This is a genomic window from Trichococcus flocculiformis (genome assembly GCF_963662535.1).
Taxonomy (GTDB): Bacteria; Bacillota; Bacilli; order Lactobacillales; family Aerococcaceae; genus Trichococcus; species Trichococcus flocculiformis.
Map to the genome: position 1 here is coordinate 948186 of NZ_OY759718.1, position 57671 is coordinate 1005856.

General features: G+C 45.9%; 59 protein-coding genes and 1 pseudogene (2 of these 60 cut by a window edge). 53 read left to right on the forward strand and 7 right to left on the reverse strand.

Going from position 1 to position 57671, the window contains the following annotated elements:
- From purK to ACKPCD_RS04830, 10 genes are all read left to right on the forward strand, one after another.
- Window positions 1-65, forward strand: the 3' portion of a protein-coding gene (gene purK / locus ACKPCD_RS04785) for a 5-(carboxyamino)imidazole ribonucleotide synthase (RefSeq protein WP_321434146.1). It extends 1066 nt beyond the left edge of the window; only the last 65 of its 1131 coding nucleotides appear in the window; the start codon falls outside the window, past its left edge; its stop codon occupies window positions 63-65.
- 43 nt (window positions 66-108) lie between these two features.
- Window positions 109-765 (forward strand): GntR family transcriptional regulator, encoded by a 657-nt coding sequence (locus ACKPCD_RS04790; protein WP_321434147.1) that lies wholly within the window; start codon window positions 109-111, stop codon window positions 763-765.
- 281 nt (window positions 766-1046) lie between these two features.
- Window positions 1047-3329, forward strand: a complete 2283-nt coding sequence (gene pcrA / locus ACKPCD_RS04795; RefSeq protein WP_370684637.1) for a DNA helicase PcrA — start codon at window positions 1047-1049, stop codon at window positions 3327-3329.
- A gap of 18 nt (window positions 3330-3347) precedes the next feature.
- Entirely contained in the window at window positions 3348-5378 is a 2031-nt protein-coding gene (ligA, locus tag ACKPCD_RS04800) for an NAD-dependent DNA ligase LigA (protein ID WP_276647128.1), read from the forward strand.
- Complete coding sequence (locus ACKPCD_RS04805; RefSeq protein ID WP_083546438.1) at window positions 5371-6504, forward strand: CamS family sex pheromone protein; 1134 nt, start codon at window positions 5371-5373, stop codon at window positions 6502-6504. The genes ligA and ACKPCD_RS04805 overlap by 8 nt, the downstream gene beginning before the upstream one ends.
- 128 nt (window positions 6505-6632) lie before the next feature.
- Window positions 6633-6938: an Asp-tRNA(Asn)/Glu-tRNA(Gln) amidotransferase subunit GatC gene (gene gatC, locus ACKPCD_RS04810; protein ID WP_068560872.1), complete on the forward strand. Its 306-nt coding sequence runs from the start codon at window positions 6633-6635 to the stop codon at window positions 6936-6938.
- On the forward strand, window positions 6935-8389 hold the full coding sequence (gatA, locus tag ACKPCD_RS04815) for an Asp-tRNA(Asn)/Glu-tRNA(Gln) amidotransferase subunit GatA (protein ID WP_321434148.1): 1455 nt from the start codon (window positions 6935-6937) through the stop codon (window positions 8387-8389). Before gatC ends, gatA begins: the two co-directional genes overlap by 4 nt.
- 12 nt (window positions 8390-8401) lie before the next feature.
- A complete protein-coding gene (gatB, locus tag ACKPCD_RS04820) occupies window positions 8402-9832 on the forward strand; it encodes an Asp-tRNA(Asn)/Glu-tRNA(Gln) amidotransferase subunit GatB (RefSeq protein ID WP_321434149.1) in 1431 nt (476 codons plus the stop codon).
- A gap of 394 nt (window positions 9833-10226) precedes the next feature.
- Window positions 10227-11258 carry a diacylglycerol kinase gene (locus ACKPCD_RS04825; RefSeq protein ID WP_321434150.1) on the forward strand — a complete coding sequence of 344 codons (1032 nt, stop codon included), beginning with the start codon at window positions 10227-10229 and terminating at the stop codon, window positions 11256-11258.
- Between the two features lie 109 nt (window positions 11259-11367).
- Window positions 11368-11778 carry a DUF6568 family protein gene (locus tag ACKPCD_RS04830; protein WP_321434151.1) on the forward strand — a complete coding sequence of 137 codons (411 nt, stop codon included), beginning with the start codon at window positions 11368-11370 and terminating at the stop codon, window positions 11776-11778.
- A gap of 133 nt (window positions 11779-11911) precedes the next feature.
- Here the strand turns inward: ACKPCD_RS04830 and ACKPCD_RS04835 are convergent, their stop codons facing one another.
- Window positions 11912-12310, reverse strand: coding sequence for a VOC family protein (locus tag ACKPCD_RS04835; protein ID WP_321434152.1), 399 nt, complete (start codon window positions 12308-12310; stop codon window positions 11912-11914).
- A gap of 218 nt (window positions 12311-12528) precedes the next feature.
- On the opposite strand from ACKPCD_RS04835, the gene rlmD reads away from it, so the two are divergent.
- The 22 genes from rlmD to ACKPCD_RS04945 all read left to right on the forward strand — a co-directional run bounded on the left by rlmD (window position 12529) and on the right by ACKPCD_RS04945 (window position 36019).
- Entirely contained in the window at window positions 12529-13914 is a 1386-nt protein-coding gene (gene rlmD, locus ACKPCD_RS04840; RefSeq protein ID WP_321434153.1) for a 23S rRNA (uracil(1939)-C(5))-methyltransferase RlmD, read from the forward strand.
- Window positions 13915-14085: 171 nt separating this feature from the next.
- Complete coding sequence (locus tag ACKPCD_RS04845) at window positions 14086-14448, forward strand: DNA recombinase (protein WP_321434154.1); 363 nt, start codon at window positions 14086-14088, stop codon at window positions 14446-14448.
- 222 nt (window positions 14449-14670) lie between these two features.
- The gene (locus tag ACKPCD_RS04850) at window positions 14671-15018 is read left to right on the forward strand and encodes a GIY-YIG nuclease family protein (protein ID WP_095142680.1); all 348 of its coding nucleotides are present in this window, start codon (window positions 14671-14673) and stop codon (window positions 15016-15018) included.
- Entirely contained in the window at window positions 15015-15479 is a 465-nt protein-coding gene (locus tag ACKPCD_RS04855; RefSeq protein WP_321434155.1) for a DUF6530 family protein, read from the forward strand. Before ACKPCD_RS04850 ends, ACKPCD_RS04855 begins: the two co-directional genes overlap by 4 nt.
- A 2-nt stretch (window positions 15480-15481) precedes the next feature.
- Window positions 15482-17521 (forward strand): AAA family ATPase, encoded by a 2040-nt coding sequence (locus tag ACKPCD_RS04860; RefSeq protein WP_321434156.1) that lies wholly within the window; start codon window positions 15482-15484, stop codon window positions 17519-17521.
- A 33-nt stretch (window positions 17522-17554) separates the two neighbouring features.
- A complete protein-coding gene (locus ACKPCD_RS04865; RefSeq protein ID WP_321434157.1) occupies window positions 17555-18145 on the forward strand; it encodes a helix-turn-helix domain-containing protein in 591 nt (196 codons plus the stop codon).
- A gap of 434 nt (window positions 18146-18579) precedes the next feature.
- Window positions 18580-19797: a macrolide efflux MFS transporter Mef(A) gene (gene mef(A) / locus ACKPCD_RS04870; protein WP_321434158.1), complete on the forward strand. Its 1218-nt coding sequence runs from the start codon at window positions 18580-18582 to the stop codon at window positions 19795-19797.
- Window positions 19798-19816: 19 nt separating this feature from the next.
- On the forward strand, window positions 19817-20656 hold the full coding sequence (locus ACKPCD_RS04875) for a nucleotidyltransferase domain-containing protein (RefSeq protein WP_321434159.1): 840 nt from the start codon (window positions 19817-19819) through the stop codon (window positions 20654-20656).
- Entirely contained in the window at window positions 20653-21294 is a 642-nt protein-coding gene (locus ACKPCD_RS04880; protein ID WP_242408580.1) for a Vat family streptogramin A O-acetyltransferase, read from the forward strand. The genes ACKPCD_RS04875 and ACKPCD_RS04880 overlap by 4 nt, the downstream gene beginning before the upstream one ends.
- Window positions 21295-21371: 77 nt before the next feature.
- Window positions 21372-22244, forward strand: coding sequence for an AraC family transcriptional regulator (locus ACKPCD_RS04885; RefSeq protein WP_321434160.1), 873 nt, complete (start codon window positions 21372-21374; stop codon window positions 22242-22244).
- Window positions 22245-22935: 691 nt separating this feature from the next.
- Window positions 22936-23367 carry an SDR family NAD(P)-dependent oxidoreductase gene (locus tag ACKPCD_RS04890; RefSeq protein ID WP_321434540.1) on the forward strand — a complete coding sequence of 144 codons (432 nt, stop codon included), beginning with the start codon at window positions 22936-22938 and terminating at the stop codon, window positions 23365-23367.
- A gap of 143 nt (window positions 23368-23510) precedes the next feature.
- Window positions 23511-24299: a glutathione-dependent disulfide-bond oxidoreductase gene (gene yghU, locus ACKPCD_RS04895; protein WP_321434161.1), complete on the forward strand. Its 789-nt coding sequence runs from the start codon at window positions 23511-23513 to the stop codon at window positions 24297-24299.
- Window positions 24300-24550: 251 nt separating this feature from the next.
- Window positions 24551-25879 (forward strand): MATE family efflux transporter, encoded by a 1329-nt coding sequence (locus ACKPCD_RS04900; protein ID WP_321434162.1) that lies wholly within the window; start codon window positions 24551-24553, stop codon window positions 25877-25879.
- A 256-nt stretch (window positions 25880-26135) separates the two neighbouring features.
- Entirely contained in the window at window positions 26136-28406 is a 2271-nt protein-coding gene (gene pflB / locus ACKPCD_RS04905) for a formate C-acetyltransferase (protein WP_321434163.1), read from the forward strand.
- 416 nt (window positions 28407-28822) lie between these two features.
- Window positions 28823-29281, forward strand: coding sequence for a nuclear transport factor 2 family protein (locus ACKPCD_RS04910; protein ID WP_321434164.1), 459 nt, complete (start codon window positions 28823-28825; stop codon window positions 29279-29281).
- A 5-nt stretch (window positions 29282-29286) separates the two neighbouring features.
- Window positions 29287-30249, forward strand: a complete 963-nt coding sequence (locus ACKPCD_RS04915) for an SDR family NAD(P)-dependent oxidoreductase (RefSeq protein ID WP_321434165.1) — start codon at window positions 29287-29289, stop codon at window positions 30247-30249.
- Window positions 30242-31846, forward strand: coding sequence for a phytoene desaturase family protein (locus ACKPCD_RS04920; protein WP_321434166.1), 1605 nt, complete (start codon window positions 30242-30244; stop codon window positions 31844-31846). Before ACKPCD_RS04915 ends, ACKPCD_RS04920 begins: the two co-directional genes overlap by 8 nt.
- Window positions 31847-32009: 163 nt before the next feature.
- Window positions 32010-32999 (forward strand): alpha/beta hydrolase, encoded by a 990-nt coding sequence (locus ACKPCD_RS04925; protein WP_321434167.1) that lies wholly within the window; start codon window positions 32010-32012, stop codon window positions 32997-32999.
- Window positions 32986-33495, forward strand: coding sequence for a cyclophilin-like fold protein (locus tag ACKPCD_RS04930; protein WP_321434168.1), 510 nt, complete (start codon window positions 32986-32988; stop codon window positions 33493-33495). Before ACKPCD_RS04925 ends, ACKPCD_RS04930 begins: the two co-directional genes overlap by 14 nt.
- A 154-nt stretch (window positions 33496-33649) precedes the next feature.
- Entirely contained in the window at window positions 33650-34570 is a 921-nt protein-coding gene (locus ACKPCD_RS04935; protein ID WP_321434169.1) for a Fic family protein, read from the forward strand.
- Window positions 34571-34603: 33 nt separating this feature from the next.
- Window positions 34604-35680, forward strand: a complete 1077-nt coding sequence (gene rsgA, locus ACKPCD_RS04940; protein WP_321434170.1) for a ribosome small subunit-dependent GTPase A — start codon at window positions 34604-34606, stop codon at window positions 35678-35680.
- A gap of 18 nt (window positions 35681-35698) precedes the next feature.
- Window positions 35699-36019, forward strand: a complete 321-nt coding sequence (locus ACKPCD_RS04945) for a DsrE/DsrF/TusD sulfur relay family protein (protein ID WP_321434171.1) — start codon at window positions 35699-35701, stop codon at window positions 36017-36019.
- A gap of 33 nt (window positions 36020-36052) precedes the next feature.
- Here the strand turns inward: ACKPCD_RS04945 and ACKPCD_RS04950 are convergent, their stop codons facing one another.
- Window positions 36053-36265, reverse strand: coding sequence for a hypothetical protein (locus tag ACKPCD_RS04950; protein ID WP_321434172.1), 213 nt, complete (start codon window positions 36263-36265; stop codon window positions 36053-36055).
- 94 nt (window positions 36266-36359) lie between these two features.
- Between ACKPCD_RS04950 and ACKPCD_RS04955 the strand changes: the two genes are divergently transcribed.
- The 14 genes from ACKPCD_RS04955 to ACKPCD_RS05020 all read left to right on the forward strand — a co-directional run bounded on the left by ACKPCD_RS04955 (window position 36360) and on the right by ACKPCD_RS05020 (window position 47818).
- Window positions 36360-36971 carry a hypothetical protein gene (locus ACKPCD_RS04955; protein WP_068562507.1) on the forward strand — a complete coding sequence of 204 codons (612 nt, stop codon included), beginning with the start codon at window positions 36360-36362 and terminating at the stop codon, window positions 36969-36971.
- A 199-nt stretch (window positions 36972-37170) separates the two neighbouring features.
- The gene (locus tag ACKPCD_RS04960; protein ID WP_119094141.1) at window positions 37171-37452 is read left to right on the forward strand and encodes a hypothetical protein; all 282 of its coding nucleotides are present in this window, start codon (window positions 37171-37173) and stop codon (window positions 37450-37452) included.
- 197 nt (window positions 37453-37649) lie between these two features.
- Window positions 37650-38153 carry a DUF7000 family protein gene (locus ACKPCD_RS04965; protein WP_119094086.1) on the forward strand — a complete coding sequence of 168 codons (504 nt, stop codon included), beginning with the start codon at window positions 37650-37652 and terminating at the stop codon, window positions 38151-38153.
- A 30-nt stretch (window positions 38154-38183) separates the two neighbouring features.
- On the forward strand, window positions 38184-38612 hold the full coding sequence (locus ACKPCD_RS04970) for a hypothetical protein (protein ID WP_321434173.1): 429 nt from the start codon (window positions 38184-38186) through the stop codon (window positions 38610-38612).
- 32 nt (window positions 38613-38644) lie between these two features.
- Window positions 38645-39301 (forward strand): GyrI-like domain-containing protein, encoded by a 657-nt coding sequence (locus ACKPCD_RS04975; RefSeq protein WP_321434174.1) that lies wholly within the window; start codon window positions 38645-38647, stop codon window positions 39299-39301.
- A 158-nt stretch (window positions 39302-39459) separates the two neighbouring features.
- Complete coding sequence (locus tag ACKPCD_RS04980; RefSeq protein WP_321434175.1) at window positions 39460-40284, forward strand: oxidoreductase; 825 nt, start codon at window positions 39460-39462, stop codon at window positions 40282-40284.
- A gap of 240 nt (window positions 40285-40524) precedes the next feature.
- Window positions 40525-41631, forward strand: a complete 1107-nt coding sequence (locus ACKPCD_RS04985) for an NADH-dependent flavin oxidoreductase (protein WP_321434176.1) — start codon at window positions 40525-40527, stop codon at window positions 41629-41631.
- Window positions 41632-41831: 200 nt separating this feature from the next.
- Window positions 41832-42431 carry a hypothetical protein gene (locus ACKPCD_RS04990; RefSeq protein WP_321434177.1) on the forward strand — a complete coding sequence of 200 codons (600 nt, stop codon included), beginning with the start codon at window positions 41832-41834 and terminating at the stop codon, window positions 42429-42431.
- 365 nt (window positions 42432-42796) lie between these two features.
- Entirely contained in the window at window positions 42797-43219 is a 423-nt protein-coding gene (locus ACKPCD_RS04995) for an HIT family protein (RefSeq protein WP_321434178.1), read from the forward strand.
- A 417-nt stretch (window positions 43220-43636) separates the two neighbouring features.
- Window positions 43637-45058 (forward strand): deoxyribodipyrimidine photo-lyase, encoded by a 1422-nt coding sequence (locus ACKPCD_RS05000; protein ID WP_321434179.1) that lies wholly within the window; start codon window positions 43637-43639, stop codon window positions 45056-45058.
- A 15-nt stretch (window positions 45059-45073) separates the two neighbouring features.
- On the forward strand, window positions 45074-45703 hold the full coding sequence (locus ACKPCD_RS05005) for a DUF2238 domain-containing protein (RefSeq protein ID WP_321434180.1): 630 nt from the start codon (window positions 45074-45076) through the stop codon (window positions 45701-45703).
- The gene (gene heR, locus ACKPCD_RS05010) at window positions 45696-46586 is read left to right on the forward strand and encodes a heliorhodopsin HeR (protein WP_321434181.1); all 891 of its coding nucleotides are present in this window, start codon (window positions 45696-45698) and stop codon (window positions 46584-46586) included. Before ACKPCD_RS05005 ends, heR begins: the two co-directional genes overlap by 8 nt.
- Before the next feature lie 295 nt (window positions 46587-46881).
- The gene (locus tag ACKPCD_RS05015) at window positions 46882-47130 is read left to right on the forward strand and encodes a helix-hairpin-helix domain-containing protein (RefSeq protein WP_086990807.1); all 249 of its coding nucleotides are present in this window, start codon (window positions 46882-46884) and stop codon (window positions 47128-47130) included.
- 94 nt (window positions 47131-47224) lie between these two features.
- Window positions 47225-47818, forward strand: a complete 594-nt coding sequence (locus ACKPCD_RS05020) for a carboxymuconolactone decarboxylase family protein (RefSeq protein WP_321434182.1) — start codon at window positions 47225-47227, stop codon at window positions 47816-47818.
- A 116-nt stretch (window positions 47819-47934) separates the two neighbouring features.
- Here ACKPCD_RS05020 and nadC read toward each other — a convergent pair whose 3' ends face one another.
- The 4 genes from nadC to ACKPCD_RS05040 all read right to left on the reverse strand — a co-directional run bounded on the left by nadC (window position 47935) and on the right by ACKPCD_RS05040 (window position 52207).
- A complete protein-coding gene (gene nadC / locus ACKPCD_RS05025; protein WP_086990803.1) occupies window positions 47935-48771 on the reverse strand; it encodes a carboxylating nicotinate-nucleotide diphosphorylase in 837 nt (278 codons plus the stop codon).
- Complete coding sequence (locus tag ACKPCD_RS05030) at window positions 48761-50041, reverse strand: L-aspartate oxidase (RefSeq protein WP_321434183.1); 1281 nt, start codon at window positions 50039-50041, stop codon at window positions 48761-48763. The genes nadC and ACKPCD_RS05030 overlap by 11 nt, the downstream gene beginning before the upstream one ends.
- On the reverse strand, window positions 50028-50957 hold the full coding sequence (gene nadA, locus ACKPCD_RS05035; RefSeq protein ID WP_321434184.1) for a quinolinate synthase NadA: 930 nt from the start codon (window positions 50955-50957) through the stop codon (window positions 50028-50030). The genes ACKPCD_RS05030 and nadA overlap by 14 nt, the downstream gene beginning before the upstream one ends.
- 611 nt (window positions 50958-51568) lie before the next feature.
- Window positions 51569-52207 (reverse strand): DUF2202 domain-containing protein, encoded by a 639-nt coding sequence (locus ACKPCD_RS05040; RefSeq protein WP_321434185.1) that lies wholly within the window; start codon window positions 52205-52207, stop codon window positions 51569-51571.
- 335 nt (window positions 52208-52542) lie between these two features.
- Here ACKPCD_RS05040 and ACKPCD_RS05045 point away from each other — a divergent pair, with 335 nt between their 5' ends.
- From ACKPCD_RS05045 to ACKPCD_RS05070, 6 genes and pseudogenes are all read left to right on the forward strand, one after another.
- Window positions 52543-53364, forward strand: coding sequence for a TspO-related membrane protein (locus tag ACKPCD_RS05045; RefSeq protein WP_200831821.1), 822 nt, complete (start codon window positions 52543-52545; stop codon window positions 53362-53364).
- A gap of 194 nt (window positions 53365-53558) precedes the next feature.
- Complete coding sequence (locus ACKPCD_RS05050) at window positions 53559-53903, forward strand: GyrI-like domain-containing protein (RefSeq protein ID WP_321434186.1); 345 nt, start codon at window positions 53559-53561, stop codon at window positions 53901-53903.
- Between the two features lie 154 nt (window positions 53904-54057).
- Window positions 54058-54468, forward strand: coding sequence for a DUF5655 domain-containing protein (locus ACKPCD_RS05055; protein WP_321434187.1), 411 nt, complete (start codon window positions 54058-54060; stop codon window positions 54466-54468).
- A 98-nt stretch (window positions 54469-54566) separates the two neighbouring features.
- A complete protein-coding gene (locus tag ACKPCD_RS05060) occupies window positions 54567-55508 on the forward strand; it encodes a prenyltransferase/squalene oxidase repeat-containing protein (protein WP_321434188.1) in 942 nt (313 codons plus the stop codon).
- A 49-nt stretch (window positions 55509-55557) separates the two neighbouring features.
- Window positions 55558-55968, forward strand: coding sequence for a YdeI/OmpD-associated family protein (locus ACKPCD_RS05065; protein ID WP_321434189.1), 411 nt, complete (start codon window positions 55558-55560; stop codon window positions 55966-55968).
- Between the two features lie 12 nt (window positions 55969-55980).
- Window positions 55981-56142, forward strand: a pseudogene (locus ACKPCD_RS05070) (YdeI/OmpD-associated family protein); the annotation flags it as partial.
- Between the two features lie 32 nt (window positions 56143-56174).
- Here ACKPCD_RS05070 and ACKPCD_RS05075 read toward each other — a convergent pair.
- Window positions 56175-57170 carry an MsnO8 family LLM class oxidoreductase gene (locus ACKPCD_RS05075; protein ID WP_119094099.1) on the reverse strand — a complete coding sequence of 332 codons (996 nt, stop codon included), beginning with the start codon at window positions 57168-57170 and terminating at the stop codon, window positions 56175-56177.
- 155 nt (window positions 57171-57325) lie between these two features.
- Between ACKPCD_RS05075 and ACKPCD_RS05080 the strand changes: the two genes are divergently transcribed.
- On the forward strand, window positions 57326-57671 hold the 5' portion of the coding sequence (locus ACKPCD_RS05080; protein ID WP_119094100.1) for a VOC family protein. The gene runs 74 nt beyond the window's last position; 346 of the gene's 420 nt are visible here — the first part of the coding sequence; its start codon is at window positions 57326-57328; the stop codon falls past the right edge of the window.

Consider the following 57671-nt stretch of genomic DNA (forward strand, 5'->3'; position numbering starts at 1 on the left):
GTGACAGCCCGGATACCCTCATCAACGAACTGGAAGAAAACGGCTTGTTAGAATCTGCAGAGTAACGGGAACGGTGTCCGCGCTTTGATATGAAGGAAGGGTATAGCGATGGAGGATAGACTATTCAATAAAGCATATGACTATATTAAAGACAAAATCGACAGCACCAGCTGGCCGCCGGGAACCAAAATAACTGAACAACTCATATCGGAAGCCTTGTTCATGAGCCGGACTCCGATTCGTACCGCGCTGCTGTTGTTGGAGGAAGAAGGCCTGGTGAAATCGATTCCCTACAAAGGCTATATCGTGGCTGAGAAGAAAATTTCAAACGAGGGTTTGCTGGAACGCCTGGAACTGATTGCTGGCCTGATCATGAACTACCTGCAGTATCTGAAAGAAAACGACATCGCTTTGGATTATCAGCTTTTTGAAACAATCCTCGAAAAACAAACGGAGTACCTCGACTATCGGGATGCGACCGGCTACTTCAAGAATGAGTACAGGATTTTTGAAACGTTCATCGCTCCTAGCGAAAATCAGTTCCTGAAGAAAGTGATCATGACGACGGCCCGTGACATCCATAGCACTTATTCCGACAACACTGATCTGATGGATGAAGAACGTTACCAAAGCGAAGCGCAGTTACTCGAGTTATACAAGGAAATAGCTGTTTGTATGCGCGACAAGGATTACGAGAAGATGGGGGAATACCTCCTCTTCTTCTTCGAAACCTTGAAGGACTCCAATGATAGCTTGGCGCAGTAGACTGACTAAAAAGAAAGTCCTGCCGCTGAATCAACTAAACGATTCAGCGGCAGGACCTTTTTGTTGGACGGCATAATAGGGAAAATGAACCTGAACCGCATCAAGGGGAACAAGGGGTAAAAACTATTTAAAATATCCGGGGATTCATTGATAGCCACGCTCTAAAATGATAGACTAAACCATGATGCAAATCAGAAACTATAAGGCTGCATCATCGCCTTGTAGCTATCAAAATAGAACATACCCATACACACTCTGAAACAAAGGCAACAAAAGAAAGGATGGCAAATGTGCAACAAAAACACGACCTCATCAAAGGAATGAATCCAAGGCAAGCAGAAGCCGTTTTGGCGACAGAAGGCCCACTATTGATCATGGCGGGGGCAGGCAGCGGCAAAACACGCGTGCTGACCCACCGCATGGCCTATCTACTGGAAGAAAAATCGGTAAACCCTTGGAACATCTTAGCCATCACCTTTACGAACAAAGCGGCAAAAGAAATGAAAGAGCGGGTTATCCGCTTGGTCGGAACGGTCGGGAACGACATGTGGGTATCCACTTTCCACTCCATGTGCGTACGGATCCTCAGAAGAGAGAGCGAACAGCTCGGCTATGCGCGCTCCTTCACGATCTGCGACCAGAGCGAAACCGAAACATTGATGAAACGCATCATCCGCGAAAAGAATCTGGATGCCAAAAAATTCGATCATCGTATGATTTTGGGACGGATCAGCCAAGCGAAAAACGAACTGCAGACACCGAAGGAATTCGGCGATCTGGCCGGCGGATACATCGATAATATCGTCTACGAATGCTACAAAGATTACCAAAAAGCGCTCGAAAACAGCCAATCAATGGATTTTGACGACCTGATCATGCTGACGGTCAAACTGTTCCAGGAATATCCAGAAACGTTGTCCTACTACCAAAATAAATTCCATTACATCCATGTGGACGAATACCAGGATACCAACTACGCCCAATACCAATTGGTGCAGCTGTTGGCCAACAAATTCAAAAACATCTGCGTCGTCGGCGATGCGGACCAAAGCATCTACGGTTGGCGCGGTGCTGACATGGAGAACATCCTCAACTTCGAAAAGGATTATCCGGATGCAAAAGTGGTCTTGCTGGAGCAGAACTATCGCTCCACCAAAAAAATCTTGCGTGCAGCCAATGATGTGATCCAAAACAACGTCAATCGGAAAGAAAAAGAGTTGTGGACTGATAATCCGGACGGCGAGAATATCGTTTACTACCGTGGCCAATCCGAACATGACGAAGCGCGCTACGTCATCTCGAAGATGCAACAGGAAGTCCGCGAAAACAAACGCCAGTACGGCGATTTCGCAGTGCTCTACCGGACGAACGCCCAGTCGCGTGTCATCGAGGAGAATCTCCTGAAGTCGAATATCCCTTACAAGATGGTTGGCGGACGCAAGTTCTACGACCGCAAAGAGATCAAAGACATCTTGGCTTATCTGCGCTTGATCGTGAATCCGTCCGATGATTTGAGCTTCGGCCGGATTGTGAATGTGCCGAAACGCGGCATCGGTGACGCGAGTGTCGAAAAACTGCGTGAATTCGCCAATATGCATGACCTGACCTTATTGCAGGCTGCCCATGATGTGGCAATGTCCAGCGTATCCGGAAAAGCTGCGAAGGAATTGAAGAAATTCGCGACTATTATGGATAATCTGCATAAAATGCAGGAATTCCTGCCGATCACAGAATTGGTCCAGGAGTTGCTTTCCCAGACGACTTATCTGGAAGCCCTCGAAATGGAGAAGACGCTTGAGTCGGAAGCCCGGATCGAAAACATCAACGAATTCCTGTCGGTAACCCAGGAGTTCGATAAAATGAATCCAGAAGACTTTGATCTGACCTCCTTCCTGACCGATTTGGCGCTGGTTTCCGATTTGGATCAGATCGAGGAAGAACCGCAGAGCGAAGTGACGCTGATGACGATGCACGCAGCCAAAGGATTGGAATTCCCGATCGTCTTCATCATCGGGATGGAAGACGGCATTTTCCCATCGTCCCGCTCCTTCATGGATGAGGACCAGATGGAGGAAGAACGGCGCCTGGCCTATGTCGGCATCACACGGGCGGAGCAAAGACTGTTCCTGACGAATGCCTATTCCCGCATGCTTTATGGACGTACGATGTCCAATCCGGCATCGCGCTTCCTTGATGAATTGGACGGTTCCGTTCTGGACCGCGAGGACAGCTCAGGATCCATGACAAACTCATTTTCATCAAAACCGGCAAGCTCTGGCGGTCGTTGGAAAACAGCAAGCGATACCCGCCAAGAGAAAGCCTTCAGTCAGCCGTTTTCGGCCGGATCGCGTGAAAAAACGACGCAGTCCGTCAAGCAGACCGGAACAAGTGGTGCGGCCAGCCTAGGTTGGGCTGTGGGCGACAAAGCCAGCCACAAAAAATGGGGCACAGGCATTGTCGTTCAGACAAGCGGGGAAGGCGATGGATTGACGTTGGATATTGCCTTCAAGAACATCGGCATCAAGCGCTTGTTGGCATCTTTTGCACCGATCGAAAAAGAATAATTTAGGAGGGGATCATTCATGGCGAAAGAAAGTCTGACCGAAGCCCAAGAGCGCATCGAGACGTTGAAGACGCTCCTCAACCGCTACAGTTACGAGTATTATGTACTGGACAAACCCAGTATTTCAGATAAAGAATACGACCAGCAGTATCAAGAACTGGAAAAATTGGAAAAAGCCCATCCTGAGCTGATCACCACGGACTCACCGACGCAACGCATCGGCGGGACCATCCTGCCCGGCTTCACCAAAGTCCAGCATGATTCACCGATGCTGAGCTTAGGGAATGCCTTCAATCAGGAGGACTTGCTGCAATTCCATCAACGCATCAGCAAATTGACCGATCAGCCTTTGCAGTACATGTGCGAGCTGAAAATCGACGGTTTAGCCGTGTCTTTGAAATACGAAAACGGCCTGTTTGTCCAAGGCGCGACGCGAGGTGACGGAAATATCGGCGAAGACATCACGCAGAACTTGCGGACGGTCAAAGCCATTCCATTGCGTCTGAATGAACCGCTGACTTTCGAAGTCCGCGGCGAATGCTACATGCCGAAAGCGTCCTTCGTCCAATTGAACGCGGATCGTGATGAGAAAGGCTTGGAGATTTTTGCGAATCCGCGCAATGCCGCTGCCGGCAGTCTGCGCCAACTGGACGCGAGTATTGCGGCCAGCCGCAACCTGAATATCTATCTGTACAACGCAACCAATTTCGAACAATTGGCTGTGGAGACACAGGACGCGTTATTGAACCGATTGGCGCAGGTCGGTTTGCGGACCAATCCGGAACGCCGACTCTTTGATTCGATCGAAGAAGTCTGGGCATTCACGGAAGAAATCGCAGCAAAAAGGAAAGATTTGCCTTACGAAATCGACGGCATCGTCATCAAAGTCAATGCTTTTTCTGCCCAAGAGGAAATCGGTTATACGGTTAAAGCGCCGCGGTGGGCGATCGCCTACAAATTCAAAGCAGAAGAAGCCGAAACGATCGTGCGCGACATCGAGTGGACAGTCGGCCGTACCGGTGTCGTGACACCGACTGCCGTAATGGATCCGGTATTCTTGGCCGGTTCCACCGTGCAACGCGCCAGCCTGCATAACGTCGATCTCGTCCGCGAGAAGGATGTGCGCATCGGCGACACGGTCGTGATCCACAAGGCCGGCGACATCATTCCGGAAATCCAGCATGTCCTTATCGACCGCAGAGGTCCGGAAAGTGAAGCTTATGTCATTCCCGAAACGTGCCCGGCCTGCGCAAGCCAGTTGGTGCATCTGGAGGACGAAGTAGCTCTGCGCTGCATCAATCCGAAGTGCCCTGCCCAGATCAAAGAGGGCCTGTCTCACTTCGTTTCGCGCAATGCCATGAACATCAGCGGTCTGGGCGTTCGCGTCGTCAGCCAGATGTTCGAAAAAGGGCTCGTCAAGGATGTAGCCGACCTGTATAAACTGACGGAAGAAGACCTTTACCAATTGGATAAAATCAAAGAAAAGTCCGCCAACAATATTGTGACGGCCATCGATCAGAGCCGCGGGAACTCTTTTGAACGCCTGCTGTTCGGCTTGGGCATCCGTCATGTCGGAGCCAAAGCGGCAGCCAGCCTGGCAGCGGAATTCGAAACCATCGATCGGCTGATGCAGGCGACAAAAGAAGAAATCATGGCCGTCGAAGGCATGGGTGATATCATCGCGGATAGTGTTGTGGCCTATTTCCAACTGCCTGAAGTGAAGGACCTGATTGAAGAATTCCGAGCGAACGGCGTGAATCTGACCTATCTCGGCAAGAAAAAGGCTGAGGTGGCTGCTGTCGATTCCATCTGGAACGGCAAAACGGTTGTATTGACGGGCAAACTGACGCACTATAACCGAACCGAAGCGACGGAAATGATCGAGGCTCTCGGTGGAAAAGTGACCGGCAGTGTCTCCAAAAAGACCGACTGGATCGTGGCCGGAGAAGAAGCAGGAAGCAAATTGGCAAAAGCCCAAAGTCTGGGCATCCCCGTCTGGACAGAAGAAGACATGGTGAAAAACTTGGAAAGAAGTGACAGCAGTGAATAAAGCGAAAAGCGTCATCCTTATGACTGTCTCCGGAGCAGCGATGTTCCTGTTGGCCAGTTGCGGACAGCTATCAGAGACGCAAACGACGGAGAACACAACCAATACCGGACCCGAAAAAGTGACTGTCCAAACGACACAAAATCAGTTGTCGACCGATTATTATCCGGCCTTGATCGTGGACGGCAAATACCAATTCAGCCAGAATCGTGGCGTCAGCCTCTCGCTGAACTCGACAGCCAACATCAAAGACTTTGAGGCGGATCTGTTGGATGTAGCGAAAAATGTTTTCCCGACTGACCAATACTTTTTTCAAGAAGGCCAAGTCATCGATTATGATACGACAAGGTTATGGTTGGGGCGTTACAGCGACTCCAATCCGGACGGTTTGAATCCGACCGATAACGGCAGCACCGATGCGGCCACCAGAGAGCCGATCTATCTGGAGCAAATTTTGGAACAGGATTATATGATCCAGAATGAAAATGGCTTTGAGTTGGCCGGAATGGCCATCGGATTGGCGATGAATTCGGTCGACTATTACAAAGTGAATGATGTGCCGATGGAACAAGCTATTTCCCGCGATAAACTGGAAGAACAGGCAAAAGCTTATGCAAATACAATCATTACCCGTTTGCGCCAGACAGAGGGATTGGAAAGCATTCCGATCGTCATCGGCATATATGAGCAATCAGCGCAAGACAGCCCGGTCGGCGGCTCTTATCTGTTCGAAGGCGTCTCCACGGAAGGGTCTGCGATCGGTGAATGGATCACCCGCAATGAAAGCAAAGTGGTTTTCCCGTTGCAAAGCGGAACGCAGACGGAAGAGTCTTCCAACTTTGACAACTTCAAGAATGAAGTACAGGATTTCTTCCCGAACCTGAACGGAATCGTCGGTGAAGGCAAGTACGTCGATGGACAACTGATGTCGCTCGAAATCGACATCACGACTCAGTTCTATGGGGAAACGGAAATCATCGCCTTCACCCAACACGTAACCGATGCAGCAGGACGGTTCCTGCCCCAAAACATTCCCGTTGAGATCACGATTGAATCGATCAACGGCATCGAATCGTTCCTGACAAGAGAAAACGACAGCCAGGGCTTCAGTTACCATATCTTCGATTAGGTAACGGTTTCCTTAATAAAGGGCTGGAAACGTGAGAAAACTCCCACAAACCGATGATTTTTATGCTAAAATGAACAGGTATGTAAAAAAACGAAACCTACACAAAACGACAGAAAGAAGGGTATTACATGGCAATCACTGAAGAGCAAGTGCGTCACGTAGCAAAACTGGCCAAGCTGGAATTCGCTCCTCACGAAATTAAACATTTTACAGAACAATTGGGCGACATCATCGACATGGTGGAACAATTGGAAGCAGTCGATACAACCGATGTACCCGTGACTTCCCATGGCTATGCATTGAAGAATGTCATGCGTGAAGATGTAGCGGAACCAGGAATGGATCGCGACCTCTTATTCAAAAACGTCAAGACAGCCGAAGACGGCATGATCCAAGTGCCCGCAATTTTAGATAACGAGGTGGAAGGCGCATGAGTATTTTCAATGAAACGCTAACGAGCCTGCATGAAGGTTTAGTCAACAAAGAATTTTCTTCCGTGGAACTGACACAAGCAGCCTTTAAACGCATCGCTGAAACAGACGGAAAAGTGGAAGCATTCTTGGCTTTGAACGAAGAAGGCGCCTTGAAACAAGCGCAAGCGGCTGACGAAAAAGGCTACGCAGACGGCAATGTCCTGAACGGTATTCCTTTAGGGATCAAAGACAACATCGTCACAGAAGGCGTGACAACGACAGCGGCGAGCCGCATGTTGGGCGACTTTATGCCGATCTATGACGCAACCGTCGTCACAAAATTGAAGGAAGCCGGCGCAGTCAACGTCGGAAAACTGAACATGGACGAATTTGCCATGGGCGGAAGTACGGAAAACTCCTACTACAAAAAAACCAAAAATGCTTGGGATCTGACGAAAGTTCCCGGCGGTTCATCCGGTGGTTCTGCTGCTGCGGTTGCCAGCGGTGAAGTTGTCGCTTCCTTGGGTTCTGATACAGGTGGAAGTATTCGCCAACCTGCTGCTTTCAATGGTATCGTCGGCATGAAACCGACATACGGACGCGTATCCCGTTACGGTTTGATCGCTTTTGCGTCCAGCCTTGACCAAATCGGTCCGATGACGCGCAACGTAACCGACAACGCCTTGTTGTTGGAAGCAATCAGCGGCTATGATAAGAGAGACTCCACGAGCTTAAATATGGAAGTGCCGAAATTCAGCGCGAACCTGAACGGAAAAGTTGCGGGCATGAAAATCGCATTGCCTAAAGAATATTTCCAAGATGGCGTATCCGCTGAAATCCAAGAGGCTGTCAGAAAAGCAGCTGCTCAATTCGAAGAAATGGGCGCTACCGTAGAAGAAGTCAGCATGCCGACTTTGGCTTATGGAATCCCGGCTTACTACATCATCGCTTCATCAGAAGCTTCATCCAACCTGCAACGTTTTGACGGAGTGCGTTACGGCTACCGTGCAGAAAATGTGAATTCGTTGGAAGAATTGTACATCAAGAGCCGTTCCGAAGGTTTCGGGATGGAAGTGAAACGCCGCATCATGTTGGGATCCTTCTCATTGAGTGCCGGTTTCTATGATGCTTACTTCAAAAAGGCTGGTCAGGTCCGCACGCTGATCAAACGCGATTTTGCGAACATCTTCGCAGGCTACGATCTGATTCTGGGACCTACCACTACAACGACTGCTTTCGGAATCGGCGAAAAGAACGACGATCCATTGGCTATGTACATGGACGACTTGTTGACCGTAACGATCAACTTGGCGGGCGTTCCGGCCATTTCCGTTCCTGGCGGTTTCTCGGCTGACGGCATGCCGATCGGTATCCAATTGATCGGTAACTACTTCGAAGAAGCGAAGATCTATCAAGCCGCTTTTGCCTTGGAACAAGCGAACGACTATCTTGACCAACACCCAAACCTGTAGGAGGAAAACATTATGAATTATGAAACAGTCATCGGACTGGAAGTCCATGTAGAATTGAAAACTGAATCAAAAATGTTCTCCCCATCTCCAGCACACTTTGGGGCAGAACCGAACACAAACACAAACGTCATCGACTGGGGTTATCCAGGCGTCTTGCCGGTCATCAACAAAGGCGCAGTCGAATTCTGCATGAAGGCCGCATTGGCTTTGAACTGTGAAATCTCTACTGAAACACACTTCGACCGCAAAAACTACTTCTATCCGGACAATCCGAAAGCGTACCAAATTTCGCAATTGGACAATCCGATCGGCCATGACGGCTGGGTCGAAATCGAAGTGGAAGGCGTCAAGAAAAAAATCCGCATCGAGCGCGTCCATCTTGAAGAAGATGCAGGCAAAAACATGCACGGATCGGATGGTTATTCCTACGTCGACTTGAACCGTCAAGGAACACCACTGATCGAAATCGTATCGGAAGCGGATATGCGCTCTCCGGAAGAGGCTTATGCCTATCTGGATGCGGTACGTCAAATCATCATGTACACAGATGTATCCGACGTGAAGATGGAAGAAGGATCCATGCGTTGCGATGCCAACATCTCCATCCGCCCATTCGGCCAAGAAAAATTTGGTACCAAAACAGAATTGAAGAACTTGAACTCCTTCAACTTCGTCCGCAGAGGATTGGCTCACGAAGAAAAACGCCAAGCGCAAGTATTGAACGCTGGCGGCATCATCCAACAAGAAACACGCCGTTTCGATGAAACAACCGGCGAAACGATCTTGATGCGCGTCAAGGAAGGCGAAAGCGACTACCGTTACTTCCCGGAACCGGATCTGCCAGGCTTGACCATCTCCCAAGAATGGATCGACCGCGTAAAAGCCAGCATTCCGGAAATGCCTGCAAAACGCCGCGAAAGATACATTTCGGAATACGATTTGCCTGAATACGATGCAATGGTATTGACGCTTTCGAAAGAAATGTCCGACTTCTTCGAAGGTACCATCGCTGCTGGTGCCGATGCCAAATTGGCTTCCAACTGGTTGATGGGCGAAGTTTCCGCGTACCTGAACAGCGAAAAAGTGGAACTGGCCGAAACGAAACTGACGCCAGCAAACCTTGCCGGCATGATCACATTGATCGAAGACGGAACCATCAGTACGAAAATCGCCAAGAAAGTCTTCCGCCTGTTGGCAACAAAAGGCGGCGATGCCAAATCCGTTGTAGAAGCAGAAGGTCTGATCCAAATGAGCGATCCAGCCCAATTGTTGCCGATCATCAACGCTGTTTTGGACAACAGCCAACAATCCGTTGACGACTTCAAAGCTGGAAAAGACCGCGCCAAAGGCTTCCTGGTAGGCCAAATCATGAAACAAACCAAAGGTCAAGCCAACCCAGGCATGGTCAACCAACTACTAGCGCAGGAATTAGAAAAAAGATAGGATACGATGAATTGCGGGTAGGGGGCGAGCACTAAGAGGACATTACGAGAACGGCCGCTTTTTGGCCGTGACGTAATGTCAGCTTAGGCACTCAAACGTCACAGTACGACGTTTGAGGTCTTTGGCAATCTTTGTACCAAGAGAATTGATGCTCATGATTCTCGGGATTCAGAACGCGTCTGCGTTGCACACATTCCAGCCAACTTCCTTCGGGAGGTTGGCTTTTTTTCTGAAATAATAAAATCAAAAAAAACCGCAATAAACCTATCTTTTCCCTATTTAGCAATTAGTATAATTCTGATTTTGGTGATATAATCAGTAATTGAACGGTTTAGTAAATAAAAGATAACTTGTGACCTGTATAATAGATGAGCTTAGAAAGATGAGGAAACGAATGAGAGCAAGAGTAATTTACAATCCTACTTCCGGAAGAGAAATGCTGAAAAAAAGCATGATTGATATCCTTCAAATATTGGAAGAAGCAGGCTATGAAGCCAGTGCTTATGCCACGACACCAGAACCCCTTTCTGCTACAAAAGAAGCGGAGCGTGCTGCTTTGGCCGGTTTCGATCTAATCGTTGCAGCAGGTGGTGATGGTACCGTAAACGAGGTTATCAATGGCATCGCCGGATTGGACAACAGACCAACAGTCGGCATCATACCTGCGGGGACCACAAATGACTATGCCCGTGCTTTGAAGATTCCGCGCTCAAATATGTTGGATGCAGCCCGCGTCATCGCGGCGGGTAATGTCATACCGATGGATATTGGTCAATCGAATGATACTTATTTTATAAATATCGCAGCAGGCGGCTATCTGACGGATTTGACCTACGACGTCCCGGCAAAACTGAAAACCATTTTCGGCTACCTTGCCTACTTAGTGAAAGGTGCTGAAAAAATTCCCCAGCTCAAACCAATGCACATGCGCATCGAGTATGAAGACGGCGTCTACGACGGCATGGCTTCGATGTTTTTTGTGGCTTTGACCAATTCGGTGGGAGGTTTTGAAACGATTGATCCGAACATCGTTTTGGGTGACGGTAAGTTCACTCTGTTTATCGTAAAGACTGCTAATATTTTTGAAATCCTGCAACTGTTGGCCCAAGTATTGAACGGGGGTAGACATCTGGAAAATTCGAATGTCCTTTACACACACACCAGCTTTGTCAAAGCAGAATCTAAGGACGGATCCCGTTTGATGATCAACTTGGATGGGGAGTACGGCGGGGATGCACCTACCACATTCACGAATCACCAACAGCACATCAAAATAATCGGGAATACTTCCGATTACGCCGATCCGATCGAAGAAGTCGATGAAGACATTCTTGCAGGCGCCGGCACTGGCTTCATGAAAGAAGTTGAAACCCTGCATCCGGATGAAGTGAACGACAAACGCTTGCCTTACGACGGCAAGAATTAAAAATGAGAATCTGAAAAATGCCCGGCCTCTCGGTCTTCTGATGAGAGGTCCCGGGCATTTTTTGTTATACTGGAAAAAAGACACATTTATGCCAAAGGGGACCTGTCGTATGCCGAAAAAACAGAAGAAATTTTTGTCTATCTTATTTTTGAGTGGACTGTTAATATTGCTTGTAGCCTGCGGGAACAAGGAAAATTCCCGGATCGTGGCCATATCAAATGAAACGGAATACGAAGAAGTGGTCGCGCAGGACGTGGCCTACCTCTACTTCGGATTCGATGACTGCCCCTACTGCAAGAAATTCCGTCCACTCCTTGAGGAGGAATTGGCGGAAACAGGGCAGACCGCCTATTATTACAATACGAAAAAACGCTCCAATGACGTCAACTATGACGAGGTGCTGGATACGTACGGCATCGCGTTCGTACCCATCCTGATCAAGCTGGAGGACGGAAAGGCGGTCGGTTCTGTCAATCTGGATACCGTAGCCGACTTACCGACGTTATTGGCGGAAGAATAGCAGACGAGGATGTCCGGCTGAGCTTGTCCGATAACCTTAAAGAATCGGACAACCGGCAAGCAGGAATACCCAAGAATGTCTGATAATCCTATAAAATGGGCTGCTCCCAATAAACTGGAGCAGCCCATTCGCATTATTTCCAGACTAACTGCCAGGTGACGCCGAACTGATCGGTCACCCAAGCTACCGCGCGCAATTCACCGACTGCTTCAGGTCCCATCATCACCACGCCATCCTTGGATAAGGAATCAAAGTAGTTATCGAAGCTGGATTCATCTTCGCAGTCCACGTAAAGGGAAACGGCCCAAGTCATATCCGGCAAAAAATCCTCCTCCATGTCCATCGCCATGAAATCCTGTCCGTTCAGCACAAACTGCTCATTGACCACACGGCCGCCTTCCCCGTGCTCGTCCTCATCGATTTTGGTGAGGGAGGTCACGCTGGAATTCGGGAAAATGGAAACATAAAAGTGCATCGCTTCTTCTGCAGTCCCCGGTAACGTCAAAAAGGGAACGATCCGTTGTCCGCTCATTTTGTCATCCTCGCTTTCTTCCTGTACCCAACAGAAACTCGTTTATACATCTCCATTATACTGAATGCGAGCGAAACTTCCTATCGATAAGACGCGCCGCATCAGGCGATATTATGAGAAAGTACTTATTTTTTCCAAACAAATGGGCTTGCTGTATCGAGTCGCCTTCTTTTTTGGTATAATGAACCGAATGAAAAATTACGAACTGAGGAGTACACATGAAAAAACAATATACGGTAGCACCGGTAATAAAAAATGAGAAGATGACTGTAACATTTGAGGACTTAACGTCAGAAGGTATGGGTGTCGCAAAAGTTGAGGGTTATCCATTATTTGTAGCGGATGGACTACCGGGCGAACGGGCCAACATCAAAGTTACCAAAGTCGGCAAATCATTTGGATTCGCCCGCATTGAGGAAAGACTGACCAGTTCTCCTGACCGCATTCCGACACGCGACGTTAAAGGCACACGCGTTGGTACGATGCCGTTGCAGAATCTGCGTTACTCTGCCCAATTGGCTTTCAAAAAGAACAACGTCGAGCAAGTGATGAAACGCATTGCCAAAATGCCGGAAGTCGAAGTCAAACCGACAATCGGCATGGAAAATCCATGGGGATACCGCAATAAAGCACAGATTCCGGTACGTCAAAAAGACGGCAAATTGGTTACCGGGTTCTTCCGCACCAACACACATGAATTGATCCCGATGGAAAACTTCCAGATCCAGGATCCAAAAATCGATGAAGCCATCGTAAAGGTCCGTGACATTCTGCAGGAATTCAACGTGAAAGCTTACGACGAGAAGAAACATACCGGAAATATCCGTCACATCATGATCCGCCGCGGTTATTACACAGGCGAAATGATGGTTGTCCTGGTTACGCGTACGGCGAAACTGTTTCCGCAAAGTAAAATCATTCCAGCTATTTTGGAAGCTTTACCGGAAGTGGTCAGCATCGTCCAAAACGTGAACCCGAAACAAAACAATGTCATCCTGGGTGACGAAACCATCGTCCTGCACGGCGAAGACGTTTATCACGACAAATTGATGGGCCATACATTCGCGATCTCTTCCCGCTCATTCTATCAAGTGAACCCGATCCAAACGGAAAAACTTTATAAATTGGCGATCGAAGCTGCACAATTGACAGGCGAAGAAACCGTCATCGATGCTTATTGCGGAATCGGAACCATCTCCTTGTCATTGGCTGAAAAAGCGAAACACGTCTATGCGATGGAAGTCGTTCCCGATGCCGTGAAAATGGCCGAAATGAATGCCGCAGCAAACAACATCGACAACATTACTTTCGAAGTCGGCGCTGCCGAAGAAGTAATGCCGAAATGGGCTGCTGAAGGCGTCAAAGCGGATGTCTTGGTTGTCGATCCGCCACGCAAAGGCTTGGAACCAGCCTTCATCGAAGCAGCCTTGGAAATCGCTCCAGAGCGCATCGTCTACGTCAGCTGCAACCCAGCTACTATGGCACGCGACCTACAATTATTCCACGAAGGCGGCTACAGCGTAGGCAGCATCCAACCAGTGGATCTGTTCCCGCAAACACTGCACGTTGAGTGTGTTGCCTTGATGTCTAGGGTGGAGAAATAGGACTATTCAAAACACTGATAAATAAAGGGTTTCCTGACAATGAATTTTTCTCATGACATCTTTGTCGATGACGTTAATGTCGGGAAACCCTTATTTTTATTCTTCGAGGAAACATATCAACTACCCTGAAAGTGATAGGGTTGAGTTGACAGGTTAGATTTTTTATTGAGGTTGAGGAGACAGTATATATTTAATGAAGAAAATGATAATGCCACCGATGATATTGATAGTAAATTAGAAGAATTGCAACAACAGCTTATAATACAAGTAAAGTCCAAGAATGACTATGATGAAGTGGCTGATGAAATTTATCGACTTCGAGAATTAAAGCAAAATGCACTAGTTGAAAATGCAGAGCGAGAAGGAAAAAGGCAACGAATCGCTGAGATGACTGCTTACTTGAATGAACAAACCTGTGAGTTAGTGGAGTATGATGAGCAATTAGTAAGGTGGCTTATTGAAAGGGTTACGGTGCATGATGACAGAATTGAGGTGGAATTTAAGTCAAGTATTGCAATAGATATAGAAAATTAGATATAAGACTTGCCGCTGATTAAGGGAAACAGCTCTTGATTGGCGGCTTTTCGTTTTTATAATGCTTATGTCATACAGGAAATTGTAAAACCTTAATGGACAAGTAACGCAATCTACTATTTTTACAAAGTACTGTTTACTGGATAATAATGCATTCATATGGTCTACGGAGCGTGGATTATATTTTGAGATACATTGTTTTATACTAGAGTCGAGGTGAAAATGATGGATACAAAAAGAAAAAAAGAGCTTTTAGAAGCCTATAAAAACAGACATCCTGAAATGGGAGTAATATCTTACCGTTGTAAAGAAACTGGCGAGGTATTTTTGGGTATCTCCAAAGATACAAAATCAGACTTTAACAGCACTAATATGAAATTGGCAGCCAACTGGCATCCTAATAAACGATTACAGGAACTATGGAACAAATATGGCTCGGAAGGCTTTGAACTATCAGTTATTAAAGTGTTAAAGTATGATGACCCACATGAAGATCATACAGCAAAATTAGAAAGTTTGAGAGAACAGTGTCTCGCTGCTGATCCAAATGCAAGGAGGATATGGCGATGAATGAAAAAGTTGTTATGGTGTCAAATGATTATGACCGTATAGATGGCAGAAATGCTTATCAATCTGACATCAAACGTTTAACGCTAGGTGCGCCTATGCTGGAAGAAAATAAAAAAATGCAGATTGCCGCACAGATTTGGAAAAATGATAAAGATGGTGAATTGATTTTGGCCCAGGAGCTGCCCATCCATCAAATATTTGATTTGATGATTTTTTTGTCCAGGACATTGCTTTACTTCAAGGAGGCTTATCGACTCCCCCTTTTATATGACCCGGAAAAACCCACAGTGGAACGAGTTGGAGTACAAGGTGGGGTATTACCAGTAGAAGTGTGTGTAGACAATCAAAATATCAATGAGGACATCAAAGCATTTGCCCAAAGTTTAAATGATTTAGGAGAAATAATTGGAGAACGTCAACGAGTGCTTAGCCGCATACTAGAAGAGTTGGAGTGTTACTAACAATGAAAAAGACTTGTATTTTGTCACCGGACAGGCAGCTGACTGAAGAGGAACAGTCGCTTGTCTGGAAAAAGCCGCCTTCACATATTGAAAGTGAAGCAGAAAAACGAATATATGAAGAGATCGTACGAAATTGGAATCGTGGTGAAATGAAAATTAGCACCATTTTGCTGGAAGGGGATGCTGGTTCGGGAAAAACCCAGATTGCCAAAGCTTTATCTGCTGATTTTAACCTGCCTTATACGAAAGTAACCTGTTTTGCAGATATGGATAAATCCGATGTCCTGGGTTCGATTCTTCCGGTGCTGTCAGAAGAAGATGGTCATTCTGATAAGGTTGAATATAGCTATTATCCTTCTGAAATTGTTCGTGCATATGAAAATGGATGGCTCTTGGAGATTCAGGAACCGACAGTGATTCGGGATGCTGCTGTTTTAATGGCGCTAAATTCCGCATTAGAACCAGATGGCAGTCTAAACTTGCCAACTCGTATCGCGCATCGTCACCCTGATTTTATTGCGGTTATCACAACAAACCGCGGTTACAATGGCTTCCGGCCCTTAAATGAAGCTTTGCGAGATCGAGTGCAGCATGCGGAAAAACTAGATTTACCGCCTAAAGAAGTGATGATGGAGCGGGTTAAAGCTAAGACCGGTTATGAATCTGAACCTGTACTATCTCTTTTAGCTGAAACGATTATGGTGCTGGATGAGACAGCCCGCGCCAATGCCATTAAAGGTGTGGCCGGTATGCGTTCTTATATCTTTTGGGTGGATGCCGTTCAAAGTGGTGCCTCAATCCAAAAAAGTTTATATTATAAGGTGTTATACAAAATCACGACCGATCCGCAGGAGCTTGTTATTTTAGAGCAGGCACTGGCTAGTCATGGCTTGACAGAAAAGCTTGAGGAAATGGATCACATATGTCAATCGCAAAAAGACGGAGAAAATCCTGAAGTAATGGAATTTAATATTTCCGAAAACGGAGAATTCTCTGCCAAGACAGATCAAGCTGATAAAAATGCAGTGCGTCTGAGAAAATCAGAAGACAGTGAGGGGCATTCTGATACGAGCAGTAATGAAAATACTGATATTTCAAGCAATGATAATGGGGAAAATGGCACTCCATTCTATCATGAGCTCGATAAATCAGATATAACCGAATTACAAAAAAAAGAATTTCGTAAACAGTTGAACAGGGAAGCACGGCAAAGTGTTCAAGGAAGTGTCCATGAAGATATTAAGCTGATTGTCCATCGTCCGGAAGTTACCCACCAGAACAGGGAAGAGTATAACCGTATGATGACAACTTTGATGCCAGTTATTCGGGAATTAATCAGAAAAACAAATCCGCTGTTGGAGCATGAATTATCTGCTGAATTCGCGAAATCGAGGTTGTATGGCACAAAATTTTGCGCGGATCAGGTTGCCTCTATGGATTTTCGCACATTTGCCCGCAAGCGTCCGCCTGAGGAAGAACCCTCTATTGCGGTTGCTCTCAGGATTGATGAATCGGCTTCGATGTCAGCCTTTGGCCGATTAGAAGCTGCAAAGCAAGCTGCTGTTGCCTTGTATGAATTTTGCACAAGATGCGGTATTCCAATCATGGTCTACGGGGATACAGCAGACCGCTCCAAGCTGGAGCAAATGTCCATCCATGCCTATGTAGACTTTGAAAGCAAAGATGCAGATGAAAAATATGCTCTTATGAACATTCAGGCTCGCAGCAACAATCGGGATGGCATGGCATTGCGCATTATTTCCGATAGATTGCTTAATGCGCCCCAAAGAACCAAATTAATAATCAGCATCAGTGACGGGCAGCCTAAAGCTATGCCTGATTATTCAGGTGAAAAGGCAGCGTGTGATATGAAAGATACTTTGCAGGAATTTAGGCGAGAAGGCATACAATTCCTTGCTGCAGCCATTGGGCAAGATAAGGAGGCTATCCGAGAACTTTATGGAGCTGAAAATACATTGGATATAACCGATTTGAGGCAGCTTCCAGCAAGGTTGTTACAAATAATCGCAAGGTTCATGTAGTATGATATACTAAAGAGAAATGGAGGTGGTGGCATGGACTGTGTGAAAATAGGAAAATTAATTGCCAAGCTACGAAAGGAAAAAAACCTTACCCAGAGAAATGTTGCAGACGCACTGGGTATTCAAAATAAAACGGTTTCAAAATGGGAATGTGGTTTAGGCTGTCCTGATCTGTCGTTGTGGCCGGAACTATCCGCTATTCTGGGTGTTGATATGAAACAGATGATGGAGGGTGAAATTACATCAAATAAGCCAGATAGCGGCAATATTGATAAAGTACGTTTTTATGTCTGTCCTTCCTGTGACAATATTTTGGTGAGCACAGGAAGTGCCTCTATCTTCTGCTGCGGAAGAAAATTAGAACGTGTCTTGCCTACTGTTGCAACTATTGCACCAAAAATCACGGTAGAGGAAATAGATACTGATTACTTTGTCACTTTTGACCATCCAATGACCAAAGATCATTATCTTTCTTTTGTGGCCTATGTTAAAAGTGACAGAGTATTTCTAAATCGCTTGTACCCAGAACAAAGTCCAACTTGTAGGTTTCCTATAACTACCGGTGGCAAACTATTTGTTTATTGTATTAAGCATGGCTTATCGGTATATTCAGGTAATCTATAATTAAATCAATATTATCTTCCTGGGATGTATATGTTTGTTGTACTGTCCGTGGCTTTTTTTCAATTTTAAACGTTGTTTAATACAACTTATTGTGTTAAAATATATGCTGATACAATTAAGAGTTTAGGAGGAACCGAAACTATGACAGCCTCAATGCGTTTAAGATAAGCTGGCAATAAAAAAAGCAGAATCTATCCCCGATGATAGGCTTTTTTGTTGTGCTTATTTATACGATATTGAGCATTCATTAGTTACGGTGAGATATAGACCATTTAACTATAGTTTTATTTAACTATGTCTTTAATATGAATGTTTCCAAATTGTATGTATGCAGACCAAAAGCCACATTGTGGATTTAGGCCTGCATTTTTTATTGCCTAGAATGCTATTCAAAATAGAAATTCAAGCAAAATAATATGCAGGAGATAATATAAATGGAAAAATACAACAATTGGAAACTTAAGTTTTATACAATATGGGCAGGGCAAGCAGTATCATTAATCACTAGTGCCATCCTGCAAATGGCGATTATTTTTTACCTTACAGAGAAAACAGGATCTGCGATGGTCTTGTCTATGGCTTCACTAGTAGGTTTTTTACCCTATGCGGTCTTTGGACCTGCGATTGGTGTGCTAGTGGATCGTCATGATAGGAAGAAGATAATGATTGGTGCTGATTTAATTATCGCAGCAGCTGGGGCAGTGCTTGCTATTGTTGCATTGTATATGGAGCTACCTGTCTGGATAGTTATGATAGTATTGTTTATCCGTAGCATTGGAACAGCTTTTCATACCCCAGCACTCAATGCGGTTACGCCACTTTTAGTACCAGAAGAACAGCTGACGAAATGCGCAGGCTATAGTCAGTCTTTGCAGTCTATAAGCTATATTGTTAGTCCAGCAGTTGCAGCACTCCTATACTCCGTTTGGGATTTAAATGCTATTATTGCCATCGATGTGTTGGGTGCTGTGATTGCATCTATTACGGTAGCAATTGTACGTATTCCTAAGCTGGGTGATCAAGTGCAAAGTTTGGAACCAAATTTCATAAGAGAAATGAAAGAAGGAATTGTCGTTCTGAGACAAAACAAAGGATTGTTTGCCTTATTACTCTTAGGAACACTATATACTTTTGTTTATATGCCAATTAATGCACTATATCCTTTAATCAGCATGGAATATTTTAATGGAACACCGATGCATATTTCTATTACCGAAATTGCTTTTGCCTCTGGCATGCTGGCAGGCGGCTTGATATTAGGAAGATTGGGAAGTTACGAAAAGCGTGTACCTTTAATAACAGGTTCATTTTTTATGATGGGAGCTAGTTTAGCCATTGCAGGATTACTTCCTCCAAGTGGATTTATCATATTTGTAGTCTGCTGTGCAATAATGGGGCTTTCAGTTCCATTTTACAGCGGTGTACAAACAGCACTATTTCAGCAAAAAATCAAGCCTGAATATTTAGGGCGTGTATTTTCCTTCACCGGTAGTATCATGTCACTTGCAATGCCACTAGGGTTAATCCTTTCCGGGTTCTTTGCTGATAGAATTGGTATAAACCATTGGTTTTTAATATCAGGTATTTTAATCATCGGTATTGCTATAGTTTGCCCGATGATGACTGAGATTAGAAAATTAGATGCAAAATAAAATAAAGGAGTGTGTTCGTATGATAGATAATATTATTCAATCAGTGACAGAAAAATTATCCTCTTTGCCTTATATAGAAGGCATCGTATTAGGGGGTTCCCGTGCAAGAGGTACCCATACAGAGGATTCTGATATAGATATCGGAATCTATTACAAATCAGAATCATTTGACCTGACAGCGATTAACCAAATTGCTACAGAGTTGGATGATGAGAATAGAAACAACCTTGTTGTACCTCCCGGAGCGTGGGGTGATTGGATTAATGGCGGTGGATGGTTAGTTATAAACGGGTATCATGTTGACTTGATTTTACGTGATATAAAACGGGTGGAACAAATAATCAAAGATACGGAGCAAGGAATTGTTACTGCCAATTATCAGACCGGGCATCCTCATGGTTATATAAGTGCTATGTATCGTGGAGAATTGGCAATCAGCAAGATACAATATGCTAATGATGAAAACTTTTATGAGTTTAAAAAGCAAGCAGAACGTTATCCAACCGCTTTGCAGAAGGGATTAACTGAATTTTATATGTTTGAGGCAGGTTTCTCTTTAATGTTTGCTGAGAACAATATTGATAAAGACGATGTATCCTATGTTTGCGGTCATTGCTTTCGAAGCATATCTTCCCTTAATCAAGTCTTGTTTGCAATAAATAAAGAATACTGTATAAATGAAAAAAAGGCTGTTAAGATGATTGAAGATTTTAAGATCAAGCCAAGCGATTACAAGGAAAGGGTCGATAAGGTTATTTCCTTAATATCAACTGATGTAGATTGTACAAGAAAAGGAATAGAGATTCTTCAAAGACTAGTAAATGAGGTTGAATACCTGAAAGGAGTCCATATTCAATGACGGGACCAGATAAGAAAAAGCTTTATCCGAATGAAAATATAAAGACGGTTTGCTATATAAGTAATCTACCTAAAAGACCAAATGTTGAGATTGGTGAATATACCTATTATAGCGATAATAAAAAGTCTCCAGAGAAATTTTACGAAAATATAGAGCATCATTACGAATTTTTGGGGGATAAACTGATAATAGGTAAGTTCTGTGCAATTGCAGAGGGTGTTAAGTTTATTATGAATGGTGCAAATCATAGAATGGATGGAATTACAACCTATCCCTTTAATATCTTTGGCTGTGGATGGGAAAAGGTTACTCCTACAATAGAACAACTTCCTTTTAAGGGGGATACTGTGATTGGTAACGATGTCTGGATAGGTCAAAATGTAACCATTATGCCAGGTGTTAAAATTGGAGATGGTGCGATTATTGCCGCTAACTCAACAGTAGTAAAAAGTGTTGAACCATATACAATATATGGTGGGAATCCAGCTAAATTTATCAAAAATCGATTTAGTGATGAAAAGGTTGAATTCTTGCTAAAGCTTCAATGGTGGAACTGGAGCGAAGAGGAAATATTTAATAATCTTGAAATGTTAACATCCGAAGCAGGGTTAGAGCAATTAATGACGAAAACACGATAGTCGATTATATTGTGCACAGATTGTCGGATGGGTAAGCACATCCTTTGATAATATCGATGATGAAAGGAGGTTGTTTGATGGATTCGTTAAGTAGTATGAATAAAGCATTGGCTTATATTGAAGAGCACCTAACGGAGGATATTGATTATAGTGAAGTGTCAAAAATTGCTTACTGCTCAGAGTATCATTTCAAGCGGATGTTTTCTTTTTTAGCAGGTATTAGCTTATCAGAATATATTCGGAGAAGAAGACTAACGCTGGCTGCACTTGATTTGAAAGATAGGAATTTGAGAATAATTGATGTAGCCGTCAAATATGGCTATAATTCAGCTGACTCATTTTCCCGTGCTTTTCATTCTATGCATGGCATTCTCCCTTCTGAAGCAAGGAGTGAGAATACACAATTAAAAGCGTATCCTCGAATGACCTTTCAATTATCAATTAAAGGAGGATGCGAAATGAATTATCGTATTGTTGAGAAAGGACCTTTTAAGTTAGTAGGATTTAAGAAGAGAGTTCCAATTATTTTTGAAGGTGTCAATCCAGAGATTGCAAAAATGACTGGACTTTTAACCCCTGAGGTTATTAAAGAATTAAAAGCACTTTCAAATGTAGAACCAACAGGGATTATTAGTGCATCTACTAACTTCTCGGAAGGAAGAATGGAAGAAAAGGGTGAGCTGGATCATTACATCGGTGTAGCGACTTCAAGTGATGAAACAGCAGAATTTGATGTATTGAAAATAGAAGCCAGTACCTGGGCAGTTTTCGAATCCATTGGACCATTCCCAGAAACACTTCAAAATGTATGGGGCAGAATATACTCAGAGTGGTTTCCATCTTCAGGATATGAGACAGTTGAAGGCCCTGAAATTTTGTGGAACGAGAGTCCAGACACTGGAAATCCAAAGTATCGAAGTGAAATCTGGATTCCAGTGAAGAAGAAATAACGTTAAGTATATCAATGATTATAATTAAGGACACTCCTAGTTAGAGTGCCCTTTTGATAAAGGTACGAGCGAGGGTGGATATGTTCCCGTCTACCGATAGTGCCAAAAACACCGTGGATATGTTTCCGAGAACGGACATACTCAAATGACATTCATTCTATCCTCTCGAGCCATGTTGAATCAGTTGTTGCGTTGACACGCAATAAATAAAAGTATGAGCCTTTTGAGAATGGCGTATTTACGTTATTCTCAGGGGGTTGTTTTTTTGCGTGAGGTTAAAGTGATGATGGATTTTTGATGTATTTTAAAATGAGAAACTAGCGCGCATGTTGCTGTAACGTTAAATCTAAACAAGAGGTGAATAAGTGGAAATAAATTTGAATGAGTTTGAGACACTCTTAACTCAATTAACAACATTTGATAAAATCTATGAACCGGTAAGGATTGTAGATCCTATAAAAAAGGAAGTCTTATTTGTTAAATATAAAAATCAATAAGAACTCATTTCGGTTCTGGAGTCCTGTTTTGGTATTTGGGGGAAGGGCGCGGCATGCAAGAATTGTATTTCTATGAGAGCCTATAATGAAAATGATACCGTTATCAAAATAGAAACTTCTTCTGATGAAATCATTATGGTTACAGCAATACCTGTAACCACAGAAGATAGAATGGTTGTAGTTGAACTTTTAAGATTGCGGCAACGGGAATGCTGAAACAAGGACATGGTGCGATCTGCAGTATGGAGGGTCTAGGTTCAAACAACATGGTCCAATCAAAAACAATATTGTACGGTACGACTAAGCACGCCTTGACGTACTTCATGAGAGGACTCGCCAAGGAACTGGCGGGTACCAATGTAATAGCCGGGCGGTTATCCCCTGGCATGGTGCTGACTGATTTTATCAAAAAAACGCCTGACGGTCACCCGTCTGAGGTCTTCTCAGATGAAAAGTTCAGAAAGACATTCAATATATTGGCATTTAAACCAGAAACGGTCGCAAAATATTTTGTACCGAGAATATTGAACAACCTCAAAAACGACGCCCAGATTGCTTGGCTGACAAACCGAAAAGCGGCCTGGCGTTTTATGACGGCAGGATTCCGCAAAGACAGGCTGATATAGGGAACTGTCTAAACTTGAGCGCTTACTTTCCTAAGAAAGCGTGGATCGAAACAATCGAAATAGATAGATAAGCAAAAATTTGGGCATATTGACCTGTGCGTAGTATGATGAAGTAACGAATAAATATGATGAGGAGTGCTATTATGACGGCATATGAATTACCAAAAGTATGGCAGTGGAAAGAAGAGAACTCAAATAAAGTGGGCAACCGTCCAACAGCCGGCAGTCGATTCGAACAAAAATTACCAGTCGGAGAGGCTCCGTTTCAACTCTATTCATTAGGAACACCGAATGGCATAAAAGTAACAATCATGTTCGAAGAACTGAAAGAATTAGGTGTAGCGAGTGCAGACTATGACTTGTACACTATCAACATCGGGCAAGGTGACCAGTTCGGTTCGGATTTCGTCGAGATTAATCCGAACTCCAAAATTCCGGCCTTGGTTGACCAAAGTCTAAGTCCGCGTTTGGAAATTTTTGAATCGGGATCCATTCTTCTTTACTTGGCAGAGAAATTTGGCCAACTGATCCCGACAGATATCCATGGCCGGACCGAAACCCTTAATTGGTTATTCTGGCAAATAGGGGCGGGACCTTATGTTGGTGGAGGATTTGGCCACTTTTTTGCATATGCTCCGGAGCCTATGCAATACCCGATTGATCGCTTCACGATGGAGACAAAACGCCAGCTGGATCTGCTCGATAAAACCTTAGCGGAGCGACCTTACATAGCAGGGGATGCCTATACCATCGCAGATATTGCCATCTGGTCTTGGTACGGTCGTTTAGCTTTGGGAAAACTGTATAAAGGATCCTATGAATTTTTGAATCTGGATGAATATCCGCATCTTTTGGAATGGTCTAAGCGTATTGCAGAGCGGCCAGGTGTCCAAAGAGGTTTGGCAGCGGAGTATCAACCGCTTGGAGAGTAGTTTAGGTAAGTGATCGACGGATGATAAGGAAGGTTCGTTTATTATTTCTGAAATACTCCGGTATCCATTCACCCCGTGTGAATACGGCGTTGACAATCTTTCTCGAAAAAAATATAATCAAATGATAGCAATCTAATAGATAACCCTCTTTTTGCCACCGGGCAGAGAGTTCAAGGTGTTCAGAAACATTCCGTAGGTCTTTGAAGGAGTGTTTCCGGGACACCTTTTTTATTTTGGAAGGAGACAGCAGCATGGAAAAATCACTAGTGAAGGACTTTTCGAAGTATGTCAGTCTGAATATTTTGGGCATGATCGGCGTGTCGTTCTATATTTTGGCCGACACGTATTATATCGCAAAAGCTTTGGGGGCTACCGGGATCGCGGCGTTGAATTTTGCCATCCCGGTTTTCAGCATCATCCTCGGAATCGGTCTGATGATCGGCATCGGCGGAGCAGCCCGTTTCGGTATCCTGAAATCCCGGAACAAACACAAAGAAGCAGAGGCGGTCTTTGCAGGGGCGCTTAAGCTTGGTACTCTGGCAGGCTTGTTGTTCGCTGTGCTCGGATTATTCGGTTCGAAGGCATTATCATCGATTTTGGGTGCCGATGCAGTGACATTGCCTTTGACACATGCCTATATGGCCACGATTATGGTGTTTGCGCCATTTTTCATCCTGAATAATACGGTCCTGGCTTTCGTCCGGAACGACAACAATCCCAGACTGGCTATGCTGGCGATGATTGGCGGCAGTGTTTCGAATGTCATCCTGGATTACATATTCCTTTTCCCTCTAAAAATGGGGATGTTTGGTGCCGCTTTTGCGACAAGCTTGGCCCCGATCATCAGTCTAGGCATCCTCTCGATCCATTTCGCAAAAAAGAAATCCCGGCCCGCTATTTTGAAGCACAAGTTGACGCGTCCGGCAATCAAGGACATCCTTAATCTGGGATCGTCCACTTTCATCATGGAAGTATCCTCGGCAGTTGTGCTGACGACCTTCAACTTGTTGATTTTGGGGCTCGAGGGAAACAAAGGGGTTGCCGCCTACGGGATTGTCGCAAATATTGCCTTTGTGGCAGTCGCGATCTTTACCGGGCTGGGGCAGGGTGTGCAACCGCTCATCAGTAAATATTATGGTCTGAAGGATCGCAAGACGGTCCGGCGCGTGAACCGCTATGCACTGTTGACGGCGGGTTTCATCGCTGCCTTGATTTACCTGGGGACCTTCTTCAACTCGGCAGCGTTGATCGGCCTGTTTAACAATGAAAATGATCCGGTGATACTAAAGTTGGCTGACAGCGGAATGAAAATCTATTTTCTTGGATTTTTCTTTGTCGGAATCAATATCGTGACGGCGATGATACTCAGCGCAACCGAAAAGGGACGGGCCGCTTTTGTCCTTTCGGTTCTGAGGGGACTTGCGGTTATCGTACCGATGGCAATCCTATTGAGCAGCCATTGGGGAATGACAGGGATCTGGTCATCATTTGTGCTTTCCGAGCTGATCGTTGCCGGATTTGCACTTTATTTGACGACTGCCACCGAAAAGGGAAGCATTGCGTATGGAAACCCTGACTGAATCTGTAAGACATTAAATGTGTAATTTTTATCGTATAGAGTGAGGATACAAACGAAAAAAATGTGAAGACCGTTAGAATTTGTCAGTTATATAACAATTGATACAGTTTAGCGTCTGATTATATAACAGAGATACCCCTATTTAAAAGCTTTTTTAACTTTTTTAAAAAAAATTAGGATAACTGTTATAAAATCATTCGTGATGGTGTATAATGTGAATATAAAAACAAACTACTGAGATGCGGAGGAATTAGTTTATGAATAATGCGTGGCGTGGTTTTAAAGGTTCTCAATGGCAAAACGGTATTGACGTCCAAGAATTCATCAAAGATAACTATACAGAATATGTTGGCGATGACAGTTTCCTGGAAGGACCTACAGAAGCGACAAATGAGTTATGGCAAGAGATCATAGAACTTAAAAAACAAGAAATCGCTAATGGCGGGGTTTTGGATGCAGACACTTCTGTTGTCAGTACAATAACTTCTCATCCGGCTGGATATATCAACAAAGATTTAGAAAAAATCGTTGGGCTACAGACAGAAAAACCATTGAAACGCGGCTTGAACGTTTATGGTGGTATCCGTATGGCAGAAACAGCATTAAAATCTTACGGTTATGAGCTTGATCCGGAATTGGATGAGTTCTATACAGAACATCGCAAAACGCATAACCAAGGCGTCTTTGATGCTTACGATGACGACATTCGCATGGCTAGACGCAACAAGATCGTTACAGGATTACCTGACGCTTACGGTCGCGGACGAATCATTCCTGATTTCAGACGTATTGCATTGTACGGTGTGGATTACTTGAAGAAACAAAAACTGAATGATTGGAACGCTTTGCAAGCAAAAACATATACTGAAGAAGACATTCGTTTGCGCGAAGAAGTTTCAACGCAATATCGTGCATTAGGCAAACTGATTGAACTAGGCAAAATTTATGGTTTTGATATCAGCAGACCGGCAGAAAATGCACAAGAAGCAGTGCAATGGGTTTACTTAGGATTCTTGGCTATGGTCAAAGAAGACAACGGTGCTGCACAAGGTTTAGGCCGTATTGCAGAATTCCTGGATATCTATATCGAGCGTGATCTCCAAGAAGGCACGTTGACTGAAAAAGAAGCGCAAGAATTGATCGACCACTTGGTAATGAAAGTCCGTATCGTTCGTCAACTCAGAACACCAGAATACGAAGCTTTGTTTGCGGGAGACCCAACCTGGGCAACATTGACATTTGCAGGTATGCTTGATGACAACAATTCATTGGTGACAAAAAATACCTTCCGATTCTTGCAGACACTCTATAACATGGGGAACGCACCAGAACCTAACATGACTTTGATGTGGAATGAAAAACTTCCTAAAGGATTCAAGGATTTCTGTGCAAAAGTAAGTATCGATACAAGTGCGATCCAATATGAGAATGACGATGTTATGCGTCACTATTATGGAAGTAATGACGTTTCAATCGCTTGTTGCGTAAGCCCGACAGCAGGGGATACAGGCAGTTCTATCCAGTACTTCGGTGCCAGAGCGTCCCTTCCTAAGATCTTAACGTATGCCGTTACAGGTGGTTACGATGAGAAAAATAGAAGTAAAGTTATCGATGGCCTAGAACCGATTACAGATGAATACTTGGACTATGACACACTGATGGAAAAAATCGATGCTGTTATGGATTGGGTAGCGACAACTTATGTTAGAGCATTGAATATCATCCACTACATGCACGATAAATATGCATACGAAGCTGTTCAATTTGGTTTGCTGGATACAAAACTCCACAGAATGATGGCTACAGGTATTGCGGGTATCGGATTGGCAACTGACTCAATGAGTGCTGTTAAATATTCCAAAGTCCGTGTCGTTCGTGACGAAGAAGGCTTCCCGATCGACTATGTCGTTGAAGGAGAACAATTCCCGACATTCGGTAACAACGAAAAAGAAGCGGATGAAATTGCTGACATGCTGATCAAGAAATTTGTCGGCAAGTTGAAAGCTCAACCTACTTACCGTAATGCTGAAATCACAACTTCTATTTTGACGATTACTTCAAATATCGTTTACGGAAAAGCAACAGGTGCGCTATTCAGTGGACAAGATGCGAAGTACAAAGGCTACAGAGAAGCATTCACGCCATTGTCTCCAGGAGCTAACCCTAGCTACAGCAGCCCTTACAAAGGTGCGCTGGCAGCATTGAAATCAGTAAGTACGATTGATTTTGAAGACGTTAAAGATGGATCTTCCTATACATGGGCAGTTCATCCTAAAGCATTAGGAAGAGAACGTGATATTCAAATAGAAAACTTAACGATGCTGTTGGACGGATACTTTGGAAAAGATGGCGGACATCACTTAAACGTAAACGTATTTTCTAAAGAAGGCCTGGAAGAAATGTTGAGAAATCCAGAGAATTATCCACAAGCTACCATTCGTGTATCCGGTTATGCGTTGGAATTAGCAAAAGCAACGAAAGAACAAATTTCCGACTTGCTGGAACGCGTTATCCACGGTTCATTCTAAATAAAATAATAAACAGAGACTGTCTTTGCGATAAGGTCATTAACTGAAGCAACCTGACATCTGTAAAAAAAGCGAGAATGCATTCATTGCATTCTTGTTTTTTTTTTGACTGCGAGCAGGGCCAAATTATTTAATGTTCCTCAGTTATTCGACAATATCGATCCGGCAAGATGTCGAATTGTCGAATGTTTCTCGACATTCGACAATCTCGGCTCAAACTGGTGCCAAAGTGTCGGAGCTACCTCACGTATTCGACAATTTTGAGCGCCACGCTGAGCAGCTCTTCTGAATTCTGATCGCCATTTCCGCTGTGGACCGTCAAATGTTGGTGAACTTCGTCACTAGGGATGTTGGCGACAATATGCTAAAATAACAGTAAATAGAGAATTCAAAATATGCAGAAAGAGATGATGTATATGGAAGAATTTAAGACGGAAAGAACGTTCAGGCTCACGCTGGAACTTGTAAAAGAACTCTGGTCAAAAACCTATAATACCGATGGAAAACCCGATTGGTCACACATCTTACCTTACTATGACGATACTATTTACTTTAAAGATACAATACAGGAGATTAGAGGTATTGCGGCATTCAAGGAAATGACGGATAGACTGACAGAACGCTCAAAAGATTTGAATATGAAATTGGTTAAAGTTGTGCAACAGGGGAATGATATATTCATCGAATGGGAGATGACAATCAGCTATAAGAAGTATCCCAGCTCCATCTTATACGGTTTTTCAAGATTAACCCTAAATGAGCAGGGCAAAATTATTGAGCAACGGGATTATTATGATCTGTGGGGAGATATATTTGATAACATTCCGTCATTCGGTAAAAGATACAGAAAATTCATGAAGAAAAAATTTGGGTGACAAACATGGATAATAATGGGATAAAATTCTGGAAATATTATAAAGAATACCGTCTCTCCAATGTACTGGCCATGATAAAAAACAACTCCAAAAGTCCATTGATTTGTGTGGATGATTGCAAGGGCAAGCTGGTTGTCATAACTGGGGCTACTTCCGGAATCGGCTATGCCGTTGCTAAAAAATTTGCCTCAAAAGGTGCGGATCTGATCTGCATCAACCGAAACAAAGAGCGCTCAGAAGCTTTGAAGCATGAAATTGAGAGTGCGTACAAAGTAAAGTGTGATTATATTTTGGCTGATTTCAGCAGCATGGATGATACACATAAAGCTGCCCATCGTTTGCTGGAAATTGAGAAACCAATTGATATCATCATTCATAATGCTGGCATTTATCTTACAAAACGACAAATCACTTCAAATGGAATTGAGAAAGTCTTTATGGTAAATTACCTTTCCTCTTTCATCATGAACGACATCTTAAAAGAAAAACTAAAATCCCAGGGGAAATGTCGGATCCTATTGGTAAACTCAGAAGGGCATCGCTTTGCAGCTTGGGGGATGCGTTTTGACGATCTCGATTGGTCAAAAAGACATTATTCCGGTTTGAAAAGCTACGGTACAGCCAAACTCGCTGAACTCTTAGCGATGCTGAAATTTGACGAGTATTTCCGAGGATCGGGTGTAACCATCAATGCGATGCATCCTGGAGCTGTAAAAACAGCCACAGGACAAGATAATGGTCCATTATACAAGTGGTTCAAGAAGAATGTATTGGACAAAACGTTAAACCCTGTTTCGGTGGCAGCAGAAGCGATATATTATTTAGGAGTTTCTGAAGATCTGAAGACATGCAGTGGTGAATTTTTCAATCTGACAACGCGTGAAGAGCCTGCTCCACCAGCGCTGGATGATGAAAATGCAAGCGTTCTGTGGGAAATAAGTTTGAAAATGGGGAATTTGAATGAATAATGCGGATCAAAAAAGATATGATGCCATAATTGTAGGTGGAGGACTTGCCGGGCTTACGTCTGCAGTATTTCTTTCTCAAGCAGGCAAGAAAATTTTGCTTATCGAAAAAAATGCCGAATTTGGTGGCTTGGTAAACTCATTTGAAAGGGATGGTTTCGTCTTTGATGCTGGAGCCAGAGCAATCTTAGGAGTCGTTTTAGCTATGCTGAAAGACTTGAATCTTGATATTGAGGTTGTCTCAAGCAAGGTTTCCCTTGGTGTTGAGGATAAAATCATCGGCATTGAAGGCCCAAATTCTGTTGGCGAATACAGAGATTTGTTGGTAAGTCTCTATCCAGATAGCGTGGAGGATATCGATGCATTCATAGAAGTTATGATTAAAATAATGAAATTGATCGATATCATCTATGGCATTGATAATCCATTATTTAAAGATATCAAGCGAGATAAGGTGTACGTAATGAAAGAACTTTTGCCATGGCTGCCGAAGTTTATCTTTGCGATGAGCAGGATTGAAAGGCTTTCCAAACCTAGTGATGAATATCTTAAACAAATTATTCAAGATCCGTCCCTTATCGATATCATTTCACAACATTTCTTTAAAGGCACACCAACATTTTTTGCATTGAGTTATTTCACGTTGTACAGCAGCTATGTGTACCCAAAAGGGGGTACAGGCAAGCTTGCTGAAGCGTTAGTGGAAAAAATACAAGCATTCAATGGTGACATACTCCCGAATACGGTTGTAAAAAAAATCCATTCCGACCAACAGGTGCTTGTCGATGAAAATAACAACGAATACCATTATGAAGACCTTGTTTGGGCTGCAGACCTAAAAACTTTTTACACTATCACTGATTTGGGTAACTTGGCCCCAAAAATAAAAGAAAAGTTTGAAACAACAAAGGCATTGATGGCAAAAGGCAAACCTAGCGAATCTGTCTTCTCGCTCTATTTGGAAGTTGATTTGCCGGTGTCTTATTTTAAGGAGTCCTTCAATGGGCATCTGTTTTACACACCATCCAGAAAAGGTTTGGGCAACATCAATAAAAGTGAACTTAAGGGAATGCTGGAAAAATGGGGAGAGACGGATAAAAAAGAAGTTTTTTCCTGGTTGGATCGTTTCCTGGAATACAACACTTATGAAATAGCGATCCCGGCTATGAGAGATTCTGACTTGGCCCCGGAAGGCAAAACGGGTTTGATCGTCAGCCTGCTTATGGAGGCGGAATTGTTCTATAAAGTTGAAGAATCTGGCTGGTATGAAGAATTCAGAAGGGAAATCGAAGATAAAATAATCAGTGTGCTTTCTGAAAGTTTATGTCCTGAGTTGAAAGATAAAGTGGAGAAGCAATTTTCCTTTACACCTCTAAGTGTTGAAAACCGAGTCGGGAGCACGGGTGGGGCAATCGTGGGCTGGTCTTTTGAAGCCCCGATCCCGGTTATTTATAAAATGCAGCATGTAAACAGATCAGTACGGACGCCTATTCTGAATATTTATCAAGTAGGGCAATGGGCCTATAATCCAGCCGGAACACCCACATGCATCATCACAGGTAAATTAGCTGCTGACAGGATAATTAAAAAACACAGGTAAGCGTCAAATGATTTAATAGTTCTAAATCCCTTATTTTCAACCTCCATAAAATTATTTTCGGAAAAACATTTGACTTCATGTTCAGGTGAAGTCGTAGAATCAACTTAAGCGTACTGCTTAGAGATTAAACGAACATAATCATGAATAATTTGGAGGAAATGATATGACAGAGAATACTTACCGAACTTTTGAACTCAGCGATAAGGTAACGGTTCAACAGGTCACTTTTAAAAACCGCTACGGCATAACCGTTGCAGCGGATTTATACTTATCTAAGGACATCGACACATCCCAAAAATATCCTGCACTTATCGTCGGTACACCATACGGCGGTGTCAAGGAGCAAGGCGCAGGGATTTATGCGCAGAATATGGCGGAACGCGGATTTGTTGCGATTGCGTTCGATGAATCCTATAACGGTGAAAGCAGCGGCGCGCCAAGACACGTATCGTCTCCGGACATCTTTGCCGAAGACTTCAGTGCAGCTGTGGACTTCATCGGCACGCGTCCATTCGTGGACAGAAACAAAATAGGTGTGATCGGCATCTGCGGCAGCGGCGGGTTTGCAGTGACAGCGGCGCAGGTCGACACGCGGATCAAAGCAGTTGCCACAGTAAGCATGTACGATATGAGCCGGGTGATGCGCTACGGTTGGGCAGACAGCATGACGGATGAGCAACGCACACAGCTTTTTGACCAACTAGGTGAACAACGCTGGAAAGATTTCCAGGGCGATGAACCGGAATTGACGCCTACTTTCCCAAGCGAGCCTGTGGATTCTATCCCTGAAGGAATGGATCCGATCAGCAGTGAATTCTTCGGCTATTATGCGATGAAACGCGGCTTCCACCCGAACTCGATCGGCGCGTTCACGAAGACGAGCGCCATGGCTTTCATGAACTTCCCGTTGATGAACTACATCCAGACGATTTCTCCTAGACCGATCCTGTTCATCATCGGTGAGCATGCGCATTCGAAATATTTCAGCGAGGATGCTTACAAAATGGCTGCAGAACCGAAAGAACTGTTTGAAGTTGCCAGCGCTGGCCACGTGGATCTGTACGACAGAACGGATCTGATTCCGTTCGATAAACTGGAGTCTTTCTTCACGGAAAATTTGTCAAAAAGATGCGGTTCAAATGAAAAATCCTAAACAAGTTGAGTTTATTTTTTTATTCGCATTTTGTGCGGTTTTACTGGTTGGCTGTACCAATAATCCGCCGTCGAATGACGCCGGACTTGTTGCAGAAACAGACCAAATGCTCACCGAATCCAGCCCACAAGAAAGGGATGACGCCATGCCAATGATGAGTATTCAAGTCGGAAACACCCGTTATGCTGTGTCGCTACATGACAATGCGACAACGCAGGCATTGACCCAAAAGTTGCCGATGACTTTAAAAATGGATGAACTGAATGGGAATGAAAAATTTCATTATCTTTTGGAGACTTTGCCAACGGACTCCCAACGAGTCGGCAGAATCAAATCCGGGGATGTGATGTTGTACGGTTCCGACTGTCTGGTTATTTTCTACAAAGATTTTTCGACCTCCTACAGCTATACGCCAATCGGGAGGATTGAAGACCCAACTGGACTTGCTCAAGCGCTGGGACGAGGGAGTGTCGAGGTCACATTCAGCAACCGATAACAGAATCAAGCGAGAGATGGGTTTTGAACCATTTCTCGCTTTTTACTTTGTTGAGCTGGAATTCCACCAACTGTTCATTACCTATCATTCCGAGGTCGGAATGATATTGCTTTTCAACACTAGGAAGCATAAAATGGAGTTGAGGTGAGCGATTATGGTATACATCAGCACAAAAGAAGCAAGCAACAATTGGGACATAAGCGAACGCAGGATTCGGGAACTTTGCCAAGAAGGTCGGATTGAAGGGGCAGTCAAAATCGGTCGGAACTGGGCAATCCCTGTTGATGCGCACAAACCTGTGGATGCAAGGCAAAGTGAACAAAAAAAGTATCTCGGCTTGGGATACGATTTCAGCCAAATCGATACGGCGATGGATACCATCAATAGACACAGACCGTTTTCAAAGGGATTGGCGGATTCCCTCCATGAAAAACTGATCGTTGAGTGGACTTACAACAGCAATGCGATCGAAGGGAACACACTGACCATGTCAGAAACGAAAGTCGTTCTCGAAGGGATAACGATAGGCGGAAAAAGCCTGGTCGAACATCTGGAAATCATCAATCACCGCGACGCCATTCTTTTCATCGAACAACTTGTTTCTGAAAAAGAACCGCTCTCCGAATGGAACATCAAGAACATTCATGCGCTGGTTCTGAAGCAAATTGATAATCAAAATGCGGGGAAATATCGGAGCGAGAATGTGGTGATCAGTGGTGCAAAGCATATTCCGCCGAAACATTATCAAATAAGCGAATATATGCAAAAATTGATTGCCGAATATCAGAACGAATGGCTTGGGTATCACCCCGTTGTGCGGGCGACTTTACTGCATGGCGAATTCGTGAAAATTCACCCGTTCATTGACGGAAACGGCAGGACATCACGGTTGTTGTTGAACTTTGAACTTATGAAATCCGGCTATCCACCAATCATCATCAAAAACGAAAACCGTGCTGACTATTATAAGGTGCTTGATCACGCCCACACGACCATGGATTACGGACCTTTCATAAAATTGGTGGCGGAACTCGTGATTGAGTCGGAAAAATTGTGGTTAATGGTTCTGGAATGACATAGCGGTTTTGTTCGAAAGGAAGGGAAGAAAATGCCTGACAAATTAACAAATCTGGGATTCACGGACAGGTTCGCGCAGGAGGCGACCCTTAATCCGGATCTGCATCCGGCAAGAGTCATCGCGCAATACAAGGAATTGTATCGGGTTGCGACCGCAGAATCGGAGATGCTGGCCGAAATATCCGGGAAAATGCGCCATGCTGCAGTCGATATGTCGGACTATCCGGCAGTCGGCGACTTTGTGATGATCGACCGGAATGAGGGAAGCCAGGACCATGCCATCATCCACCAGACACTGAAAAGGAAAAGCGTCTTTATCCGCAAAGCAGCCGGAAAAGCGCATGACGTCCAGGTTGTGGCAGCGAACATCGATATTGTCTTCATTTGCATGTCGCTCAACAATGACTTCAATCTGCGGAGGCTGGAACGCTACTTGGCAATCGCGTGGGACAGCGGGGCAATGCCGGTGATCGTGCTGACGAAAGCGGATCTGTGCGCGGATATCCCGGAAAAGTTGCGTGAAATCGAGACGATCGCTTTCGGAGTCGATGTGCTGGTCACGTCGAGCCTGAGCGAGGACGGATACACGGCCGTACTGGAATACATCACACTGGGCCAGACCGTTGTTTTCATCGGTTCATCCGGTGTGGGAAAGTCAACCTTGATCAACCGGATCCTTGGGGAAGAACTGAACGAAACGCGGGAAATCAGAAGAGATGACAAAGGCCGGCATGCCACCACAAACCGGGAACTGTTCCTCATTCCGACGGGCGGCTGCATCATCGACACGCCGGGCATGCGCGAACTCGGTTTGGAGAGCGCGAACCTGGCGAGGACGTTCGTCGACATCGATGAATTGGCGGCACAATGCAAATTCAAAGATTGCAAGCATGAAAACGAGCCCGGCTGCATGGTCAGGAAGGCCATAGAGGATGGCATACTGACCGAAGAACGGCTGCAGAGCTACCTAAAGCTGAAGAAGGAAGCCAAATACGAGGGTATGAATTCCAAACAGATTGAAAAAGAGAAAATCAGTACGATGTTTTCTGATTTCGGCGGCATCAAGAACGCCAAGAGGTACATCAAATCAAAAGATAAGGGCAAATAGAAAATTGGAGGAATCACAATGAAATTAGGAATCATCATCGAAACAAAGGAATACGAAAAAGCTTGGAACGCCATGAGGTTCGCCGTGACCGCTAAGAAGACCGGACATGAAGTGAAAGTATTCCTGATGGGCGAAGCAGTCGAAATCGAAAACATGACCCACGAAACATACGATGTGGCCGCACAAGTGCAAGCTTTTGCCGAACTGAACGGTGAAATATTGGCTTGCGGCACGTGCCTGAAGTCACGCAACATGGAAGGCTCGGATGTTTGCCCGATCAGCACCATGATTGATTGCGTCCAGATGGTCGAGTGGGCTGATAAGGTTGTTACTTTCTGAGGGGTCGATTGCACTTGATCATTCCTTTATTTCCTAAGAAAGAAGTGAAAAAAAACGGTGAATATCAACAATTTCCAAAATCTCATCAACCGGACCATTTTGGATAGAGGGTATAATTATTATATAGGCGGCAACCTGGATGAGGATTATGTTCGAAGGGGCAACACCTACTTTTTTCACGTGCAGGGAAGCGATGACTATGAGGTTTCCGTAGAAATCGATGACACGGGCATTCTTTCCTTCCATACTTACCTTTTAGTGCGTAATTTACAGATTCTAGAATCGTGCTAGACTGATGATAAGAACAGCATAAATCACTCATGTAAAGGGGAAGAAAAGCATGAACATACCTATGAAAGCAGAAAACTTTACCGCAGTTGGTTCCTTTATTAAAAACGTTGATTTTGACGGAACGGAAGTACTTAGGGTCACGAAAGATCCGAAAATCGAAGCTTTTGATGAACCAACCTTTGCAAGGTTGGTGGGCACTAAATTCAAGAACGGCACGATCGAAGGGAAGGTATTGAGCCGTCTCTTGCCTGACGCGCCCGAATTCGCCAGAGGATTCCTCGGTGTTGCTTTCCGCATCGATGAAAACAACGAGCATTTCGAATCGTTCTATATTCGTCCGACGAACGGCAGGAATGAAAGCCAACTGAGAAGGAACCGCGCCACACAATATTTCTCCTACCCTGACTACAAATTCGACCGCTTCAGATCCGAAAGTCCAGGCGAGTACGAATCCTACGCTGACATGGGATTGGATGAATGGATCGATTTGAAGATCAAAGTGGACGGAGAACATGCCGAATTGTATGTGAACAATTCGAAGCATCCCGTGTTGGTGGTCAACGATCTGAAGCTCGGGCCGGATGCGGAAGGTGATGTTGCGCTTTGGGTCGAGGAAGGCACGGAAGGGTTTTTCAAGGATTTGAAGATCAATCCGAGCTAGAACAGTGTTGTTAAAGAAGATTCTGCGGCGAGGAATGGATTCGGTTTATAAAAAATAGAACGCAATAACCAAAAGGAAAGCCTGTGGATCATAGAAGCTGATAGGGTGGTTGTGCCCACAGAAATTAACGGGAAGCTCTATCGTGAGGGATAACAAGCAACGGCAGTTTACCTTGAACAAGAATATGGAGGAAACGATCATGAAAATGCAATTTTGGTCCAAAACGACAACCGGGAAATGGGCAGCGAGTTTGACTATGGCATTCATCGTGCTGATGGCCATCAAAATGACGGCAATTGGAGCTACAATCAGACTGCCTCTACCGACGCCCGTCCTTGCATTGCTGGGAGTGATCGGTTTCATCATGGGGCTGATAGCCATTATCAAATACAAGGACAGAGCCTTGCTGACGTTGTTGTCCATTCCGGTTGGGATAATTATCATCGCATGGACACTCGCTGAAATTGCTTTCCCGCACTGACGCATCGTTGCCCGAACTTCCTATCGTGTAAAGACATCCTTAGTCAGGGCGTCTTCTTTATCTGCCATTTGCATTGTCGTACGTAGGGCATCTACGCGGTATTCGCATTATAATGGGATTGAAAAGTACCTGCTAAAAAAGCGGGAGGCTGTTTCTGTCTATTTTCAGGATGCTTATTCTAAATGAGGAGCACTATTATGGAATCGATAAACGAAAGTATAAAGGAATATGCTACGCAGCTAAGCAAAGGGCGGATTCAGAAAGCTTATAAAGGAATCATGACTTTTATGTCAGAACTCCGCTCCTATCTGGAAAGCAAGTACCCAGATTATACTGCTGGTAATTTATATTTTGGTTACATGGATATGACGTATTTTGCTTTTACGCCTGCTGATTTGAAAAATAAGAAGCTGAAAATTGCCGTAGTTTATTTGCATGAAAAAGGCGTTTTCGAAGTTTGGTTGGCTGGGAATAACAGAAAAATTCAAGCTGAGTATATCGCGTTGATGAGCAGTGATAATATTGGTAAATATAAATTATCACAGGTTATTCCGGGAGTTGATTCCATTATAGAATCAACTCTGGTTGAGAAGCCGGATTTTGACCATCCAGAGGAACTCAAGAAGCAGATTGAAAAGAAGACGATGGAATTTATAAAGGATATCACTTCTATACTGGATGAACCTCAAGGAGTATTATAAGCGGATATAAGGAAAGGAGCTGGATGACATATGAACAAAAAGTCTGGAATCATTAAGGAAGGATTGCTTGTTACAATAGCGAGCTTACTTACTTTGGCAGTTGCCTTTATGCTGTATTTTCTGATCTTCATGGTTTTTGAATCCTTTGCAAATCAGGATGGTTCCTATGGATTTGTGTCACAATTGCGCGTTGGGTATGGGATTATTTGGCTTGGCCTATGTTTGATCGTATACCGTACGACGATATATGATTGGCTCAAAGCCGGCGTGCTGACTGCTTCACTTACCACTTTTATGGTCGGAATTGGTGTGCAATTGTACAAAAGTCCCATTGTAGTGGGGTTGGTCCTATTATTAGTTGCTTCAATAAGTGTATTTCTGCTTCATAAAATGAAGCAGAAATGGTATCACTACTATGCTGTTGCACTTTCCATCCTTGCCGCATTATTTTATTTATAACTGATTTGAACGATTAAGGGAGGAAAAATGAAATGCCCGGTCCATTAGATTTCAAAAAAGAATCCAAGAACCTCTACCAACCCAAGACTATCCCTGTGATCGTCGATGTGCCGAAAATGACATTCATCATGGTTGACGGCAAGGGGAACCCCAATGATGAATCGGGGGAATACGCGAAAGCAATCGAAATGCTTTACGGGCTGTCCTACACCATCAAAATGAGCAGCAGAAGCGGCAATGACCCGGCGGATTTCTTCGAATATGTCGTTCCGCCATTGGAAGGCTTATGGTGGACGGAGATTGATCGCCCCTTTGACACGAGCCAAAAGGACAAATTGATCTGGACAGCGATGATCCGGCAGCCGGAATTTGTAACCGATGAAGTATTCCGATGGGCCGTTGAGGAATTGAAGAAAAAGAAACCGGAACTTGACCTCGCCAAGGCAAGGTTAGCGGAGTTCACGGAAGGGCTTTGCGTTCAGATGATGCATATGGGTCCCTACGATACGGAAGCAGTGACGGTCAAGGCTATCGACGATTTTGCTGCAGCCAATGGATACGTCAATGCCATTTCGGAAATGAGTCCAGACGGTACAATCCGTAGGCATCATGAAATTTACCTGAACAATCCGCGTAAAGTAGCTCCGGAAAAGATGAAGACGGTCGTTCGCCATCCGATCAGGAAATAAAAATAGAAAATGTGGAAATGTAATTTTCAAAAATAAAACGCTTCCCTTGAAGTGCACTCCAAGGTGTATACTTCTGTTTGTGATGCGAGTGGCGCCATTTTGATTCGCAAAAAGGCGCAATGATCAAAATAAACAGCTTCAGGAAGGAAGGAAACATTATGACAACATGGTTGATTACAGGCTGCTCCAGTGGTATCGGCAGAGGAATCGCAAAAGCAGTTTTAAAACATGGGGATAACGCGATAGTGACTGCACGGAACATTTCCACGGTGGCGGATATCGTCGAAAATTATCCCGACACTGCTATCGCGGTGCCTCTGGATATCACAAATATAGAAAGTATCGCGGACGCCGTAAAAGAGGCAGCTGATAATTTTGGTGGGGTGGATGTCCTCGTGAACAACGCTGGTTATGGTTACCGTTCTTCCATCGAAGAAGGCGAAGAAGAAAGCGTGAATCTGCTGTTCGACACGAACTTCTTCGGCCCGATTGAATTGATCAAGCAAGTCTTGCCATACATGCGGGCGCAGAAGAAAGGCGCCATCATCAATATTTCCTCGATCGCTGCCGCCCGCTCAGGTGTCGGTTCCGGTTATTATGCTGCATCCAAGGCCGCTTTGGAATTGATGACTGACGGCTTGATGAAGGAAGTCGCTCCGTTGGGAATCAAAGTGATGACCGTGGAACCAGGCGCATTCCGGACCAAATTCTACGACACTTCCCTGAAAGGTACGCAGAAGCAGATCGAAGATTATGCCGATACCGCTTGGAAAACTCGAAAAGAGAACATCGTTGACAACCAGGACCAGCCCGGCGATCCGGACAAAGCGGGAGAAGTCATCTACGAAACTATCCAAAAAGAGAACATTCCGAAACGGTTGTTGCTGGGTTCGGATGCAGTGAGGATTGTGTCCGCCGAGATGAAGGAACGATTGCAGGAAATCGAGGATTGGAGCGCAGTCAGCGCACAGACTGATTACTGATCGGATTTTTGGAAATGTAAAAAAATAAATGATGAAAGACTGTGGACGCTGGCGGGATGGCTGTTCCGCGGTCTTTTTTCGGTCGATAAGCATATTCAAGGAGCGCGGCTCTTGCAAAAAAGGATTCCTTATAATAAAATATATGCATGCGCATGCAATTTGAAGCGGTCGAGCATTTTGTTAGGGAATTTCCGGCAAGCTCGGTAGAATGAAATAAAGCGATCCAAGGGAGAGAAAAATATGTCAACAATGAACAGCAAACTGACTTTCAAACGCGGCCTGGAACTTAAGAACCGCATCATGATGGCACCGATGACGACGAAAATGAGTTTCTATGATGGGGTAGTGACAACCGACGAGATCAATTACTATGCGCTTCGTTCCGGTGAAATAGGCGCGGTCATCACAGGCGCTGCAAATGTTCAGAACGACGGCAAAGGCTGGGAAGGCGAATTGAGCGTCGCTTCCGATGTGTTCATTCCGGGTTTGAGCAAATTGGCTGCAGCCATCAAGAAAAACGGCACCAAAGCCATCCTGCAGATTTTCCACGGTGGCCGCATGACGGATTCAAGCGTTTTGCGTGGCGTTCTGCCAGTAGCGCCAAGTGCGATTGCTGCCGAAAGACCGAATGCCGAAACGCCAAGAGCATTGGCAGATGATGAAATACTTGATCTGATCGAAAACTTCAAAGCCGCGACTCGCCGCGCGATTGAAGCAGGGTTTGACGGTGTGGAACTGCATGGTGCAAATACTTATTTGTTGCAACAATTCTTCTCGCCGCACTCCAACCGCAGAGACGACGAATGGGGTGGCACGTTGGAAAAACGGTTCAGTTTCATCGACAAATTGGTTGATGAAGTGACAGCAATCGTGGATGAATCGGGTGCCGAGAATTTTATCGTTGGCTACCGCTTTTCCCCTGAAGAATATGAAAATCCTGGTATCCGCTTTACAGATACACTGTTCCTAGTGGATCAATTGGCCGATAAAGGCTTGGATTATCTGCATATTTCCTTGAGGGACCATCAATTGGTTTCCGTTTCTGAGGATCATAAAGAGAAAAGTATGATGGCGTACATTCATGAGCAAATCAACGGACGCGTGCCGTTGGTCGGCGTCGGCGATGTCCGCACGAGCGAAGATGCGGAGCACGTATTGGAAAATTCGGAGCTTGTTGCCGTTGGACGTGCTTTGTTGATCGATCCGCATTGGGGCGCGAAAGCCCTCGCTAAAAAGGATGATTTGATCCGCCAAGAAATATCCAATTACGATCGCGAAGAACTGTTCCTCGCGAACGGCGTCTGGGGCTTCATGGAGTTCATGATGCCGGACCGCTTGGGTAAATAAACAATTAGTTGGACCATACAGACTTCCTGGGAAAAGGGACTTCTGTATGGTCTTTTTCTTGTGTGTTACCTGAGGGCATAAGCGATTCAGGCGCTCGTGATATGTTATAATGAGGGCGAAAAAGAACGGTTACAAAATGGAGTGAATAGTCGATTGTCTTCCTTTGTCATCAGGTTTTTTAGTCCAAGGAGGGACTTCAGATGATCAAAAATAACAAACGCCGATGCATGTTTTTCTTCATCATGATCCTATTGTTGTTTATCTTTTCGGGCTGCGGTTCAGCGAGCGATGAAGCTGCCTCATCTTCGGATCCGGAAGCAATCAGGGAAAGCCAAATCAGCGAACTGGAAAGCAGCGATCTGATCGGGAATGTGGATACGTATGCGGCTATCCAAGGCGTGCTTGCGGAATCGGCTGCTCCGATGCCAGCCAAAGTGTTCATCATCGAAACTAATGAATCTGTTGAGGACGGGGTCGGAGAAAAGTACGTATATTCACCGCACTATTTTGATTTGCCAGAGGAATTGCAGGCGACATCTGATGCCGAAATGAACGTGTTGGTGAAACTGCGTAGCTATTATATGGAAACTGGAACCTACTCAAATGAAGGGATTGCCTACACGCGCTATGTACAAATAACCATCCTGGACAGGTCTGCTGGCACTATCATCCATCAGGAAACACTTATCGGATCAGCACCCTTCAGCATCAGTGAAGATCAATCCGCGGGGTATGGTTATGTCCCAGATTACCAAGTGCTGGAGAAAATTTTAGAGTTTTTTGGCTATTCAGAAGAATGATATTTTTATGGAATGGATTTGGAGGTGAAGAGATGAAACGAAATGTCTGGCTATATCTGCTGGTATCCTTCGGCTTTTGGGAAGTTTGATTGCGGAGAAACCATTTAAAGACTGTTTTTATTTGAAGGGGCGGTTTTTTGCCAGCTATGCAGTGCTGCTGTTTTTTCCGGGGACCCCATTTCTGATTTTGGTACATCTGACAGCTTGGGCCATGGTCGGTTATGTGGAAAAGAAGTACCACCTTGATTAAGTAAAGATCCAGTATGTTCACAATTTGTCCGCAATACTGTTGGATTATGGACAAAATGTAGGCGCTTAAAAGTGCTATAATGAACCGGAAGTATATTTCTAGGAGGTCTGTGTTAATGAAAGATGAAAATTGCGCCTATTGCATGGAAGGCGAAATGGTGTTGGCTTTCGGGTACCCTTGCTGCGAATTGTCTTACAGCAAAGTCTATGTTTTTAAAGAACAAAGCCACAAAGGCCGTGTGATCGTTGCCTATAAAGACCACGTCAGCGAATTGGTGAACATCACGGATGAGGAGCGCAACGGCTACTTCGCGGATATCGCTACAGTTGCGAACGCGTTGCACAAAGCTTTCAGCCCTGAAAAAGTGAACTACGGAGCTTACGGCGATACAGGCAAACACCTGCACTTCCACTTGGTGCCAAAATACAAAGACGATGCCTTCGAATGGGGCTCGACTTTCGACATGAACCCAGGCCGCGTGACCTTGACAGATGATGCGTACGAAGCATTGGCTGAAGAAATCCGCATCAATCTATAAGGAAATGTAAAAATTCTCTTTCTAAGAAGCTGATTCCAAAAACGGAATCAGCTTTTTTGCGCGGACTCGTCGACTGTTGAGGGCAGGATATTTGCGGAATAGCCGACAAGCGCTTCAGGCGTCGACTGTTGCGGAAAAAGTGAATGCGGAACAGTCAACATAAGCTGCGGCCGTCGACTATTGTCGGAAAAATGAAGGACGAACAGTCAACGGGTGCTCACTTCGTCGGCTGATCTCTAGGGAGCGGATGTGGAACAGCCGACAAGAGGTATAGAAAACGCATAAACAGCCGACAGAACGCCCCATCGGCCGTTTGTGCGTTTCAGCATTTTTTCTGCATACTGTACTGTTTGTTCCGCTCAAAAAGGGCACCGTTTCAGTTTGATTTGATTCGTAAAATTAGTAGGAGTCGGAGCGATGTTCTATAATAAGAATAACAACAAACGCACACAAATTGGGGGAAACCGGATGATACTGGAAGAAAGAATCAAGCAACTGAACGCTAAAAATACAGCGATGGAGCGACCCTATGTCGTCTATTGGATGCAGAGCTCGCAGCGGGCGGAGTACAACCATGCTTTGGAATACGCGATCCGCCAGGCAAACAGGCTCGAGAAGCCGCTGGTCGTTTACTTCGGGATTACGGACGGTTTTCCGGAAGCCAATGAGCGCCACTATGCATTCATGCTGGAAGGGCTGAAGGAAACGAAGGCCGCCTTGGAGCAACGCGGCATCCAAATGCTGATCCGGAAAATATCGCCGGAACAAGGAGCATTGGAAATTTCCGGATTGGCGGCCCTGTTGGTGGTCGACCGCGGTTATCTCCGGATCGAGCGGCAATGGCGCGCTACCTTGGCCGAGGGTGCTGAATGTGCCGTCGTTCAGATTGAAAGCAATGTCGTTGTTCCGGTCGAACTGGCTTCTCCGAAAGAGGAATATTCCGCCGCGACCCTGCGCTCCAAGCTGAAGAAAATCCTGCCGCATTGTTTGGCGCCATTGGAGGAGACCGTCTGCCAACATCCATCCGTAGCAGCGGAGCTTCCGTTCGAGGCGTATGACGTTTCGGATACTGAAAAGGCCTTGGCAGGGTTGGCTATCGACAGAAGTGTCCCGCGCGTTTCGGATTACATCGGCGGAACGAGCGAAGCCAAGCGCTGGCTGGAGGATTTCATCGAAAATAAACTGTCCGGGTACAGCGAACGGAAGAACCGGCCCGGCGAACCCATCACCTCAAATCTGAGTCCCTATCTCCATTTCGGCCAGATTTCACCGCTCTATATCTACCGCAGACTGATGGGGATGGACGGCGAAAGTCAGCAAAGTTTCCTCGAGGAACTTGTTGTCAGAAGAGAATTGGCCGTCAATTTCGTTTACTACAATGAACAGTACGATTCCTATGCAGCTGTTCCGGATTGGGCCAAGAAGACACTGGACAAGCACTTGGCGGATGAACGCGAATATCTGTATTCTGTGGAGGAATTGGAAGCGGCCAATACCCACGACGACTATTGGAACGCCGCGCAGCTGGAGATGAACCTGACCGGTAAAATGCATGGGTACATGCGGATGTACTGGGCCAAGAAAATTCTTGAGTGGAGCAGCACGCCGGAGGAAGCCTATCGAAAAGCCATTTATCTGAACAATAAGTACCTGTTGGACGGCCGCGATCCGAACGGGTTTGCCGGAGTGAGCTGGTGCTTCGGCAAGCATGACCGGCCGTGGGGGGAACGTGCCATCTTCGGCAATGTCCGGTTCATGAATGACAAAGGCCTGAAGCGCAAGTTCGATATGCAACTGTATCTGGAACAGGTTGCGGAACGGGCACGCAAACGCAACTAAAAGGAGGCGGAACGGATGGCGAGAAACGGCAAAAAGGCAGAACCCTTGCCTATAATCCTTTTGGTTCTTTTCGTTATAGCGTACATTATTTCGGCTATCCGTCCATTGGATCGGCTGGCTTGGATAGGTCAGATGACGCCAGCAGTTCTGTTGGTATTATTGCTGGTCGTGACTTACCGGAAGTTCCGTTTCAGCACTTTCGTCTATGTGATGGCTTTTCTGCATGCCTTGTTGTTGCTGTACGGCGCGCACTACACTTACTCCCAGAATCCGCTGTTCAATCAATGGAAAGAGCAGTTTGGTTGGGAGCGCAATTACTTCGACCGGGTGGGGCACTTTGCCCAAGGCTTCGTGCCGGCTTTTCTGGCCAAGGAATTCCTGCTGCGGGGCGGCTATGTCAAGAAAGGCAAGATGCTGACTCTCATCGTCATGCTGTCCTGCCTCGGCTTCAGCGCAGCCTATGAACTGAGCGAATTTGCGCTCGTCAAGATTATGGATGTTCCAGCTGATGCCGTTATGGGGACGCAAGGCGATGCCTTCGACAGCCTCTGGGATATGATTTGGGCATTGATCGGTGCGGGTCTGGCGGTGTTCGTGTTCGGGCCGTTTCACGACAGCCAAATGGAACAGATGTGGGATGGTTAAAGGCATTCTGATTGAAGAACAGTTTGATTCAACGAATGAGAACGGTCAATTGGCATTATTTTCCAGTCATTTTAGAAAGGAAGCTATCATCATGAAAGAGATCACTACAGAAAAACTACAGCGCTTCAATCTGATCATGGGTGGACTCCACCTGATTCAAGGTATCGCAATGCTCTTTTTGGCAACAAATGTCATCCAGAAAATCGGTGAGTTCAGTCCTGAAATCAGCCAATTCTACTTGGCCTTCAATCCTGAAACGCGCTCGTTGGAGACTGCCTCGCGAGTTCTTTTTGAATTACCATTTGGAGTTATGGTCGCTTCGTTCTTGTTCATTTCAGCCATCGCGCATGCCTTGGTTTCCATTCCGAAAAAGCTTAATGAAATCTATAATGCTGATTTGGCGAAGGGCATCAATAAATTCCGCTGGTTCGAGTATTCGCTCAGCTCGTCAATCATGATTGTCCTGATTGCGACGCTGTTCGGCATCTACGATATCGCTTCGCTGATTCTGATCTTCATCGTCAACGCCACCATGAATCTTTTCGGGCTTGTGATGGAACAGTTGAATGTAGGCCGCTCAAAAGACAACATTGAGTGGGGACCGTTCATTTGGGGCTCGATTGCCGGTGTTGCGCCATGGATCGCTATTTTGCTGTACATGTTCGGGACCGGTAATTTCGGCGAAGTGCCTTGGTTTGTCTGGGCAATCGTCGGTACTTATTTCGTTGCTTTCAACACGTTCCCGATCAACATGATTTTGCAGTACAAAAAAGTCGGGAAATGGGCGGACTACCTCTACGGGGAGCGGGTCTACATCGTGCTCAGTCTGGTTGCGAAATCGATTCTTGCCTGGCTTGTGCTTTTCGGAGCGATGCAGCCGTAATTTTGGTAGGCTTCAGGCGCTGTCATTTACAAAAACAATACAGGATTTTTTGATACGATTTACAATGACGGTGTATATTGGATGTGTAGAGGAAATACAATTTGTTGCTGCTTTGCCTATTTTTGAATGACATGCTACAGCCGGACAGGTTGGGCGTCCACCAGAAAGCTTCTGATGGATGCCCAACCTGTCCGTTTTTTGCGTCGTCAGCCAAGAATGCCATTATTGGCAATCGCCGGCGACAAGGACTACAATGATTTTGAGGAAAAAGAAGTCAAAGCGAGGGGGAAATCAGATGAAAGAACTGCAGCAAATTCCCGGCATCGGTCCGAAGATGGCGGCAACACTCGTCTCATTAGGCATAAATACAGTCGCTGACCTGCGCGACAAGAATCCGCAGGAACTTTATGAGCGTTTGAACAGGATAACCGGGCAGCGGCAAGATCCCTGCGTATTGTACACTTTCCGCTGCGCCGTCTATTATGCGACCGAACCGAATCCGGATCCGGAAAAATTGAAGTGGTGGAACTGGAAAAATGGATAGGTCAGCCAAACCGTCTTCTTTACTATCTATACCTATAGGGGTATAATTATTTTTAACAAATCTGGAGAAGCCCTACAGAGTAAAGGAGATAATAATGGCGCAGGAATTTTACAAGAAAATATACACGGTGCGGGAATTTTATACGATTTTGTATGAAGGGGTCCGTACAATGAAATACATGATCAAGGCAAAAAAGAAAAAAGAATTGAGTTCGGAATTTATCGAAAGGATCATGTTGGGGGTGACAGAAGTCAATGGCTGTGAAGTTTGTTCCTATGCCCACACGAAAATGGCGCTCGAGCAGGGGATGGCTGCGGAAGAGATCCAGCGATTGTTGGCGGGATCCGTTGACGAAATACCTGTTGAGGAAATGCCGGCATACCTTTTCGCCCAGCATTATGCCGATCGGAGAGGGTATCCGACCGAAGAATCCTGGGATCGGATCGTCGCTCTTTATGGGGAAGACAAGGCCAAAGGGATTTTGGGTGCCATCCGAGCCATCATGGTCGGCAATGCGCATGGGATCGCGTTCAGTGCTTTCTTGAGTCGTTTGAAAGGCAAAGCTGTCAAAAAGAGCAGTCTGTTGTATGAAATCACAATGATGTTGAGCGTCATCGTCTATCTGCCGTTGACTTTGATCCATGCTCTAATCGACGGCCTGTTCAAGAAACCTGTCATCAGTTTCTGAGGATGCACTTGAACTAAAATCATTCTGTTTGTGGATAACGAAAAAAATGAGCTGTGGAAAACCATTACTAATGGCTTTTCCACAGCTTATTTGCGTTTAAATGGTATAACTTTCCGTCAGATCCGTTCCAGGTTCTTCAGCGACAGATCTAGGATTGCTGAAGAGTGGGTCAGCGCTCCTGATGAAAGGTAATCCACACCGGTGTCGCGCAAGATGGCGATGTTTTCAGCGGTAAGATTGCCGGAGCATTCCACCAAGGCGCGCCCGTCAATCAAACGGACGGCTTCCTTCATATCCGCCGGGGTCATATTGTCCAGCATGATGATGTCGGCTCTCGCTTCGAGGGCTTCTTTGACCATATCCAAGTTTTCCACTTCGACTTCGATCTTATGCACAAAAGAGGCATATTCCCGCGCAGCAGCAACAGCCTGCTTGATGCCGCCCGCCGCAGCGATGTGGTTGTCCTTCAGCATGACGCCGTCTGACAGGCTGAAACGGTGGTTGTGACCGCCGCCGACTTTTACGGCATACTTCTCGAAAATTCGGTTGTTCGGTGTCGTCTTGCGGGTGTCCAGCAGCGTGATGCCGCTCCCCTCCAGCAAGTCGACGATCTCGCGGGTATGTGTGGCGATGCCGCTCATGCGCTGGAGATAATTCAGGGCGGTGCGTTCGCCGGACAGGATGACGCGGATGTCACCGATGACTTCAGCCAAAAGTTCTCCTGATTGGACAGCGTCTCCATCCTGACAATGGAAAATCACTTCGGTCTTGTCGTCGAGGAGGGCGAAGGTCCTGGCGAAGACATCCAGCCCCGCGATGATGCCGTCCTGTTTGCACAACAGCTCGGCTTTGCCTTTCGTGTAGTCTGTGAAGATGGCGTTGATTGAGATATCCTCAGTAGGGATGTCTTCCTGCAGCGCCGCCAAAATCAGGCGATTCCGATTACTTTGCATGAGCTTCCTCCTCGCTTCCGATTTCTTCCAATAGTTTTCTGTTTGCTTCCTTTAGGCCCGCTTCGATGGAGCGGGCATCAGGTTCGGGAAACGGATAAGGAAGCGCGCACTGGAATGACTCATCGATGGCTTGGGCGGCGCGCTTGCTGAATACCAAACTTTCCAACAGCGAGTTGCTCGCCAGGCGGTTCTTCCCATGGACGCCGTTGCAGCTCGTTTCTCCGGCTGCGTAAAGGTTCGCCAACGAAGTTTTGCTATTCAGATCGACTGCGATGCCGCCCATGAAATAATGCTGGGCGGGCACGACCGGGATGTAATCTTCAACCAAATCATAGCCTTCCTGCAGGCAGTGGGCATGGATGCCCGGAAACCTTCCGGCGATCGATCCTTCTACGTGGCCTTTCAGGAGCATCCGGACATAGGGCAAGCGATCCTTTTCCATTTGGGTGTAGATTGCTTTCGTCAACAAGTCACGCGGCAACAGTTCATCAGCGAAACGTTGGCCGTCTTTGCCTACGAGGATGGCGCCTTCCCCACGCAGCGATTCCGACATCAGGAAAGCTCTGCCCGAACGTCCGGTATACAACGAAGTCGGATGGATCTGGACATAATCCAGGTCCTTGACGCGGATACCGTGCTTCAGCGCGATGGCGATGGCGTCGCCTGTCAAATGTGCGAAGTTGGTCGTTTTGCTGAACAGGCCGCCGATGCCACCGGTGGCGAGCAGCGTGGACTGTGCATAAACGTTGGATAACTTTCCGGCCTGATCGCGGAGCACCGCGCCATGGCAACGGTCGCCGGCAACCAAAAGATCGACAAGCGTGCTGTTCTCAAAGATGCTCACATTTTTCAGCTCTTTCACCCGTGCGATCAGTTTGCTGTTGATTTCCTTGCCGGTCATATCTTTGCAGTGCAGGATCCGGGCTCGGGAGTGAGCGCCTTCTTTGGTATAGGAGAAACCGGCTCCCTTTTTGTCGAAGGCAACGCCCAGATCGATCAGATCGTCAATGATTTCTTGTGATTGATTGATCATGGTTGCGACTGCCGCTTCATTATTTTCGTAGTGGCCAGCACGCAAAGTGTCCTCCAGGAAAGGCTCGAAATCCATTTCGTCGCGCTGGACGCAGATGCCGCCTTGGGCAAGGAAGGAATCGTTATCTTCCAAAGTTCCTTTGGTGGCGATCAGGATTTGTTTGTCGCTGCTGAGATTGAGGGCTGCAAACAGTCCGGCGACCCCCGTTCCGATGATAAGGACATCATAGTTGCGCATAAGTGTTCACCTCGGCTAAATCCATCATCCGTTCCAACGGCTGCATGCCTTTCTTGCGCAATGATTCATCCATTTCCACAGCAGGTTCGAAAGTTTCCAGAGCATAGATGATTTTTTCTATAGTGTTCAGCTTCATGTCGGGACAGACCTGACCTACGGAAGGGGCATGAAAGCTTTTGCCTGGGGAGCGTTTCTCCATGTCATGGATGACGCCGATTTCCGTGCAGATGATGAAATCCTGGGATGGGCTCTTTTCGGTATAGGCAACGAGGTCCGATGTGCTGCCGACGAAGTCCGCCAAATCAAGGATTTCCTCCTTGCATTCGGGATGCGCCAAGATTTCGGCTTGCGGAAGGTCGCGTCTCATCTTCAGGACATCGACAACGCGGATACTGGTATGGATCGGACAGTAGCCGTCATTGAAGAGGAACGTCTTCTCGGGAAGCTGATGGGAAATGTATCTGCCCAGGTGCTCGTCGGGAATGAAATAGATATAGCGGTTGGAAAGGGCAGTGATGACGTTTTTCGCATTGGACGAGGTGACGCAAACATCGGCGTGTGCCTTGATTTCGGCTGTGGAGTTGATGTAGCAGACGACAGCCACGTCTTCGTAAGTCTCGCGGATTTTTTGGATGTCGCGGATTTTGACCATGTGGGCCATCGGACAATCCGCCTTCAGGTCGGGCATCAGGACGACTTTATCCGGATTCAGCATCTTCGCGCTTTCGCCCATGAAGGCGACGCCGCAGAAAACAATCACTTTTTCCGTGACCTGTGCTGCAATTTTGCTCAAATAGTACGAATCCCCGATAAAATCTGCGATATCTTGAACGTCTCCAGGAACGTAGTAGTGTGCGAGAATGACGGCATCTTTTTCTGCTTTCAGTTGCAATATTCTTTCCGTAAGTTCATCCATTTGTGCGTCCCCTTTTTTAATGATAGTTTAATGAAAACGACTATATCACGTAACTTTACACGTGTCAAGACACCTGTTAAATGTGGAAAGGAAGCCTAACTTCGGTGAACGAAGGCTTCGTCGGAGTTCGGGGACCATTCCTGTTGCGTACTCCGATGAGTGTAGCTTCGTCGTAGTTGCAGTCGAAGGTTACCGATGTCCTCCGGTGAGCGTACCCGTCACCGGAGCTGTGCAATGTTTTTCAGTTTTCTTCCGGACGGAGAGCACCACGTTCGTATGCACAACGAAGAAGAGGCTGTCTTTGGATGGTAATGCCATTAACTTAAGCGATTGACAAGTAAGAGAGAGGAATGCTCAGCGCGGTAGCCATTACTGTCGAATAGGTGAGGTAGATTCGACAATTTGACACCAGATTGGACCGAGATTGTCGAATGCCGAGAAACTTTCGACAATTTGACATCCTGTCGGACCGAAACTGTCGAATATCTGTGGAACATTCAACAATTTAGCCCTGCAGTCAAGAAAAAGCGAGAATGCATCATGCATCCTCGCTTTTTTACAGTTGCTAAGTTGCTTAAATTAATGACATTACTCTGGATAAGTATTTCTTATCAATATTTTTCGAGACTCTTATTGAACGCCTGCAGATGTCCTTCCGAAGCGTTACGCAAAGCCGTGAAGGTTGCACGAACGTCATCCGGGATGTCCTGTTCGAGGAATTTATTGTACATCGCGATATTGTCCACTTCCCCTGTGGCGCAGTTATCCAGTGCCTCTCTTACATCCGCCACTCGTTGGATGTGATCTGCAGATTCATCAGCCGGAACCGCCAAATTGTATTTCTCGAATAATACAGTCATTTCGGTAATGTGCTGAGCTTCAGAAGAAATGATGTTGTTGAACGGAGCTTGATCTCCGAAGGTTTCCAGGACGTAGGTATATTCTCCGTGGGCCAAGTATTCATCTTGGGTGGCGTACGTGAACATCTCTTCCATCGTCAGATTGTTGTCCGCCAAGGCGCCAACTGCACCATAGATATAGGGTGTTTCAAGCGATTCGCTTTCTTCCATGTCGCCTTCTGCGCTGTCTTCCATCATGGATTCATCTTGTTCGGAACTACTTTCGATCATTTCCGATGAGCCGACTGCTGAAGAATCATTTGTCGCGGTATCTTCGTCCGCGGAACAACCGACCAACAGTAATAGACTCAACAACGCGGCCATACCGTAGAGTTTCTTCTTGCTGTTCATTTTTTTTCGTCCTTTCATACAAACGCTGCACGATTGAATGGGGAAGGGGATTTGAGAAGTTTTCCGACGTTGTTGAATGATGAATGGGAAGGATGAACGAAGAATGAAGAACTTGTCACCATTAAGGTACGCCTCACTCAAAAAAATGTCAAAAAATTGGACCTGTTCGGAAGAAAAATTAACCTCTCCCACGAAACCGCAATATTTGCATAGGTTCACTATTTTAGGTATTATTGATTTAGAATAATAATTTATTTATAGTGAATAATTTTGTGCATCAAGCTATCTACATGCAATTATTTATATCAGGAAAAATGGAAGAGGAGGAAACAAATATGGAAACAAAAGCAGAAACGAGACAACTGGAAACACCCATCAAAATCACCGTCGCTGTGACGTATCTGATTATGGTTATCGTCAACGCTTTGGCAAACATCCTTCCGATCAACGGGATCGATACAGGTGCGATATCGGATTCCTATCCGAACCTGTTTGCGCCTGCTGGATTGACGTTTTCGATTTGGGGCGTCATCTATTTGTTGCTGTTGGGCTATACGCTTTACCAATTCGGTTTGTTCCAAGGGGATAAGAGCAAGGTGAAGACGGAATTGTTGCGTAAAATCGGTATCGTCTTTTCGGCCAGTTCAGTAGTCAACGCCGCTTGGATCTTCAGTTGGCATTACCGCATGATCGGCCTGTCGGTGATCTTGATGCTGGTGATTCTGCTTAGCCTGATCTACATCAACCAGTTGATCCTGAAGGAAAAACTCGATCAGAAAGAAAAACTGTTCATCCGTCTTCCGTTCAGCGTCTATTTCGGCTGGATCACGGTGGCAACGATTGCGAACATCACGACGCTGCTGGTCGACATCGGCTGGAATGGCTTCGGAATTTCTGAGTCGATTTGGACAATACTGATCATCGTAATCGGGCTTGTGATCGGAGCCGTCACGATGATCCGCAACCATGACATCGCCTACGGGCTGGTGATCATCTGGGCTTATGCGGGCATCCTGATCAAGCACATGTCCCAGGACGGCTTTGCCGGGCAATACACCGGCATCATCATGACCGTCATCGCTTGTATCGTACTGATGGGCGTGGCGATCGGCTACGTGCTTTTCGCGAAGAAACAAGCGCCGACCAGCTTGAAATGATGACAATTTTGATAAAGTTATAATTTGATTGACTTGAAACAGGTCCCGGCAACGATTCGACTGAATTGGCGCCGGGACTTGTTTTTGTGCCATTTCAGACCCTTTATGCTCCTATCGTATTGATGGTCGTGCGGATGCGGAAGTGATAAAATAAGCATGAGACAATGGGCTTCAAAAAAGGAGACGTGGATAAAATGAGCTTTGTGATTGAAATGGTGGAAACACAGGAACAACCGACTTTGGTTTTGAAAACGGTTACTCCGGTAAGTGAGCTTCCGAAAATATTGGGGAAGGCCTTCATGGACATCGTCACGCACATCATTGAATTGGGTGAACAACCGGTTGGACCAGCTTTCGTCGGCTATTTCAACATGGATATGGAAAGGCTCGAACTGGAAATCGGTTTTCCTGTATCCAAACCACTGCCTGGCAAAGGCGATATCCTTGCAGGAAACATCCCTGCCGGCAAACAGGTCAGCTGCATATACAAAGGTCCTTATATGGAGATGCCGCCTGCTTATGAGGAAATTGAGAAATGAATCAAAGATAATGGCTACAAACCGCTTGGTCCCGTCTATGAGCATTATTACAATTCGCCTGAGGAAGTACCCGAAAGCGAACTGCTGACGAAAATTGTATTCCTGGTGGAGTGAGCATACGCCAATTCCTATTTCAAAAAATGAGGCGATACCTATGACAGATGTAATGATCAACAAAGAAGTGGAAGTATTTTTTACCGGAAAACCTGAAACGAGAGCATTGTTCAGGGCTGTGGAAAGGAAAATCCGGGCAATCGGACCCGCCATCATCACGGTGACAAAGACCCAGATTTCCTTCGCTACAAGAACGCAATTCGCCTGGATCTGGATGCCGCAGCCTACAGACAGAAAGCGACCGCTGCACAGTTTGGTGCTGAGCTTCGGCTGCGGGCGCCAAATTATGCATGATCAGATTGTCGAAGCGGTCGAACCGTACCCCGGCAGATGGACGCACCACGTCATCATTGCGGAGGAAGCTGATCTGACGGATGTCTTGGATACTTGGCTACAGGAAGCGTACCGGTTTTCGGAAACACGGGGGCGACAGCAATCTTCAAAGATATAGGCAACTGAACAGCAACCGCTGTGGATCAGTTCTGTCGACAAAATAAGTGAAGTTGATCGAACGGAAACTGCGGAAGTAGGTTGAAAAAGGAAGGGCCGATGGAAATGAACAGGGAGGAAATCATCGCGTGGCTTCTGGAAGGCGATCCAGCCATCCAATATCAGACAAGGCGCGATCTGTTGCATGAGGATCCTGCGGTATTGTCCGACTTGAAAAACAGGATAGCCGAGGCGGGTTGGGGCCGTGCTTTTCTGAAACGACAACAGCCTGATGGGCATTGGGGCCGCGCGTTCTATCAACCGAAATGGACGAGCAGCCATTACACCTTGGTGGATCTGCGCAACCTCTGCATCCCGGCAACACCGGAAATCAAGAAGGCGTTGGCGCTCATCCTTGCCACTTCAATCGGGCCTGATGGTGGCATTAATCCGTCAAAGGATATCGAGCAGAGTGATGTCTGCATCAACGGGATGTTCCTGAACTATGGTTGTTATTTCGGGACGGATGAGGAAAAGCTCAGGCCGGTGGTCGATTTCATCATTAGCCAGCAGCTGGCCGATGGCGGCTTCAATTGTCGCCTGAACCGATCTGGTGCCCGTCACAGTTCGATGCATTCCACGATCAGCGTCCTGGAGGGCATCCGTGAGTACATCGCTGCCGGTTATACCTTCAGGGCGGAAGAGTTGAATCGGATTGAAGGAGAGGCACAGGAATTCCTTCTGCGGCATCGGCTGTTTAAATCCGACCATACCGGCGCAGTCATCCATCCGAGCTTTTTGAAATTGGTATACCCGCCGCGTTGGCGCTATGATATTTTGCGCGCGCTCGATTATTTTCAAAGTGTCGGTTATCCGTATGATGAAAGGCTGCAGGATGCTTTGGATATTCTGAAGGAAAAGCGACTGTCGGACGGACGCTGGAAAACGCAGGCCCATCATCCCGGCGAAGTGCATTTTCAGATGGAACAGGCCGGAAAGCCAAGCCGCTGGAATACGCTCAGATGCCTGCGAGTACTGGAATATTATGACAGGGATGCATGATGCTTTTAAAGAGCATCATGCATCCCCTGAAATGGAAGGAGAGCTAGTTATGACGGAATCCGGATTTCCCGAGGAGTGGCTCAGTTTGCGTAATCCTCAGGAATGGCATGACTGGCTGGCGCAAAAGCATGATCAAAAGGATCAGATTTGGCTAAAAATCAAAAAAGCCCATGTTAAAGGCGAGGGTGTACTGCTCGCAGAAGCGGTCGAAGAGGCGCTCTGTTTCGGCTGGATCGACGGTAAGATGTACAGTCTGGATAAGGAAAGCTTCATCATCCGCATGACTCCTCGCAGGCCAGGGAGCGTGTGGTCGCTGGTCAACCGCAAACGTGCCGAAGCTTTGATGGCGGCAGGAAGGATGACTGAAGCCGGTTTGGCGGCAATCCAAGCAGCGAAGACCAACGGAAAATGGCAAGCAGCGTATTCCTCTAAGGAAGTCCCGGAGCTGCCCGAGGAATAGGAGCAGGCATTCAAGGATGATCCGTTAGCCCGCGCGTGTTTCGAAGGCTGGCCGACCGGTGAAAAGGCCCACTATCTTTTCTGGATCGCACACGCAAAACGTCCCGATACCCGGAAAAAAAGGATTGCCGAAACGTTGGAACGGGCACAAGCCAAAAAAAAGCCATCCCCTTGAAGAGGATGACCGAGCTTGATGCGGTAGACAGTCTACAGCAGCTCCTGCGCCAACAAGGAATAGGTTTTGAGCCGCGCCTTTTGGGAATGCGGCATGCTGATGATCATCGCTTCGTCGAAACCGTACTGTTCCTGCAGATTCAGCAATGTTTCTCCGGCTTCTTTCGCGGTCCCGATAATATGCGTCTTGCGGATGTCGTTGATAAGCTGCTTCTCGATTTCCGTCAGCGGGTAAGCGGCGGCTTGTTCCGGGGTCATCAGGTGGTTGCGCATCATTCCGCGGAAAAGCTGCATCTTGAAGATTGCATACGGCAACTCTTCGTAGAGCGCTTCTTCGCGCGTATCCGCGACGATGGCATGGAAAGCGACGCTGATCTGTTTTTCGGGCATGGCTGCGGATGGGGCAAAATTCTTCTTGTAGAGGTCGAAAATACTTTTATCAAGCGTCCCGGTGAAGAACTGCGCGAATGAATAGCCGACGCCCATTCTGCCGGCCTGGACGGCACTGTTTCCGCTCGAACCCAATAACCAGGTCTGCGGAACGGTCACGTCTACAGGCGCCGCAGGAGTGTCCCGGTAAAGTGGATCCTGGGGTTTCCGGTCTTCCAAAAGATCCAATATCGTCCGCAGTTTTTCGTAATGATTCTCCAATTGGGGCGGGTTGCCTTGCGCTAATGCGTACATGGACTGACGATCGCCTCCGGGGGCACGGCCCACGCCCAAATCGATCCGGCCGGGTGCAAAGCCGGACAGTGTTTTGAAGACTTCCGCGATTTTCAAAGGGGAGTAATGCATCATCATGACGCCTCCGGTTCCGACACGGATCCGATCCGTTGCGGCCGCGATGAAGGCGGCGATGATTTCGGGCGCGGCGCTCGCCATCAAATTGCTGCCGTGATGCTCGGCGAACCAAATGCGTTCGTACCCGAGGCTATCGCCTAAACGGGCGAGTTCTTTGGCGTTCTGCAGGGACTGCTCGGCGTTGCCGCCTGCTGTGATGTGGACTTGGTCCAAGATGCTGAGTTTCATAATTTCCTCCGATTCTTTATTCTGAATACATTTGTGCAAATGATTTCCAAATTATTGATAGATTGACTATAACAAACCCAGCCGCTTGGGACAAAGAATTGGCTTTTGAATTGTAAGCGGGATAGGGTGGTCACAAAAGAAAAGGAAGTGGGTAAATGAGCCTCATTCATCATATCGAAATCAATGTCAGCGATCTGACGGCCAGCAAGCAATTGTGGTCGTGGCTGCTGGAAAAGCTGGGCTTCAGCAAATACCAGGAATGGGAGCAAGGCTTCAGCTACAAGGAAGATGATACATACATCGTCTTCGTCCAGACAGCCGAACGTTTCCTGGATGGATCCTATCACCGCGGACGGACCGGATTGAACCACCTGGCCTTCGCTGTAGACACAAAGCATCAAGTGGACGAACTGTACAAAGAACTGCAAAGTCGCGGCATCCCGTTGCTGTATACCGAAAGACATCCTTTCGCAGGCGGAAAAGAACACTACGCCGTCTTTT

Coding starts and splice junctions, on each gene's coding strand:
- ACKPCD_RS04790 (WP_321434147.1), top strand. CDS start 109: ATGGAGGATAGACTATTCAATAAAGCATATGACTATATTAAAGACAAA.
- pcrA (WP_370684637.1), top strand. CDS start 1,047: ATGGCAAATGTGCAACAAAAACACGACCTCATCAAAGGAATGAATCCA.
- ligA (WP_276647128.1), top strand. CDS start 3,348: ATGGCGAAAGAAAGTCTGACCGAAGCCCAAGAGCGCATCGAGACGTTG.
- gatC (WP_068560872.1), top strand. CDS start 6,633: ATGGCAATCACTGAAGAGCAAGTGCGTCACGTAGCAAAACTGGCCAAG.
- gatA (WP_321434148.1), top strand. CDS start 6,935: ATGAGTATTTTCAATGAAACGCTAACGAGCCTGCATGAAGGTTTAGTC.
- gatB (WP_321434149.1), top strand. CDS start 8,402: ATGAATTATGAAACAGTCATCGGACTGGAAGTCCATGTAGAATTGAAA.
- ACKPCD_RS04825 (WP_321434150.1), top strand. CDS start 10,227: ATGAGAGCAAGAGTAATTTACAATCCTACTTCCGGAAGAGAAATGCTG.
- ACKPCD_RS04830 (WP_321434151.1), top strand. CDS start 11,368: ATGCCGAAAAAACAGAAGAAATTTTTGTCTATCTTATTTTTGAGTGGA.
- ACKPCD_RS04835 (WP_321434152.1), bottom strand. CDS start 12,310: ATGAGCGGACAACGGATCGTTCCCTTTTTGACGTTACCGGGGACTGCA.
- rlmD (WP_321434153.1), top strand. CDS start 12,529: ATGAAAAAACAATATACGGTAGCACCGGTAATAAAAAATGAGAAGATG.
- ACKPCD_RS04850 (WP_095142680.1), top strand. CDS start 14,671: ATGATGGATACAAAAAGAAAAAAAGAGCTTTTAGAAGCCTATAAAAAC.
- ACKPCD_RS04855 (WP_321434155.1), top strand. CDS start 15,015: ATGAATGAAAAAGTTGTTATGGTGTCAAATGATTATGACCGTATAGAT.
- ACKPCD_RS04860 (WP_321434156.1), top strand. CDS start 15,482: ATGAAAAAGACTTGTATTTTGTCACCGGACAGGCAGCTGACTGAAGAG.
- ACKPCD_RS04865 (WP_321434157.1), top strand. CDS start 17,555: ATGGACTGTGTGAAAATAGGAAAATTAATTGCCAAGCTACGAAAGGAA.
- ACKPCD_RS04875 (WP_321434159.1), top strand. CDS start 19,817: ATGATAGATAATATTATTCAATCAGTGACAGAAAAATTATCCTCTTTG.
- ACKPCD_RS04880 (WP_242408580.1), top strand. CDS start 20,653: ATGACGGGACCAGATAAGAAAAAGCTTTATCCGAATGAAAATATAAAG.
- ACKPCD_RS04885 (WP_321434160.1), top strand. CDS start 21,372: ATGGATTCGTTAAGTAGTATGAATAAAGCATTGGCTTATATTGAAGAG.
- yghU (WP_321434161.1), top strand. CDS start 23,511: ATGACGGCATATGAATTACCAAAAGTATGGCAGTGGAAAGAAGAGAAC.
- ACKPCD_RS04900 (WP_321434162.1), top strand. CDS start 24,551: ATGGAAAAATCACTAGTGAAGGACTTTTCGAAGTATGTCAGTCTGAAT.
- pflB (WP_321434163.1), top strand. CDS start 26,136: ATGAATAATGCGTGGCGTGGTTTTAAAGGTTCTCAATGGCAAAACGGT.
- ACKPCD_RS04910 (WP_321434164.1), top strand. CDS start 28,823: ATGGAAGAATTTAAGACGGAAAGAACGTTCAGGCTCACGCTGGAACTT.
- ACKPCD_RS04915 (WP_321434165.1), top strand. CDS start 29,287: ATGGATAATAATGGGATAAAATTCTGGAAATATTATAAAGAATACCGT.
- ACKPCD_RS04920 (WP_321434166.1), top strand. CDS start 30,242: ATGAATAATGCGGATCAAAAAAGATATGATGCCATAATTGTAGGTGGA.
- ACKPCD_RS04925 (WP_321434167.1), top strand. CDS start 32,010: ATGACAGAGAATACTTACCGAACTTTTGAACTCAGCGATAAGGTAACG.
- ACKPCD_RS04930 (WP_321434168.1), top strand. CDS start 32,986: ATGAAAAATCCTAAACAAGTTGAGTTTATTTTTTTATTCGCATTTTGT.
- ACKPCD_RS04935 (WP_321434169.1), top strand. CDS start 33,650: ATGGTATACATCAGCACAAAAGAAGCAAGCAACAATTGGGACATAAGC.
- rsgA (WP_321434170.1), top strand. CDS start 34,604: ATGCCTGACAAATTAACAAATCTGGGATTCACGGACAGGTTCGCGCAG.
- ACKPCD_RS04945 (WP_321434171.1), top strand. CDS start 35,699: ATGAAATTAGGAATCATCATCGAAACAAAGGAATACGAAAAAGCTTGG.
- ACKPCD_RS04950 (WP_321434172.1), bottom strand. CDS start 36,265: ATGGAAGGAAAGAATGCCCGTGTCATCGATTTCTACGGAAACCTCATA.
- ACKPCD_RS04955 (WP_068562507.1), top strand. CDS start 36,360: ATGAACATACCTATGAAAGCAGAAAACTTTACCGCAGTTGGTTCCTTT.
- ACKPCD_RS04960 (WP_119094141.1), top strand. CDS start 37,171: ATGAAAATGCAATTTTGGTCCAAAACGACAACCGGGAAATGGGCAGCG.
- ACKPCD_RS04965 (WP_119094086.1), top strand. CDS start 37,650: ATGGAATCGATAAACGAAAGTATAAAGGAATATGCTACGCAGCTAAGC.
- ACKPCD_RS04970 (WP_321434173.1), top strand. CDS start 38,184: ATGAACAAAAAGTCTGGAATCATTAAGGAAGGATTGCTTGTTACAATA.
- ACKPCD_RS04975 (WP_321434174.1), top strand. CDS start 38,645: ATGCCCGGTCCATTAGATTTCAAAAAAGAATCCAAGAACCTCTACCAA.
- ACKPCD_RS04980 (WP_321434175.1), top strand. CDS start 39,460: ATGACAACATGGTTGATTACAGGCTGCTCCAGTGGTATCGGCAGAGGA.
- ACKPCD_RS04985 (WP_321434176.1), top strand. CDS start 40,525: ATGTCAACAATGAACAGCAAACTGACTTTCAAACGCGGCCTGGAACTT.
- ACKPCD_RS04990 (WP_321434177.1), top strand. CDS start 41,832: ATGATCAAAAATAACAAACGCCGATGCATGTTTTTCTTCATCATGATC.
- ACKPCD_RS04995 (WP_321434178.1), top strand. CDS start 42,797: ATGAAAGATGAAAATTGCGCCTATTGCATGGAAGGCGAAATGGTGTTG.
- ACKPCD_RS05000 (WP_321434179.1), top strand. CDS start 43,637: ATGTTCTATAATAAGAATAACAACAAACGCACACAAATTGGGGGAAAC.
- ACKPCD_RS05005 (WP_321434180.1), top strand. CDS start 45,074: ATGGCGAGAAACGGCAAAAAGGCAGAACCCTTGCCTATAATCCTTTTG.
- heR (WP_321434181.1), top strand. CDS start 45,696: ATGGTTAAAGGCATTCTGATTGAAGAACAGTTTGATTCAACGAATGAG.
- ACKPCD_RS05015 (WP_086990807.1), top strand. CDS start 46,882: ATGAAAGAACTGCAGCAAATTCCCGGCATCGGTCCGAAGATGGCGGCA.
- ACKPCD_RS05020 (WP_321434182.1), top strand. CDS start 47,225: ATGGCGCAGGAATTTTACAAGAAAATATACACGGTGCGGGAATTTTAT.
- nadC (WP_086990803.1), bottom strand. CDS start 48,771: ATGCAAAGTAATCGGAATCGCCTGATTTTGGCGGCGCTGCAGGAAGAC.
- ACKPCD_RS05030 (WP_321434183.1), bottom strand. CDS start 50,041: ATGCGCAACTATGATGTCCTTATCATCGGAACGGGGGTCGCCGGACTG.
- nadA (WP_321434184.1), bottom strand. CDS start 50,957: ATGGATGAACTTACGGAAAGAATATTGCAACTGAAAGCAGAAAAAGAT.
- ACKPCD_RS05040 (WP_321434185.1), bottom strand. CDS start 52,207: ATGAACAGCAAGAAGAAACTCTACGGTATGGCCGCGTTGTTGAGTCTA.
- ACKPCD_RS05045 (WP_200831821.1), top strand. CDS start 52,543: ATGGAAACAAAAGCAGAAACGAGACAACTGGAAACACCCATCAAAATC.
- ACKPCD_RS05050 (WP_321434186.1), top strand. CDS start 53,559: ATGAGCTTTGTGATTGAAATGGTGGAAACACAGGAACAACCGACTTTG.
- ACKPCD_RS05055 (WP_321434187.1), top strand. CDS start 54,058: ATGACAGATGTAATGATCAACAAAGAAGTGGAAGTATTTTTTACCGGA.
- ACKPCD_RS05060 (WP_321434188.1), top strand. CDS start 54,567: ATGGAAATGAACAGGGAGGAAATCATCGCGTGGCTTCTGGAAGGCGAT.
- ACKPCD_RS05065 (WP_321434189.1), top strand. CDS start 55,558: ATGACGGAATCCGGATTTCCCGAGGAGTGGCTCAGTTTGCGTAATCCT.
- ACKPCD_RS05075 (WP_119094099.1), bottom strand. CDS start 57,170: ATGAAACTCAGCATCTTGGACCAAGTCCACATCACAGCAGGCGGCAAC.